This window comes from Proteus sp. G2618 (assembly GCF_009915995.1).
Classification (GTDB): domain Bacteria; phylum Pseudomonadota; class Gammaproteobacteria; order Enterobacterales; family Enterobacteriaceae; genus Proteus; species Proteus terrae.
The window spans coordinates 1-57,671 of the sequence record NZ_JAABNI010000023.1; the positions used below are offsets into that span (position 1 = coordinate 1).

47 protein-coding genes and 2 rRNA genes (1 of these 49 running past the window's edge) are annotated in these 57,671 nt (G+C 39.4%); 29 read left to right on the forward strand and 20 right to left on the reverse strand.

Annotation, left to right across the window (positions count from 1 at the left end; genetic code table 11):
• Both GWJ01_RS12175 and rrf read left to right on the forward strand, forming a co-directional pair.
• Window positions 1-1,676, forward strand: a 23S ribosomal RNA gene (locus GWJ01_RS12175); the annotation flags it as partial.
• Between the two features lie 117 nt (window positions 1,677-1,793).
• Window positions 1,794-1,909, forward strand: a 5S ribosomal RNA gene (gene rrf / locus GWJ01_RS12180).
• 128 nt (window positions 1,910-2,037) lie between these two features.
• Here the strand turns inward: rrf and GWJ01_RS12185 are convergent.
• Window positions 2,038-2,697: a GntR family transcriptional regulator gene (locus tag GWJ01_RS12185; RefSeq protein ID WP_109395387.1), complete on the reverse strand. Its 660-nt coding sequence runs from the start codon at window positions 2,695-2,697 to the stop codon at window positions 2,038-2,040.
• A gap of 467 nt (window positions 2,698-3,164) precedes the next feature.
• Here GWJ01_RS12185 and GWJ01_RS12190 point away from each other — a divergent pair, with 467 nt between their 5' ends.
• The 7 genes from GWJ01_RS12190 to GWJ01_RS12220 all read left to right on the forward strand — a co-directional run bounded on the left by GWJ01_RS12190 (window position 3,165) and on the right by GWJ01_RS12220 (window position 10,706).
• Entirely contained in the window at window positions 3,165-4,415 is a 1,251-nt protein-coding gene (locus GWJ01_RS12190) for an NRAMP family divalent metal transporter (RefSeq protein WP_161711146.1), read from the forward strand.
• A 13-nt stretch (window positions 4,416-4,428) separates the two neighbouring features.
• Window positions 4,429-5,220 (forward strand): LamB/YcsF family protein, encoded by a 792-nt coding sequence (locus GWJ01_RS12195; protein ID WP_109395389.1) that lies wholly within the window; start codon window positions 4,429-4,431, stop codon window positions 5,218-5,220.
• Window positions 5,217-6,023, forward strand: coding sequence for a putative hydro-lyase (locus GWJ01_RS12200; protein WP_109402867.1), 807 nt, complete (start codon window positions 5,217-5,219; stop codon window positions 6,021-6,023). Before GWJ01_RS12195 ends, GWJ01_RS12200 begins: the two co-directional genes overlap by 4 nt.
• 14 nt (window positions 6,024-6,037) lie before the next feature.
• A complete protein-coding gene (locus GWJ01_RS12205; RefSeq protein ID WP_109402866.1) occupies window positions 6,038-7,615 on the forward strand; it encodes a 5-oxoprolinase/urea amidolyase family protein in 1,578 nt (525 codons plus the stop codon).
• Between the two features lie 16 nt (window positions 7,616-7,631).
• Complete coding sequence (locus GWJ01_RS12210; RefSeq protein WP_161711147.1) at window positions 7,632-9,377, forward strand: acetyl/propionyl/methylcrotonyl-CoA carboxylase subunit alpha; 1,746 nt, start codon at window positions 7,632-7,634, stop codon at window positions 9,375-9,377.
• A 197-nt stretch (window positions 9,378-9,574) separates the two neighbouring features.
• On the forward strand, window positions 9,575-10,372 hold the full coding sequence (locus GWJ01_RS12215) for a sulfite exporter TauE/SafE family protein (RefSeq protein ID WP_109395382.1): 798 nt from the start codon (window positions 9,575-9,577) through the stop codon (window positions 10,370-10,372).
• Between the two features lie 103 nt (window positions 10,373-10,475).
• On the forward strand, window positions 10,476-10,706 hold the full coding sequence (locus tag GWJ01_RS12220) for a hypothetical protein (protein ID WP_036933178.1): 231 nt from the start codon (window positions 10,476-10,478) through the stop codon (window positions 10,704-10,706).
• A 38-nt stretch (window positions 10,707-10,744) separates the two neighbouring features.
• Here the strand turns inward: GWJ01_RS12220 and GWJ01_RS12225 are convergent, their stop codons facing one another.
• On the reverse strand, window positions 10,745-11,185 hold the full coding sequence (locus GWJ01_RS12225) for a PACE efflux transporter (protein ID WP_088493886.1): 441 nt from the start codon (window positions 11,183-11,185) through the stop codon (window positions 10,745-10,747).
• Window positions 11,186-11,295: 110 nt separating this feature from the next.
• On the opposite strand from GWJ01_RS12225, the gene GWJ01_RS12230 reads away from it, so the two are divergent.
• Window positions 11,296-12,198 (forward strand): LysR family transcriptional regulator, encoded by a 903-nt coding sequence (locus GWJ01_RS12230; RefSeq protein ID WP_109395381.1) that lies wholly within the window; start codon window positions 11,296-11,298, stop codon window positions 12,196-12,198.
• Here the strand turns inward: GWJ01_RS12230 and narL are convergent.
• The gene (gene narL / locus GWJ01_RS12235) at window positions 12,195-12,848 is read right to left on the reverse strand and encodes a two-component system response regulator NarL (RefSeq protein WP_109402871.1); all 654 of its coding nucleotides are present in this window, start codon (window positions 12,846-12,848) and stop codon (window positions 12,195-12,197) included. The genes GWJ01_RS12230 and narL overlap by 4 nt on opposite strands.
• A gap of 25 nt (window positions 12,849-12,873) precedes the next feature.
• On the reverse strand, window positions 12,874-14,679 hold the full coding sequence (gene narX / locus GWJ01_RS12240) for a nitrate/nitrite two-component system sensor histidine kinase NarX (protein WP_161711148.1): 1,806 nt from the start codon (window positions 14,677-14,679) through the stop codon (window positions 12,874-12,876).
• A gap of 297 nt (window positions 14,680-14,976) precedes the next feature.
• On the opposite strand from narX, the gene GWJ01_RS12245 reads away from it, so the two are divergent.
• The 7 genes from GWJ01_RS12245 (at window position 14,977) to GWJ01_RS12275 (ending at window position 25,458) form a co-directional block, all read left to right on the forward strand.
• Entirely contained in the window at window positions 14,977-16,371 is a 1,395-nt protein-coding gene (locus GWJ01_RS12245; RefSeq protein WP_109402863.1) for a NarK family nitrate/nitrite MFS transporter, read from the forward strand.
• Between the two features lie 52 nt (window positions 16,372-16,423).
• Window positions 16,424-20,185: a nitrate reductase subunit alpha gene (locus GWJ01_RS12250; protein ID WP_161711149.1), complete on the forward strand. Its 3,762-nt coding sequence runs from the start codon at window positions 16,424-16,426 to the stop codon at window positions 20,183-20,185.
• Entirely contained in the window at window positions 20,185-21,738 is a 1,554-nt protein-coding gene (narH, locus tag GWJ01_RS12255) for a nitrate reductase subunit beta (RefSeq protein ID WP_088493882.1), read from the forward strand. Before GWJ01_RS12250 ends, narH begins: the two co-directional genes overlap by 1 nt.
• Window positions 21,738-22,463, forward strand: coding sequence for a nitrate reductase molybdenum cofactor assembly chaperone (gene narJ, locus GWJ01_RS12260; protein ID WP_167394850.1), 726 nt, complete (start codon window positions 21,738-21,740; stop codon window positions 22,461-22,463). The genes narH and narJ overlap by 1 nt, the downstream gene beginning before the upstream one ends.
• A complete protein-coding gene (gene narI, locus GWJ01_RS12265) occupies window positions 22,460-23,137 on the forward strand; it encodes a respiratory nitrate reductase subunit gamma (protein WP_109395376.1) in 678 nt (225 codons plus the stop codon). Before narJ ends, narI begins: the two co-directional genes overlap by 4 nt.
• 379 nt (window positions 23,138-23,516) lie before the next feature.
• A complete protein-coding gene (ycaC, locus tag GWJ01_RS12270) occupies window positions 23,517-24,140 on the forward strand; it encodes an isochorismate family cysteine hydrolase YcaC (protein WP_161711150.1) in 624 nt (207 codons plus the stop codon).
• A gap of 121 nt (window positions 24,141-24,261) precedes the next feature.
• A complete protein-coding gene (locus GWJ01_RS12275) occupies window positions 24,262-25,458 on the forward strand; it encodes a lactate oxidase (protein WP_109395374.1) in 1,197 nt (398 codons plus the stop codon).
• Between the two features lie 82 nt (window positions 25,459-25,540).
• Here the strand turns inward: GWJ01_RS12275 and eptB are convergent, their stop codons facing one another.
• Complete coding sequence (gene eptB / locus GWJ01_RS12280; RefSeq protein ID WP_109402858.1) at window positions 25,541-27,232, reverse strand: kdo(2)-lipid A phosphoethanolamine 7''-transferase; 1,692 nt, start codon at window positions 27,230-27,232, stop codon at window positions 25,541-25,543.
• 531 nt (window positions 27,233-27,763) lie between these two features.
• On the opposite strand from eptB, the gene fdhF reads away from it, so the two are divergent.
• The 4 genes from fdhF (at window position 27,764) to GWJ01_RS12300 (ending at window position 34,048) form a co-directional block, all read left to right on the forward strand.
• Window positions 27,764-29,908, forward strand: coding sequence for a formate dehydrogenase subunit alpha (gene fdhF, locus GWJ01_RS12285; RefSeq protein ID WP_109395372.1), 2,145 nt, complete (start codon window positions 27,764-27,766; stop codon window positions 29,906-29,908).
• Window positions 29,909-30,209: 301 nt separating this feature from the next.
• Window positions 30,210-31,787: a PTS transporter subunit EIIC gene (locus tag GWJ01_RS12290; protein ID WP_109395371.1), complete on the forward strand. Its 1,578-nt coding sequence runs from the start codon at window positions 30,210-30,212 to the stop codon at window positions 31,785-31,787.
• A gap of 14 nt (window positions 31,788-31,801) precedes the next feature.
• A complete protein-coding gene (locus GWJ01_RS12295; protein ID WP_109402856.1) occupies window positions 31,802-33,163 on the forward strand; it encodes a 6-phospho-alpha-glucosidase in 1,362 nt (453 codons plus the stop codon).
• Window positions 33,164-33,271: 108 nt separating this feature from the next.
• A complete protein-coding gene (locus tag GWJ01_RS12300; protein WP_109402855.1) occupies window positions 33,272-34,048 on the forward strand; it encodes a MurR/RpiR family transcriptional regulator in 777 nt (258 codons plus the stop codon).
• 22 nt (window positions 34,049-34,070) lie between these two features.
• Here the strand turns inward: GWJ01_RS12300 and GWJ01_RS12305 are convergent, their stop codons facing one another.
• Together GWJ01_RS12305 and GWJ01_RS12310 are read right to left on the reverse strand one after the other, a co-directional pair.
• On the reverse strand, window positions 34,071-34,958 hold the full coding sequence (locus tag GWJ01_RS12305; RefSeq protein ID WP_109395368.1) for a 2OG-Fe dioxygenase family protein: 888 nt from the start codon (window positions 34,956-34,958) through the stop codon (window positions 34,071-34,073).
• Between the two features lie 172 nt (window positions 34,959-35,130).
• Window positions 35,131-36,744: a sigma 54-interacting transcriptional regulator gene (locus tag GWJ01_RS12310; protein WP_161711151.1), complete on the reverse strand. Its 1,614-nt coding sequence runs from the start codon at window positions 36,742-36,744 to the stop codon at window positions 35,131-35,133.
• 404 nt (window positions 36,745-37,148) lie between these two features.
• Here GWJ01_RS12310 and hydN point away from each other — a divergent pair, with 404 nt between their 5' ends.
• The 4 genes from hydN (at window position 37,149) to sugE (ending at window position 38,865) form a co-directional block, all read left to right on the forward strand.
• A complete protein-coding gene (hydN, locus tag GWJ01_RS12315; protein ID WP_036914782.1) occupies window positions 37,149-37,706 on the forward strand; it encodes an electron transport protein HydN in 558 nt (185 codons plus the stop codon).
• Window positions 37,707-37,778: 72 nt separating this feature from the next.
• The gene (gene hypA, locus GWJ01_RS12320) at window positions 37,779-38,120 is read left to right on the forward strand and encodes a hydrogenase maturation nickel metallochaperone HypA (protein ID WP_075672946.1); all 342 of its coding nucleotides are present in this window, start codon (window positions 37,779-37,781) and stop codon (window positions 38,118-38,120) included.
• A gap of 8 nt (window positions 38,121-38,128) precedes the next feature.
• The gene (hybG, locus tag GWJ01_RS12325) at window positions 38,129-38,419 is read left to right on the forward strand and encodes a hydrogenase maturation factor HybG (RefSeq protein ID WP_036933156.1); all 291 of its coding nucleotides are present in this window, start codon (window positions 38,129-38,131) and stop codon (window positions 38,417-38,419) included.
• 131 nt (window positions 38,420-38,550) lie between these two features.
• On the forward strand, window positions 38,551-38,865 hold the full coding sequence (gene sugE / locus GWJ01_RS12330) for a quaternary ammonium compound efflux SMR transporter SugE (protein ID WP_069368216.1): 315 nt from the start codon (window positions 38,551-38,553) through the stop codon (window positions 38,863-38,865).
• A 65-nt stretch (window positions 38,866-38,930) separates the two neighbouring features.
• Here the strand turns inward: sugE and frdD are convergent, their stop codons facing one another.
• From frdD to frdA, 4 genes are read right to left on the reverse strand one after another with little or no spacing between them, the layout of a single operon-like run.
• Window positions 38,931-39,290 (reverse strand): fumarate reductase subunit FrdD, encoded by a 360-nt coding sequence (frdD, locus tag GWJ01_RS12335; RefSeq protein ID WP_006535438.1) that lies wholly within the window; start codon window positions 39,288-39,290, stop codon window positions 38,931-38,933.
• A 14-nt stretch (window positions 39,291-39,304) separates the two neighbouring features.
• Window positions 39,305-39,697 carry a fumarate reductase subunit FrdC gene (gene frdC, locus GWJ01_RS12340; protein WP_088493866.1) on the reverse strand — a complete coding sequence of 131 codons (393 nt, stop codon included), beginning with the start codon at window positions 39,695-39,697 and terminating at the stop codon, window positions 39,305-39,307.
• Between the two features lie 14 nt (window positions 39,698-39,711).
• On the reverse strand, window positions 39,712-40,449 hold the full coding sequence (locus GWJ01_RS12345; protein ID WP_075672948.1) for a succinate dehydrogenase/fumarate reductase iron-sulfur subunit: 738 nt from the start codon (window positions 40,447-40,449) through the stop codon (window positions 39,712-39,714).
• Window positions 40,442-42,238: a fumarate reductase (quinol) flavoprotein subunit gene (gene frdA / locus GWJ01_RS12350; protein WP_109395364.1), complete on the reverse strand. Its 1,797-nt coding sequence runs from the start codon at window positions 42,236-42,238 to the stop codon at window positions 40,442-40,444. The genes GWJ01_RS12345 and frdA overlap by 8 nt, the downstream gene beginning before the upstream one ends.
• A gap of 943 nt (window positions 42,239-43,181) precedes the next feature.
• On the opposite strand from frdA, the gene epmA reads away from it, so the two are divergent.
• The gene (epmA, locus tag GWJ01_RS12355; protein WP_098941260.1) at window positions 43,182-44,159 is read left to right on the forward strand and encodes an elongation factor P--(R)-beta-lysine ligase; all 978 of its coding nucleotides are present in this window, start codon (window positions 43,182-43,184) and stop codon (window positions 44,157-44,159) included.
• A 45-nt stretch (window positions 44,160-44,204) separates the two neighbouring features.
• Here epmA and GWJ01_RS12360 read toward each other — a convergent pair whose 3' ends face one another.
• From GWJ01_RS12360 to glpT, 6 genes are all read right to left on the reverse strand, one after another.
• Window positions 44,205-44,618 carry a hypothetical protein gene (locus tag GWJ01_RS12360; protein ID WP_109395363.1) on the reverse strand — a complete coding sequence of 138 codons (414 nt, stop codon included), beginning with the start codon at window positions 44,616-44,618 and terminating at the stop codon, window positions 44,205-44,207.
• The gene (locus GWJ01_RS12365) at window positions 44,615-45,157 is read right to left on the reverse strand and encodes a LemA family protein (RefSeq protein WP_109402851.1); all 543 of its coding nucleotides are present in this window, start codon (window positions 45,155-45,157) and stop codon (window positions 44,615-44,617) included. The genes GWJ01_RS12360 and GWJ01_RS12365 overlap by 4 nt, the downstream gene beginning before the upstream one ends.
• A gap of 9 nt (window positions 45,158-45,166) precedes the next feature.
• A complete protein-coding gene (locus GWJ01_RS12370; RefSeq protein ID WP_109402850.1) occupies window positions 45,167-46,240 on the reverse strand; it encodes a hypothetical protein in 1,074 nt (357 codons plus the stop codon).
• Window positions 46,241-46,276: 36 nt separating this feature from the next.
• Window positions 46,277-46,834, reverse strand: coding sequence for a LemA family protein (locus GWJ01_RS12375; protein ID WP_161711152.1), 558 nt, complete (start codon window positions 46,832-46,834; stop codon window positions 46,277-46,279).
• A gap of 258 nt (window positions 46,835-47,092) precedes the next feature.
• A complete protein-coding gene (gene glpQ / locus GWJ01_RS12380) occupies window positions 47,093-48,172 on the reverse strand; it encodes a glycerophosphodiester phosphodiesterase (RefSeq protein ID WP_098941255.1) in 1,080 nt (359 codons plus the stop codon).
• A 135-nt stretch (window positions 48,173-48,307) separates the two neighbouring features.
• The gene (gene glpT / locus GWJ01_RS12385; protein ID WP_109402848.1) at window positions 48,308-49,660 is read right to left on the reverse strand and encodes a glycerol-3-phosphate transporter; all 1,353 of its coding nucleotides are present in this window, start codon (window positions 49,658-49,660) and stop codon (window positions 48,308-48,310) included.
• A gap of 380 nt (window positions 49,661-50,040) precedes the next feature.
• On the opposite strand from glpT, the gene glpA reads away from it, so the two are divergent.
• The 3 genes from glpA to glpC are packed head-to-tail and all read left to right on the forward strand — an operon-like array spanning window position 50,041 to window position 54,186.
• A complete protein-coding gene (gene glpA, locus GWJ01_RS12390; protein WP_193528612.1) occupies window positions 50,041-51,699 on the forward strand; it encodes an anaerobic glycerol-3-phosphate dehydrogenase subunit A in 1,659 nt (552 codons plus the stop codon).
• Entirely contained in the window at window positions 51,689-52,996 is a 1,308-nt protein-coding gene (gene glpB, locus GWJ01_RS12395) for a glycerol-3-phosphate dehydrogenase subunit GlpB (RefSeq protein ID WP_161711153.1), read from the forward strand. The genes glpA and glpB overlap by 11 nt, the downstream gene beginning before the upstream one ends.
• A complete protein-coding gene (gene glpC, locus GWJ01_RS12400) occupies window positions 52,993-54,186 on the forward strand; it encodes an anaerobic glycerol-3-phosphate dehydrogenase subunit GlpC (RefSeq protein ID WP_023583709.1) in 1,194 nt (397 codons plus the stop codon). Before glpB ends, glpC begins: the two co-directional genes overlap by 4 nt.
• 181 nt (window positions 54,187-54,367) lie before the next feature.
• On the opposite strand, the gene GWJ01_RS12405 is transcribed toward glpC, so the two are convergent.
• The 3 genes from GWJ01_RS12405 to GWJ01_RS12415 form a co-directional block, all read right to left on the reverse strand.
• Complete coding sequence (locus GWJ01_RS12405; RefSeq protein ID WP_109402846.1) at window positions 54,368-55,513, reverse strand: phosphoenolpyruvate-utilizing N-terminal domain-containing protein; 1,146 nt, start codon at window positions 55,511-55,513, stop codon at window positions 54,368-54,370.
• 59 nt (window positions 55,514-55,572) lie between these two features.
• On the reverse strand, window positions 55,573-56,676 hold the full coding sequence (locus GWJ01_RS12410) for a glycerol dehydrogenase (protein ID WP_099074055.1): 1,104 nt from the start codon (window positions 56,674-56,676) through the stop codon (window positions 55,573-55,575).
• A 365-nt stretch (window positions 56,677-57,041) separates the two neighbouring features.
• A protein-coding gene (locus GWJ01_RS12415; RefSeq protein WP_109402845.1) for a 7-cyano-7-deazaguanine/7-aminomethyl-7-deazaguanine transporter crosses the window boundary here: on the reverse strand, window positions 57,042-57,671 show its 3' portion. The gene runs 45 nt beyond the window's last position; the window shows 630 of its 675 coding nt (coding positions 46-675); its start codon lies beyond the right edge, outside the window; the stop codon is at window positions 57,042-57,044.

The following is a 57,671-nucleotide window of genomic DNA, read 5'->3' on the forward strand; positions in this document are numbered from 1 at the left end:
ATGCTGGAGGTATCAGAAGTGCGAATGCTGACATAAGTAACGATAATGCGGGTGAAAAACCCGCACGCCGGAAGACCAAGGGTTCCTGTCCAACGTTAATCGGGGCAGGGTGAGTCGACCCCTAAGGCGAGGCTGAAAAGCGTAGTCGATGGGAAACGGGTTAATATTCCCGTACTGGTGGTAACTGCGATGGGGGAACGGAGAAGGCTAGGTTGTCCGGGCGACGGTCGTCCCGGTTCAAGCATGTAGGCAGAGTGATTAGGCAAATCCGGTCACTTAATGCTGAGGTGTGATGACGAACCACTAAGGTGGTGAAGCAATTGATGCCCTGCTTCCAGGAAAAGCCTCTAAGCTTCAGGTTACCAACAATCGTACCCCAAACCGACACAGGTGGTCAGGTAGAGAATACTCAGGCGCTTGAGAGAACTCGGGTGAAGGAACTAGGCAAAATGGTGCCGTAACTTCGGGAGAAGGCACGCTGGCGGTAAGTGAAGTCCCTCGCGGACGGAGCCGAAGCCAGTCGAAGATACCAGCTGGCTGCAACTGTTTATTAAAAACACAGCACTGTGCAAACACGAAAGTGGACGTATACGGTGTGACGCCTGCCCGGTGCTGGAAGGTTAATTGATGGGGTTATCCTTAGGGAGAAGCTCTTGATCGAAGCCCCAGTAAACGGCGGCCGTAACTATAACGGTCCTAAGGTAGCGAAATTCCTTGTCGGGTAAGTTCCGACCTGCACGAATGGCGTAATGATGGCCAGGCTGTCTCCACCCGAGACTCAGTGAAATTGAACTCGCTGTGAAGATGCAGTGTACCCGCGGCAAGACGGAAAGACCCCGTGAACCTTTACTATAGCTTGACACTGAACATTGAGCCTTGATGTGTAGGATAGGTGGGAGACTATGAAGTGTGGACGCCAGTCTGCATGGAGTCAACCTTGAAATACCACCCTTTAACGTTTGATGTTCTAACCTAGGTCCATAATCTGGATCGGGGACCGTGTCTGGTGGGTAGTTTGACTGGGGCGGTCTCCTCCTAAAGAGTAACGGAGGAGCACGAAGGTTGGCTAAGCATGGTCGGACATCATGCGGTTAGTGCAAAGGCATAAGCCAGCTTGACTGTGAGAGTGACGGCTCGAGCAGGTACGAAAGTAGGTCTTAGTGATCCGGTGGTTCTGAATGGAAGGGCCATCGCTCAACGGATAAAAGGTACTCCGGGGATAACAGGCTGATACCGCCCAAGAGTTCATATCGACGGCGGTGTTTGGCACCTCGATGTCGGCTCATCACATCCTGGGGCTGAAGTAGGTCCCAAGGGTATGGCTGTTCGCCATTTAAAGTGGTACGCGAGCTGGGTTTAGAACGTCGTGAGACAGTTCGGTCCCTATCTGCCGTGGGCGTTGGAAGATTGAGAGGGGTTGCTCCTAGTACGAGAGGACCGGAGTGAACGCACCACTGGTGTTCGGGTTGTCATGCCAATGGCATTGCCCGGTAGCTAAGTGCGGAAGAGATAACCGCTGAAAGCATCTAAGCGGGAAACTTGCCTCGAGATGAGTCTTCCCTGTCACCTTGAGTGACCTAAAGGAACGTTTAAGACTAAGACGTTGATAGGCTGGGTGTGTAAGCGTAGCGATACGTTGAGCTAACCAGTACTAATGAACCGTGAGGCTTAACCTGACAACACCGAAGGTGTTTTGTCTGAGAGACAAAGAGTAGATGAAGTAAGCTTGTTTAAGATTGAAAATTGCTGGTTATGAAGAGAAATCGAAGTAACGGGTAATTAAACAGAATTTGCTTGGCGGCCATAGCGCAGCGGACCCACCTGAATCCATGCCGAACTCAGAAGTGAAACGTTGTAGCGCCGATGGTAGTGTGGGGTCTCCCCATGTGAGAGTAGGGAACTGCCAGGCATTAAATAAGACGAGAAAGCCAACCCAAAGGGTTGGCTTTTTTGCGTTTGGGGTTTTAGTGCATTTTAAATACTATGCTAAATTCTAAATACAAAAATGCCCTAAATTAGGGCATTTTTTATGATCTTTTAGCAAAAATTATGACGAGAAAACGCAGCAAGGACTGTTCTTTCTGAGATTTCTAAATAGTCCTCCATAGCTGTTGCTGCTTCTTGGGCTTTTCCATCTATCAAAAGTGTCAAAATCTGTTCATTTTTCTCAATATACGGTGCATGTAATAATTGAGGATCGTTTAATAAACCGAAGGCTAAACGCAATTCTGCTAAAATAAGCTGGTATTGTTTAAATAATCTAGGACTATCTGAAAGCTCAACAATTGCTGTATGAAAATGCATATTACAGGTTCCTACACCGCTCCAATCTTGTTGTTCTTGAAAGACTTTTGCTTGATTAACACTATCTTGCATTCTAACAATAGCTGGATGCATAGGATAAGAATGTCGCAGAGCATCACATTCAATTAATCGTCTTACACGATAAATATCCATGATACTTGCCATATCCGGTACAGAAACAAAAACACCACGATTAGGTTTATAAGTTAAAAGCCCTTCTTGGGTAAGAACGCGAAAAACCTCTCTTAAAGTATTACGCGATATCTCTAGCGTTTCACTTAATGCCGTTTCTGACAATCTTTCACCAGGAGGTAATTCTCCAATAGTGATTTTTTGCCGAATAACATTTGCGACTTTTTGAGAAAGAATTTGTGGAGATGTTTTTTTCTGCATTATCTTCTGTTATTAGCTTAATAGAAGCGCCTATTCTATCAGTGTGTTTTGTAATATATAACCTCTATTGTGTCACTCTGTCGTATTTCTCACTGTATCGAGTATGACTTTCTGTTTATTTCCATCAAAAAAACTTAATTTTTTGTCACGATATTTTAGTCATTAAACTTATTTTTCTTCAAACTTGCGCACTATTTTTGTGCATCTAATCTTTTTATGCCTCATTTAGGTGCACATTTATGACTCATTAATTAAGAGTGATTGTCAATAAAATGTTAAAAATGCGATCTTAACTGCACTTTTATCATCCCATATTTAAATCTATTTGCTTATTTATTCATCTATTATTATTAATTGTTCAACAATCTAATATCAGGTGATTAACAATTAAGTGTTCATGCTCAACAATGGCATGCTAATTGCCTTAGTAATAATAATTAAAATAATGATGATAAAGGGGGTAGCTAATGGCTACACAAGATTCTGCAAACACAACATCAAGTTCGTTTATAAAAAATAGACGTTCTTCATTGATAGCTGCCATTTTTTTAATGGCGACATCAGCTATTGGTCCGGGTTTTATTACTCAAACTGCAACCTTTACTGCCACTATGGGGGCGGCATTTGCATTTGGTATTTTGGCATCAATCATCATCGACTATGTTGTTCAGCAAAGTATTTGGCGAGTGATCACTGTCACTAATATGAGAGCTTCAGACATTGCTAACAAAGCAATACCTGGTAGTGGCTACTTACTTGCTGTATTAGTTATTTTTGGCGGTTTAGTGTTTAACGTGGGTAACATTGCAGGTGCCGGTTTGGGGCTTAATGCAATGGTGGGTCTTGATCCTAAATGGGGTGGGATCTTAAGTGCTTTACTTGCTATCTATATTTTCTCATCACGCAAAGCCAGTAACTTTATCGATCGTATGATTATCATTCTTGGTATTGTCATGATCTTACTGACTGTTTTTGTGATGTTTGCCTCTAATCCTCCAATAGGTGAAGCATTAAGACAAACTGTTTTACCTGATGCGATTAACTTCGCAACGATCACTACAATTGTCGGTGGTACTGTGGGTGGTTATATCTGTTATGCCGGCGCTCACCGTCTTCTCGATAAAGGAACTACGGGTATTGAGAACATTGATGTTGTATCAAGCGCTGCAACCAAAGGAATTTTAGTAGTTGGATTAATGCGCTATATCCTGTTCCTCGCCATTTTAGGCGTAGTTGCCAGTGGCGTAACATTAGATATTTCTAGTCGCGCGGCTAACCCTGCGTCTCAAGCATTTCAACATGCAGCTGGTTTAACTGGATTACGCATCTTCGGTCTTATTTTATGGGCAGCTGCATTAACGAGTGTTATTGGTGCTGCTTATACCTCAATGTCATTTATTACAGTATTTAAAAAAGGTGTTACTGAGCGTCAACGTAATATCGCAACCATTATCTTTATCGCTATTTCACTTGTCACTTATATGGTTATGGGAACAGCACCGGCTGCATTATTAGTCTTTGCCGGTGGTTTTAATGGCCTGATTTTACCTATTGGTATGACACTATTTATTTTTGTTGCATGGCGTCGCCAAGATCTCATGAATGGTTATAAATATCCAGCATGGTTGCTGTGGTCAGGTATTTTGGTCTGTGCGCTGACTTGGTATATGGGCATTATGTCCGTGGGTGCTATTTTCAATTACCTCAACATTGCTTAAGAGAACAATAATGATGATAAAAGCCGTCGATTTAAACAGTGATTTAGGTGAGAGCTTCGGTCAATGGACAATGGGCAATGATGATGCGGTGCTTGAAATTGTCAGTAGCGCTAATATCGCTTGCGGTTTTCATGCAGGTTCACCGGATGGAATTTTAAAAACATTAAAAGCGGCGAAACAGCATAATGTTGCGATAGGTGCACACGTTGCTTACCCTGACTTAGTCGGTTTTGGTCGTCGTAATATGGATATCGCCAGTGATGAATTAACCGCAGATGTAATTTATCAAATAGGTGCTTTGCAAGGATTGGCCAAAGCCGTGGGTTTGAGTGTGACCTATGTTAAGCCTCATGGTGCGCTTTATAACACAATTGCTCATGATAAACGTCAAGCACTTGCTGTTATTGAAGCGATACTTGCTGTAGATCCCCAACTGACATTAGTTGCTTTAGCGGGCTCACCCTTGATTACTCTTGCGAAAGAAAAAGGCCTTCGAGTAATAGCCGAAGCTTTTGCAGATAGAGCTTATCATGCTGATGGTACGCTAGTTTCTCGTAAAAAAGAGGGGGCTGTTTTACATGATCCTGAACTTGTTGCTCAACGTATGTTACAGCTTGTGCAAGAAGGGGGTGTTGAATCAATAGAAGGCGTTTTTACTGCGATAGAAGCTGATTCTATTTGTGTTCATGGTGATAGTCCAGATGCCGTGGCTCTCGCTAAAAGTGTAAAAGAAATTTTAATTAATCATGATGTTAGCATTAAACCTTTTGCACCTCTGCGACTTAAAAATGAGGTGCAAAAATGACTCATTTAATGCAAGCGACTGCGGATGCAATTGCCAAAGCACAAGAAGCTCGATTGGCTATTCGCAATGGTTTAGCCATACCAACAGCAGGTATGGCTAAAGGCATGACACAAGCTAATATGATTAGCTTACCTCGTGATTGGGCATTTGATTTTCTGCTCTACGCTCAACGTAACCCGAAAAGTTGTCCGATATTAGATGTTTGTGAATCAGGTAGTTATCGTACTGTTTTAGCGAAAGGTGCCGATCTGCGTACTGACATTCCTCTTTACCGTGTTTGGGAAAATGGCAAATTAGCGGATGAAATTACGGATGCTACTGAAATTTGGGCACAACATCCCGATCTTGTTACGTTTCTTATTGGTTGTAGTTTTACTTTCGAAACACCCATGTTAGAAGCGGGTATTGAAATTCGTCATATCACAGATAACTGCAATGTACCGATGTATAAGACGAATCGCTTGTGTCGTCCTGCTGGGCGATTAGAAGGTGAATTAGTGGTTTCAATGCGCCCTGTTCCTGCTGACAGAGTCGCTGATGCAGTGATGATCAGTGGTCGTTTCCCTTCTGTACATGGTGCTCCCGTACATATTGGCTCGCCCGACGCTTTGGGTATTAAAGATATTATGTCGCCAGATTTTGGCTCACCCGTGAGAATTGAAGAAGGCGAGATCCCCGTCTTTTGGGCTTGTGGTGTGACTCCACAAGCAGCAGTGATGCGTTCAGGTGTTCCTTTCGCACTTAGCCATGCTCCGGGGCATATGTTTATTACTGATGTGCCCGATGCGACTTATCACGTATAAGGGAGGAAGATACTTTGCGCTTTTTACCCGTTAACTTATCCCATTTACTTGTTGAGCTTTCCTCTTTAAAAGAGACGCTCGCATTGTATGAATCCGTTAAACAAGCGGATATTACTGCTATTCAAGACATTGTACCTGCGGCGAAAACACTCTTAATTCACTATACACCGTGGCTAATCACGGCTGAAGAACTTGTATTTCAACTTCGACAATTAGAAGTCAAAGCGGTATCAGCACGTCAAACACAATCATTAACGATCCCTGTTCATTATCAAGGTGAGGATCTTAATGAGGTCGCTGAATTATTAGGGATCGCGACCAGTGAAGTGATCCGCAGACATACAGAACAAACCTATCAAGTTGCATTCACTGGTTTCGCTCCGGGTTTTGCTTATTTGATTGCTGATGAAACTCAGCTTTATGTGCCTCGTCGCAAAACGCCTCGTACACGCATCCCCGCAGGGTCGGTCGGATTAGCTGGCGAATTTAGTGGTGTTTATCCGCAACAAAGCCCTGGAGGTTGGCAACTTATTGGTACCACAGAAATAAAGATGTGGGATCTCTCTCGTGAACAACCCGCTTTTTTATTACCGGGAAATGAAGTGCATTTTGTTGATGCACAAAAATCACCGATAACCGTTTCACTACCGGAGAAAAAAGCCGTAGTCGCTTCCCCGCTCTCATTAAATGATAAAGGGTTATATGTTATTTCAGCAGGGTTACAAACTTTATTTCAAGATGAAGGGCGTATTGGTGCCGCATCAATGGGAGTATCTGCTTCAGGTGCACTTGATAAACCCGCTTTACATGCGGCCAATCGTTTAGTGGGTAATCCCACAACTTTTGTTGCACTTGAGATAACCCAAGGTGGACTGATGCTTAAAGCACGACAAGATTGTGTGATCGCTTTAACAGGGGCGGATTGTTCCATTACGCTAAAACATGAGTCGGGTGAGAATGAATTCTTATCTGGTTATCAACCTATTGATGTTCGCTGTGGCGATGAAATTATTTTAGGTATGCCAAAAACTGGTGTACGTAGCTATCTTGCCGTGAGAGGAGGGTTTGAATTACCAAAGGTGTTAGGTAGTTATGCATTTGATACTTTGGCACAAATTGGCCCTAATGCTTTGCAAGAAGGTGATGTACTTCATTTAAATAATGAAAGTACCTCGAACGGTATTCTTACTAATGAACAGCCGACATCAACACTGCCAAAACAAGGTGATATCGTCACGCTTGATGTTGTTTTAGGCCCCCGCACCGACTGGTTTACCAGTGAAGCTATAAAGACATTAACCTCTCAATTATGGCAAGTGACACCACAATCTAACCGTATTGGGTTACGTTTATTGGGCGAAACACCTCTTGTACGCGAACAACAACAAGAACTATCGAGTGAAGGCACTTGCATCGGTGCAATACAAGTTCCGATTAATGGGCAACCAGTTTTGTTTCTTAACGATCACCCGTTAACAGGAGGATATCCTGTTATCGGCGCAGTTGCTGAATATCACTTACCACTTGCAGGGCAGATCCCTGTTAACGCTAAAATTCGTTTTAATCCAATTACCGAATTTCAAGAATATTGATAGGAGAATGCCACTCATGACAACAATTAACCAAAAACAACGAGTGAAGCATAGAGTACTTATTGCCAACAGAGGTGAAATCGCTGTTCGTATTATTCGAGCTTGTCAGGACTATGGTGCGACTTCCATCGCTATTTATGCCAATGATGATATTGATGCACTACACGTTCGTCTTGCTGATGAAGCTTATGGACTCAATGGTAATTTGCCGAAAGAAAGCTATCTAGATATTAATAAAATCATTGATATTGCCCATAAAGCTAATGCCACAATGATCCATCCCGGTTACGGTTTTCTTTCTGAGCGAGCTGATTTTGCAAAAGCGGTACAAGACGCAGGATTTATTTGGATCGGCCCTAACCCAGAAACGATAGAAGTGCTTGGTGACAAAGTGAAAGCTCGTAAAATTGCACAATCTGTTGGTGCTCCTCTTGTAAATGGTACGGCTGATCCCGTTAATGATGCCAAAGAGGTTCTCGATTTTGCTAAACAGCATGGTCTACCTGTTGCCATTAAAGCTGCTTTTGGTGGTGGTGGACGAGGTTTGAAGATCGCTCATAAAATGGAAGAAATTGAAGAGCTTTACCATTCTGCTGTACGAGAAGCTGTAACTGCATTTGGTCGTGGTGAATGTTATGTTGAGCAATTTCTAGATAAACCTCGTCATATCGAAGCGCAAATTATCGCAGACAAACTGGGCAATGTTGTTGTTGTCGGAACACGAGATTGTTCGTTACAGCGACGTAATCAAAAGCTTATTGAAGAAGCGCCAGCACCTTATTTGACAGACGAACAACGTGAACGTATTCACCAGTCGGCTAAAGATATTTGTGCTAAAGCAGGTTATGTGGGTGCAGGTACAGTTGAGTTTTTATTAAGTGCAAATGGCACTATCTCATTTTTAGAAGTGAATACACGCTTACAAGTGGAGCATCCTGTTACAGAAGAAACGGCGGGTATCGATTTAGTGATCGAGCAATTGCGTATTGCTGAAGGTTTACCGCTAAGTATTGATAAAACGCCTGTTCCTCGGGGGCACTCTTTTGAATTTAGGATCAATGCAGAAGATCCCGCGAAAGGCTTTTTACCTACCCCAGGTTTAATTACGCATTTCTATGAGCCTTCAGGCCCAGGTGTTCGTGTAGATAGTGGTGTTACTGAAAATAATCAGGTTTCACGCCAATTCGATTCTATGATGGCAAAATTGATAGTGACAGGTGCAACTCGTGAACAAGCCATTGCACGGGCTCGTCGAGCATTATCCGAATTTAAAATTGAAGGGGTAGCAAGTGTATTGCCTTTCCATTGTGAAATGATGGAGCATGCCGATTTTACTGAAGATTTCAAAGTGCATACCCGTTGGATTGAAACAGATTTTCAGGCAAAAAATACCCATTTCCCTCGTAGCACACTTGCAAAAAATGAAGAGCTTGTTCGTACTTTTATTGAAATTGATGGCCGTCGTCATGAACTCGCTTTACCTGCTCAATTACTATCGCTCTCTGCGGTAATACCAACAGCAATTAATGCCCCTCATGAGAAAGAAGAGAATGAAAAAACAGTCACTGCACCCATCTCTGGTGTATTACATAGCTGGATCTTAGCTGATGGCGACAAAGTTAAAGAGGGTGATGTTATTGCCATTATGGAAGCGATGAAAATGGAAGTTCAGGTAGTAGCTTCTTGTGATGGTGTACTACTGCAAAAAGCGAAAACAGGTGACTATTTTTCAGCAGAAACAGTTTTAGCTGAAATCAATTAAGCGTATTAAAAATTAACTTATTGATTAATAATATCTATCATTAATATCGGCCCTTTAATATGAGGTAACTTCATATTAAGGGGCTTTTTTATAATAACTTTATTTATATTCCTATTTGTTATATCTAATTCCTTTTGGTTATAAGTTATTTTGCCTATAATCGAAGCTTGTTAAATTTTAACCAAAAAGGAAATAAGATGTTGCTTGTAACACAACTACTTATCGGTGCTGCAATCGGGTTAGTTATTACAACGACCGGTGTAGGTGGTGGTGTTATTTTATTACCTGTTCTTATTTATCTTTTTGGTATGAATGCATTAGCTGCGGTTGCAACAGCAAATTTACTCTCGATGCTAATGAAGCTCTCATCTTCTTATATTCATTTTCGGTTAGGTAATATCCCATTAAAACCCGCACTATTGATCTTAGGGATAATGTTTCCGGCAACATTTTTAGCCAGTTATGGTGTGACATGGCTGGGATCACAACCTCAATATTACGATCGTGTTGAATCAGCGATTAATATTTTGATGATCGTTGCTATCGTATTTTCATTGGTCTTATTTTTACAACGAATGGTAAGAAGGTCAGCAATTTCAGATCCTTTAATTGCTTTACCACCACCTTCTACAGTGACTTTTTCTTCCTTATTTGTACCAGGAATGAGTGCCGGGTTTGTGCTTGGTGCAACAGGTGTCGGCGGAGGATTAGTGGTGTTACCGGTATTAATGCGTTTTGCCCAAATGGGTATTAAAGAGGCAATAGGCACTTCTATTTTTATTACCACGATCCTTTCTGGTGGCTCTGCTATTGCTTATAGCGCTGGTGGTTATACCGATGTTCACACAGCACTTATTCTCTGCTTAGGTTCATTACTCTCCATCCCCTTAGCTCGCTATTTACTTGTGTATTTATCAGAGCGTTTTTTCCAATATTTAACACTATCTTTTATTCTGATCAGCATCATTATGATGAGTTGGAAATTAATAAATTAACTTAATGTAATATCGAGTGAGTCAATCTTTCTCTTATTGCCTTTAGTTAGACTAAACTTATTCTATCATCATTAGATTAACTACTAAGAGTAAGTACAACGATATGAATATTAAAATAGGTGATGAGTTTTTAGTTTATATGGCGCTGGGTGAAGAGAGCTATATGAAAGAGTATTACCGTGTGATTGAAATTGACTCAACGCTTTCTCAAGTGACGGGTAAATTGTTAAGAAGAACAACGGCTGATGACAAAAATATTGGATTAGGTCGTTGCGAGTTAGAAGGTGGCATTGAGCAATTTGCGTTAGAAGATATCTATCCTGTTAAAGAGTGATCCGTTATTAGGATCACTCTCCTTACTTAATTTGTTGCTTAGGCAGCGGGTGCATTCTCAGGTAATGCAGATTTTGGTAAGCCAAAAATTTTGTCAAATACCCAGTTATAAACGAAGGTATAACAAGGGATGATGATGATTAGTGCAAAGTCCATCACTAACGCTTGCCACAATGAAACATTAAGCCACCATGCAATCAGTGGAATTAAATAGAGTACCAGTGTTAGCTGAAATCCAATTGCATGTACTAGGCGGCGTCTAAACGTTCGAATTCTCGAAACTTGTCGGCTTTCCCAAAACTCAAATATGCAGTTATAAATAAAATTCCAACTCACCGCGATTGTTGTGATCACCAACGCTAATGGGCCTGTTACTGCTGTTGAGCTATCAGCCAAAAGTGCAAGCCCGACTGATGAAATAACCCAGCCAAAAATTTCATAAGCTGTCACGTAGACAATTTTTCGTTTGATACCTTGCATTGTGCTCTCTTTTTCTGTGGATCTGTGTCGTTAAGCATCGTAAGATAAATCAGCAAGAATGATAGAAAAAGTTAGCTAGTATCAATTTGACTGAAACATCAGGAGTGAACATGCAGTTCTCAAGTGAACATATTGCGATATTTTTAGCAGTGATGGATAAGGGATCTTTCTCTGCGGCTGCACGTTCATTAAAACGCGTTCCATCAGCAGTCAGCATGGCAATTGCTAATATGGAAGCTGAATTAGGTTATGCGCTTTTTGAGCGCTCATCACGAGAGCCTCAGCCAACTGAAAAAGCCAAAGCACTTGAACCTCATGCCAGAATGATCGCAGAGCAATTAAAATTATTACAAGTGCATGCACAAGAGCTTTCGATGGATCTCGAAAGTGTCTTAAATATTGGTGTTGCCGCTGATATTAATCCTGATTATTTATTACCTGCGTTATCTGAATTAACGCAACGTTATCCATTACTTAATGTGAATGTGATAACCGCGGCACAAGATGACATTATTGAGATGTTACATTCACATAAAATTCAACTGAGCCTAGTTTATGGGGGCTTGTATGTGAATGGTGATGAGCAGTTTCAATATCTTGGTTCTGAGTCATTGGTCGCAACAATCTCTGCAAGTCATATTGCATTGGCACACCCTGCAAGTGTGTTTATTGAGGATCTTGTGAATGTTCGCCAAATTATGATCGCAAGTCACACCAAAGAGTTAAGAGATGAGCGCTCATTAGTGGCGACGAATTATTGGCAAACAGATAGCTTTCAAATGGCATTAGGTATGGTTGAAGCAGGGATGGGGTGGGGTAATTTACCGTATTCGCTGATTTATACTCAATTGCAAAAAGGTAAATTAAAACAGATTCAGTTTAAGAATACGAAAAATGAATTACGATTGCCTATTCATGCTATGTGGCTAAAAGGGGAGTCGTTACAGAAAGGGGCGAAAGAGTTAGTTGAGCTGATGAGTACTCACCAGCCCATTGTTCCTAACTTTAATTAATCGACACGTTGTTGATGAACCCAAACAGCAACTTCAACACGAGATTTTAGCTTCATTTTTTTCAGTAGATGTTTTACATGTACTTTGACCGTACTTTCCGTAATATCAAGCTTACGTGCGATCATTTTATTTGATAATCCTTGCGCTATCAGTTTCAAAATATCGCGCTCACGCGGGGTGAGTTGTTCAATATCACGTTCACCCTCAGAGCGATCTTCACGTAAGGATTCTGCTAAAATAGGGGTTAACGCAGGGCTGACGACCATTTTTCCGGCCGCTGCCTGTTTTAGAGCTGCCAGTAATTCTTCAGGTTCCATATCTTTTAGAAGATAACCATCTGCACCACGTTTTAACGCTGTGACTAAATCATCACTATAATTTGATACGCTGAAAACAACGATCCGACCTGATAACGACTTTAATCGCAGTTGATCGAGCGTTTCAAAACCATTCATTCCAGGCATATTCAGATCCAGTAAAATTAAATCAGGATCTAACTCTTCAGCTAGCTTCACACCTTGAATACCATCTCCCGCTTCCCCAACGACAGTTAGTGTTGTATCAAGACTTAAAAGTTGTTTTACACCATTGCGTAGCATCGGGTGATCATCAATGAGTAAAATTGTCGCTTTTTCTGCGGGGGATCCCATATTATTCATTACGACTTGCTCCAATTTAGACAGGGTCTTTATGAGTAGTTATTAATGGAAATTTAACAAACACTTGAGTACCGCCCTGTTCGCGTACTTTTATAGTATAAGAACCATTTAAGCTATTTGCGCGTTCACGCATAATAATAAGGCCATAATGATTTAGTTTTTCAGGATTAGGGCTAATTCCTTCACCATTATCATTAATTTTTAGTTCAACCATGCCATTATTTAGGGATAAAGAAACTTCAGCCCAATTGGCATTGGCATGTTGCAAAATATTATTTAATGCTTCACGAACGATTTGAACAACGTGAATACTTTGGTGCGAGTTCACACATTTTGCGGGCAATTGATAGTCAAAATTAATAGAAAAACCAAGGCGTTGATTAAATTCAGTCAGTGTACTTTCCAAGGCAGCAAGCAACCCCGGCTCAGTGAGTTTTAAGCGAAATGTGGTTAACAGTTCTCTTAATTGGCGATAAGCGACATTAAGCTCTTCTCGCATCTCTTTTAGTAGCTTTTGGCAATTATCCGGTAAGGTTTCTGACTGCATCTGCAAATAGCTAACTTGCATTTTTAAACAAGAAAGCGATTGAGCAATAGAGTCATGTAATTCGCGTGCGATTGCTGAACGCTCATCCATTAACAAAAGCTGTTGTTGTTGCTCGTTTTGCTGTTCCATTGCCAGCATTGCTGAGATCTGTTTTGTCAGTAATAGCATTAAATTATTCTGTTCGTCCGTCAGGGCGGTATGTTCAGGTAATTGCATAACAAATAATCCATAGCGATGGATTTGATCTGCTAGTTCCCAATGCAATAGTTCACTGCGTAGTGGAACGGTGGCTGAAGCGGTTTCATCACAGCGTTCACATTGTAGATCTGGGCAATGTTCAGGGCGTGGTTGAGGTTCTAAACTGATTTCATTAAATAGAGTGTGATGATTATCTTCATATAACCGTATCTGTAAATAAGCATCAGGAATGATTTGTTGAAGCTCAAATAATATCTGTCTTAATCGGGCACAAAGTGGCGCAGGAGAGTGTAATTGTTGGCTAGAGTGATAGAGATAAGAGAGTACTTTATTTTTCTGTTGTAAGTCGTGTGTTTTTTCAATCACTCTTTTTTCTAATTCGCTATATAGCGTAGAGAGCTCTTCTGACATGGTATTAAGTGCTATACCCAATGTGGCAATTTCATCATGGTGTGTACGCTGATGGAAACGCGCTGAAAAATTACCATGACCAATCGAATTAGCCATCGCCATAAGTTGTTGCCAAGGATGTAATAAACGGCGACGGAAATGCCAAACAGAGCCAAACAGTAATAACAGTGTAAGTGCAGTGAAAATAAGCTGAGTATAAGCCACCAGCCTGATTTTTTGCTCTGTAAGTTGATCGATGCTTAATACTAATGTATCTAGCTGTGAAACAAAAAAAGCAACCTCTTGTTTGGCTTCATCGCGTTGTTGAGCATAAAGCAAAGTTGGCTTTAAAGTGTCTTTCCAGTAAGTATTTAATTGAGCATATTGTGATTGTAGCGATTCATTGCTTAGGACTTGACGTAATTCACCACTATCTAAGTCGGTTTCTAACTCGTGAAGATAATAACGATGTTGTTCATCTAGAGGTAAAGCAGATAGCAAGCGATAGCTTTGCATCCGTAGCGATCCAGATTTATTAATCGCATGAGCATTACCTTGTACACTCAAAATAATATGGTTAGAAATCGCCATCCCCACCACACCCAATAGAGTGAAAAGTAACATTAATATCGCTATCTGATTAATAATTGAAAAACGGTAGTGCCATTGGATTTTATTTGTACTCATCGTTATTTTTCCAAATTTATTCTGGCGCTATATTGCCTTAAAAATACATCAAATGTCATATACCACTAAAGTGTTACCCCTAAATATCTGATGGAGGTAATTTCACTTCTAAATTATAGTGTTTTTAATTTAACTTATTAATTTAAAATAAAAAATTAAGGATAATCCTATTAATACTTAGGTGTAAATAACGACTTTAGCTTAAAAATCAAACAAATCTTTGCTTGATGCAGATCATGACTAATTAACAATTCTAATCGTACAAAGGTGCCAATCTAACCGTTAATCGAGGTTGTTATGGCACTCACTCAACACCCAGAAAAAATGAGAAAAGGGGTGATCGAAGATTGGCATCCTGAAGATAAAGTTTTTTGGGAAAAGACTGGTCAAAAGATCGCTTCACGCAATTTATGGATTTCTGTTCCTTGTTTACTTTTATCGTTCTGTGTATGGATGCTTTTTAGTGCAGTTGCAGTAAATTTGAACAAAGTAGGTTTTAACTTTACCACAGATCAGTTGTTTATGCTGACTGCACTGCCTTCAGTCTCTGGTGCTATTTTACGCGTTCCTTATTCTTTTGTTATTCCTATTTTTGGCGGCCGTCGCTGGACAGCAATCAGTACCGTCTTTCTCATCATTCCTTGTATCTGGCTTGGTTTTGCAGTGCAAGACAGCACAACGTCTTATTCGACCTTTATTGTGATTTCATTGCTATGTGGTTTTGCAGGTGCAAACTTTGCATCCAGTATGGCAAACATCAGCTTTTTCTTCCCTAAAGCACGTCAAGGTGGTGCATTAGGTTTAAATGGCGGATTAGGCAATCTGGGTGTCAGTGTTATGCAATTGGTTGCGCCATTAGTGATTGGTGTTGGCGTATTTGCTATGTTTAGTGGCCCCGGTGTTGTTCAGCCTGATGGTTCACGTTTATGGCTAGAAAATGCTGCATGGGTTTGGGTTCCTTTCTTACTTATTCTGACCTGTGCTGCTTGGTTTGGCATGAACGATCTGGCAGCTAACAAAGCCTCTTTAAGCCAGCAATTACCTGTTTTAAAACGTGGTCACCTCTGGCTGTTAAGTATTTTATACCTGTGTTCTTTTGGTTCATTTATCGGTTTTTCAGCGGGTTTTGCGATGTTATCTAAAACCCAATTCCCAGATATCGTCATTCTACATTATGCGTTCTTTGGACCTTTATTAGGTGCTTTAGCTCGCCCTGTAGGTGGTGCTTTGTCGGATAAATTTGGTGGTATTAGAGTCACACTTATCAACTTTATCATTATGGCGATTTTCTCTGCTCTGCTTTTCTTAACACTGCCTGTAAATGGCGCTGGTGGCTCATTTATCGCCTTCTTCGGTGTCTTTATGGTGCTGTTTTTAACCGCTGGTTTAGGTAGTGGTTCTACATTCCAAATGATTGCTGTGGTGTTTAGAAAAATCACAGTCGATCGCATGAAAGCACAAGGTGCCTCAGACGAAGTCGCTCAAAAAGAAGCAGTAACAGAAAGTGCAGCAGCACTTGGTTTTATCTCTGCTATTGGTGCAATTGGCGGCTTCTTTATTCCTAAAGCTTTCGGTACATCACTGGCTATGACTGGCTCTCCTGCCGGTGCAATGAAAATCTTTGTTCTATTTTATATCGCCTGCGTCTTGATCACTTGGTTGGTCTATGGACGTAAACACAATAAACAATAATGACGAATTATACGCAATGTGAGAGCGCTCGCGCGCATTGGGAGAGTATCTGATGAGTAAGTTTCTCGATAGATTCCGCTATTTTAAACAGCTTGGTGATACCTTTTCAAAGGATCATGGCCAAGAGCTGAATGTTAACCGTGATTGGGAAGATGGTTACCGTAGTCGTTGGCAACACGACAAAATTGTCCGTTCCACTCATGGTGTTAACTGTACCGGTTCATGTAGCTGGAAAATTTACGTCAAAAATGGGTTAGTAACTTGGGAAACCCAACAAACGGATTACCCACGTACACGTCCGGATTTACCGGATCATGAACCTCGTGGTTGTCCTCGTGGTGCAAGTTATTCATGGTATTTATATAGCGCAAACCGCGTTAAATACCCAATGGTACGTAAACGCTTAATTAAACTATGGCGTGAAGCAAAAGCACAACATAGCGATCCTGTTGATGCATGGGCTTCTATTGTTAGTTCACCAGAAAAAACTAAAAGCTATAAGCAAGCGCGTGGGCGTGGTGGTTTTGTTCGTTCTTCATGGTCAGAAGTGAATGAAATCATTGCGGCTTCTAACGTGTTTACTGCCAAAGAGTTTGGTCCTGATCGTATTATTGGTTTCTCGCCAATTCCTGCTATGTCGATGGTCTCATATGCTGCGGGTGCGCGTTATTTATCTCTGATTGGTGGCGCATGCTTAAGTTTCTACGATTGGTATTGCGATTTACCACCTGCATCGCCAATGACTTGGGGGGAGCAAACCGATGTTCCTGAATCAGCAGACTGGTATAACTCTTCTTACCTGATTGCATGGGGTTCTAACGTACCGCAAACACGTACTCCAGATGCCCACTTCTTTACAGAAGTTCGTTATAAAGGGACTAAAACCGTTGCGGTAACACCTGATTACGCTGAAATCGCGAAACTCTGTGACCAATGGTTAAATCCAAAACAGGGTACTGATAGCGCAATGGCGATGGCGATGGGACACGTTATTCTTAACGAATTCCACGTTAAGCGCCAAACTGAATACTTTAGTAACTATGTGCGCACTTACACTGATATGCCAATGTTGGTGATGTTAGATAAACATGATTCTGGCAAGTTAGTTGCGGGTCGTATGTTGCGTGCTTCTGATTTAGTGAACAATCTGGATCAAGAGAAAAATCCAGAGTGGAAAACCGTTGCTATTGATGAAAAAACACAGCAATTAGTTGCTCCTCAAGGCTCTATGGGCTTTCGTTGGGAAGGTGCTGCTAAATGGAACCTTGAGCCTAAAGACGGCAAAAGTGGCGAAGATGTCACTTTACAATTAGGTCTTTTAGATAACCACGATGATATTGTTGATGTAGCATTTCCTTACTTTGGTGGCATTAAGAGTGAATACTTTGAAGGTGTTGCCCTTGATGATGTGATTGTTCATAAACTGCCTGCTAAGCGTATTACACTTGCGAATGGCGAAGAAAAATACATCACAACTGTTTATGATTTATTGTTAGCTAACTACGGTGTTGATCGCGGTTTAAATGATGAAAACTGTGCATCAAACTACGATGAAATCAAAGCATATTCACCAGCATGGGCTGAAAAAGTGACAGGTGTAAGTCGCCAAGATATCGCTCGTATTGCGCGTGAATTTGCGGATAACGCAGAAAAAACACACGGCCGTTCGATGGTGATTGTGGGAGCCGGTATTAACCACTGGTATCACATGGATATGACTTATCGTGGCATTATCAATATGCTGATTTTCTGTGGTTGCGTTGGTCAAAGTGGTGGTGGCTGGGCACACTATGTTGGACAAGAAAAACTGCGTCCACAAACAGGTTGGTTGCCATTAGCCTTTGGCCTTGATTGGCAACGTCCGCCTCGCCATATGAACAGTACATCATTTTTCTACAACCACTCAAGTCAGTGGCGTTATGAAACTGTATCACCGACAGAGTTGTTATCACCATTAGCGGATAAATCACGCTTTAGTGGTAGCTTGGTTGATATGAACGTGCGTTCAGAGCGTATGGGGTGGTTACCATCTGCGCCTCAATTAAACTTAAACCCGCTGTCTATTGCGAAAAAAGCCAAAGAGGCAGGCGTTAGTGCCGCTGATTACACCGTTAATGCATTGAAATCAGGTGAAATTCGTTTTGCTTCAGAGCAACCTGATAATCCACAAAACTTCCCACGTAATTTATTTATCTGGCGCTCTAATTTATTAGGTTCGGCGGGTAAAGGACATGAGTATTTACTGAAATACTTGCTGGGAACCGAAAACGGATTACAAGGTAAAGATTTAGGCGAGCAAGGCCAAGTTAAGCCACAAGAAGTGGAATGGCAAGATAAAGGCGGTGAAGGTAAAGTTGATTTAGTGGTGACTTTAGACTTCCGTATGTCAAGCACCTGTCTTTTCTCAGATATCGTTTTACCAACCGCAACATGGTATGAAAAAGACGATATGAATACGTCGGATATGCATCCCTTTATTCACCCATTAACGGCAGCCGTTGATCCTGCTTGGGAGTCTAAAACAGACTGGGAAATCTATAAAGGTATAGCTAAAACCTTCTCTAAATTGTGTGTAGGTCATTTAGGGGTTGAAACTGATTTAGTGACATTACCTATTCAGCATGACTCTGCTGCTGAAATGGCGCAGCCTTTTGATGTGAAAGATTGGAAAAAAGGTGAATGTGATCTTATTCCAGGTAAAACAGCACCACACCTTATTCCTGTAGAGCGTGATTATCCAAATACTTATGCTCGCTTTACTTCACTTGGCCCTCTGATGGACAAATTGGGTAATGGTGGTAAAGGGATCAGCTGGAATACACAAGCAGAAGTCGATTTCCTGAAAAAACTTAATCGAGTTCGTCATGATGGGGTGGCAAAAGGACGTCCAGCGATTGAAACGGCGATTGATGCAGCTGAAGTTATCCTTTCTTTAGCACCTGAAACCAACGGCCAAGTGGCTGTAAAAGCATGGGATGCACTAAGTAAAGTGACGGGACGTGATCACACTCACTTAGCCAAAGTGAAAGAAGACGAGAAAATTCGTTTCCGCGATATCGTTGCTCAACCTCGTAAGATTATCTCAAGCCCAACATGGTCTGGTCTTGAAGATGAGCATGTCTCTTATAACGCCTGTTATACCAACGTTCACGAGATGATCCCTTGGCGTACTTTAAGTGGTCGCCAGCAGTTATATCAAGATCACGAGTGGATGCGTGCTTATGGTGAAAGCTTAGTGGTCTATCGTCCACCGATTGATACCAAAGCTATTGATGCGGTTAAAGGTAAAAAACCAAATGGTTTCCCTGAAAAGGCACTGAACTTCCTGACTCCTCACCAAAAATGGGGTATTCACTCAACGTATAGCGATAACTTACTGATGTTAACGTTAGGTCGCGGTGGCCCTGTGGTTTGGCTAAGTGAAGATGATGCCAAAGAGATGGGAATTAGCGATAACGATTGGGTTGAAGCATACAACAGTAATGGTGCGTTAACGGCGAGAGCGATTGTCAGCCAACGTATTCCTGATGGCATGATTTACATGTATCACGCACAAGAGCGCCAAATAAATCTCCCTGGCTCTGAAATAACAGGAATGCGTGGTGGTATTCACAACTCTGTGACACGAGTTTGCCCTAAACCAACGCATATGATTGGTGGATACGCTCAATTGGCTTATAGCTTTAACTATTACGGCACTGTGGGCTCTAACCGTGATGAGTTTGTTGTGGTGCGTAAAATGAAACAGATTGATTGGCTTGATGGTGAAGGTGATGCTTATCAACAGACCCTGAATGGACAGGAGAAGGCATAATGAAAATTCGTTCACAAGTCGGTATGGTACTGAACCTCGACAAATGTATCGGTTGCCATACCTGTTCAGTAACCTGTAAAAATGTTTGGACCAGTCGCGAAGGTGTTGAATACGCATGGTTTAATAACGTTGAAACCAAACCAGGTACAGGGTATCCCCAAAATTGGGAAGACCAAGAGAAGTGGAAAGGTGGCTGGATCAAAAATATCAAAGGTAAATTAGTACCAAGAATGGGTAACCGTGTTGGTCTATTATCTAAAATTTTTGCCAACCCTGATGTTCCTGCATTAGATGATTACTATGAGCCTTTTGATTATGACTATGAGCATTTAAAAAATGCTCCAGAAGGCTCGTTACCGACTGCACGTCCTCGCTCGCTGATCACAGGTCAGCGCATGACAAAAATCGAAAAAGGCCCAAACTGGGAAGACGATTTAGGTGGCGAATTTAGCAAACGTGCAGCGGACAAAAACTTCGCCAATATGCAAAAAGAGATGTATGGGCAGTTTGAAAATACATTCATGATGTATTTACCACGCTTATGTGAACACTGCTTAAATCCTGCTTGTGTTGCGACGTGCCCAAGTGGTGCGATTTATAAACGTGCTGAAGATGGCATTGTGCTTATCGACCAAGATAAGTGCCGTGGATGGCGCATGTGTTTAACAGGATGTCCATACAAAAAAATCTATTTCAACTGGAAAAGCGGTAAGTCAGAAAAATGTATTTTCTGTTACCCACGTATTGAAGCGGGTCAACCAACACTGTGCTCAGAAACTTGTGTAGGGCGTATTCGCTATCTGGGTGTGATGTTGTATGACGCAGATAAAATCTCACAAGCTGCCAGTGCGGATAATGAAAAAGATTTATATCAAAGCCAGTTAGATATTTTCTTAGATCCGTTCGATCCTGAAGTGATCAAAGCGGCTGAAGAGCAAGGTATTCCGTTAAGTGTGATTGATGCAGCACAACGTTCACCTGTCTACAAAATGGCAGTAGATTGGAAGCTAGCATTACCACTGCACCCAGAATATCGCACCTTACCTATGGTTTGGTATGTGCCACCTTTGTCACCAATTCAATCTGCTGCTGATGCGGGTGTGTTACCGCATACCGGTGTACTGCCTGATGTAGAAAGCTTACGTATTCCGGTTCAGTATTTAGCTAACTTATTGACAGCGGGCGACACGGCACCTGTGTTGTTAGCATTAAAACGAATGCTTGCGATGCGTCATTACAAACGTGCTGAAACCGTAGAAGGAAAAACAGACTTAAGTGCATTAGAACAAGTCGGTTTGACCGAAGCACAGGCACAAGAGATGTATCGTTATCTGGCTATTGCAAATTATGAAGATCGCTTTGTTATCCCATCGAGTCATCGCGAACTCGCAAGAGAAGCTTTCCCAGAACGTAATGGCTGTGGTTTTAGCTTTGGTGATGGTTGTCATGGTAGTGATAGCAAATTTAATTTGTTTAATAGTCATCGTATTGATGCGATTGATATCACATCAAGGACACCTCAAGATGAACGTCGTTCAGAGGAGAAAATATAATGATCTCTCTGAAAGTCATTTCCCATCTCTTAGATTATCCCACACAAGAACTGTGGGATAACCGAGACGAACTTATCGATGCATTACAGGAAGCCGATGAACTTCCTGTGACTCAAGTTGCGAAATTAATGGCATTTATTCATGCCTTAATGCAACAAGAGTTGCTCGATGCACAATCTAATTACAGTGAGCTTTTTGATAGAGGTCGAGCGCGATCACTGTTGTTATTTGAACACGTTCATGGTGAGTCTCGCGATCGTGGTCAGGCAATGGTTGATCTGCTCAATCAATATCAACAAGCAGGGATCACATTAAGTAGTCGTGAACTTCCTGACTATTTACCTACTTACCTTGAGTACTTAACGCTTTTACCTATAACCGAGTGTATTGAAGGGCTAAATAATATTGCGCCTATTTTGGCTCTGTTAGGTGAACGTTTAAAACAACGAGGCAGTGATTATCACGCTCTCTTTGATGTGTTGCTTTGTCTTTCACAAAGTGGATTAGAAGCATCGCAACTGACTGCTCAAGTAGAAAAAGAGCCTTTAGATGATACACCTGCTGCATTAGATGCTGTGTGGGAAGAAGAACAAGTGACGTTTCTTGGAGAAGGTACGCAGTGTGGTAGTGGCAAGATCAGCCAACATCAGCGTCGTTTTGCACAAGAGACCGCAGTTCAATATCTCAACGTGGGGAATTCGTTGGATACGGGAGCACAAAAATGAATTACATCAATATGTTATTTTTTGATATCTATCCCTATATTGCTGGTGCCGTTTTTATTATCGGTAGCTGGTTACGTTACGACTATGGTCAATATACATGGCGCGCCGGCTCTAGCCAGATGTTAGACAAGAAAAACATGCGCCTTGCCTCTAACTTATTTCATGTGGGGATCCTCGGTATTTTTGCTGGTCACTTTCTGGGAATGTTAACACCACATTGGATGTATGAATCTTTCTTACCGATTGAATATAAGCAAATTATGGCGATGGTCGGAGGGGGGACTTGTGGCGTGTTAATGCTGGTAGGGGGCGTAATGTTATTAAAACGCCGTTTAACCAACCCACGAGTCAGAGCCACATCTTCATTTGGTGACATCATGATTTTAACACTACTGGTTATTCAAGTTGCGCTAGGTCTGCTGACTATTCCATTCTCAGCCCAACATATGGATGGTAGTGAAATGATGAAGCTGGTGGCATGGGCACAATCGATTGTGACATTCCACGGTGGTGCTTCAGCAAACCTTGAAGGTGTTGCATTGGTATTTAAATTGCACATTTTCTTAGGAATGACAATTTTCTTATTATTCCCATTCTGCCGATTAGTTCATATTTGGAGCGTGCCAATTGAGTATTTAACTCGCCGCTATCAAATTGTGCGTAATCGTCATTAATGAATACCCATCTCCTGATAGTAAGTTAGAGACCTTTTAGTTGCGCTTATCTCACCCCCGCCCGCGGGGGTTTTTTTTATCTCTTTTTCCAGCCCCTAAAACATCAACAAAATTTTTGAACGGTTAAAACAATAATCTTTAGATTCATTTAGGCATTGTTGCACTTATAATTCTTTTCAACGAAATAAATAAATTTATATAAACAAATAAACAGATAATTAAATGTCGTGATATTTAAATATATTTAAAGTTTACAGTCGATTATTTATTATTAATAAATACATTAAATTGTAAATTTAAAAGGATCTGAATATTTTCATATAAATTTGGTGCTATTATTTAATTGAGTATTACCTCTATTATCCTATCGGAGATTATTATGAGCTTTAAATATCATCGTATCGATAAAAATAATGCCGCTGTTCTGTTGGTAGACCATCAAGCTGGATTACTTTCTTTAGTCAGAGATATCGAGCCTGATAAATTCAATAATAATGTATTAGCATTAGCTAATGCCGCTAAATACTTTAATTTACCTACCATTTTAACGACTTCTTTTGAAGATGGCCCTAATGGCCCTTTAATGCCTCAACTTGTCGAAATGTTCCCAGATGCTCCTTATATTGCTCGCCCAGGTCAAATCAACGCATGGGATAACGAAGATTTCGTAAAAGCGGTTAAAGCGACGGGTAAAAAACAACTGATTATTGCTGGTGTAGTTACTGAAGTGTGTGTCGCATTCCCTGCATTATCAGCACTTGAAGAAGGTTTTGAAGTCTTTGTGGTAACGGATGCGTCAGGTACTTTCAATGCCATTGCTCGTGACTCTGCGTGGGATAGAATGTCAAAAGCAGGGGCACAATTAATTAACTGGTTTGGTTTAGCTTGTGAGTTACACCGTGATTGGCGTAATGATGTTGATGGATTAGGTGCGCTATTTGCTAACCATATTCCAGACTATCGTAATCTTATGACAAGCTATAATACTTTAACAAAAAAGTAAGCAGTTAATTTAAGTTTTACCTAAAAATAAGGCTTATATTCTTTTTCGATAAAGTTAATTTAATAGAAATTCATATTTATTAATTTATGAATATAAGCCTTTAATCCAAATGGAACAAAAAATGAAAAGCAAAATATTAAAAACCACTGCTATTGCGATGGCATTAAGCGTGGGTGTTGCACAGGCTGATGAATATAAAGCAAGTACCGCAGAAGGTCCAATTAAAATAGTTAACCTAAAAGCGATGGAAGCACAAGTCCAAGCGAATATGGATAAAGGAGCTTTCGGTTATATTCGTGGTGGTGCTGAAGACGAAAATAATTTACGTTCAAACACGACTGCATTTGATAAAAAATATATTATGCCTCGTTCATTACAAGGCATCGAATTTTCTGACTTAGATTTAAAAACAGAATTTTTGGGTATTAAATTAGATACGCCTATTATTCAGGCACCGATGGCAGCTCAAGGGCTTGCCCATCAACAAGGTGAAGTCGCCACAGCAAAAGGTATGGCAAAAGCAGGTTCTATTTTTTCATTAAGTACTTATGGTAATAAAACAATTAAAGAAGTGGCAGATGCCCAACCAGGTTATCCTTTCTTCTTCCAGTTGTATATGAGTAAAAATGATGCCTTTAATGAGTATATTTTATCTCAAGCAAAACAATATGGTGCTAAAGGTATCATTATGACTATCGACTCTCCTGTGGGTGGTTATCGTGAAGATGACGTGAAAAATAATTTCCAGTTCCCATTAGGTTTTGCCAACCTAGAAGCGTTTGCAAAAATCAGTGATGATAAATCGAAAACAGGTAAAGGGGCTGGTATTAGCGAGATTTATGCGCAAGCTAAACAAGCATTTACACCCGCAGATATTCAGTATGTGAAAAAAATGTCTGGTTTACCTGTGATTGTAAAAGGTATCGAATCACCTGAAGATGCAGATACAGCCATTAAAGCAGGTGCAGATGCTATTTGGGTTTCTAACCACGGTGGGCGCCAATTAGACAGCGCACCAGCAACGATTGATGTATTACCAGCAATAGCAAAAGTGGTAAATAAACGTGTTCCTATCGTTTTTGATAGTGGTGTACGTCGTGGCTCGCATGTCTTTAAAGCATTAGCCAGTGGTGCAGATATTGTCGCTGTTGGTCGTCCAATTCTTTATGGATTAAATTTAGGGGGCGCTGAAGGTGTAAATTCAGTTATCCAACATTTAAATAAAGAATTAAAAATTAATATGATGTTAGGTGGGGCGAAAACAGTAAAAGATATTCAAGCCACTCAACTTTATACTGATGCCAGTTTTAATCAATAATTAACTTATTTAAGTTAAGAATAATAAAAAACCACGCTTAATATCGAGCGTGGTTTTTTTGTCTATTAGCTATTGAGAAAACTTAGTTTTGGGTTGATGGCATATCACCAAAACAGAGGTTATTTTGATTATTAATGCCACCATCTGGAGATGAATAACCTAAGCAACCTAACATCGAATCGAAAATATTATGATGATAGAACGTGCGCTCTGCATCTTGATTACGTTTTAGGTTATCAAATAATTGCTTATTTTCAGGCTCTGCTAAATAGCTATCTGACATCCAAACTAAGAAAGGCACTTTAAATTGTTCTGGCGGTGCAATTTCTTTTGGTGTGCCATGTAAGCCACCTTTTTCGGAAATAGATTCTCCGTGATCGGAGGTATAAAACACAATAGCTTTTTTATCGCGTAATGTGTCGAGTACGCCATCAATAAAATAGTCAGTATAAAGAATAGAGTTGTCATAAGCATTCACTAACTGCTCTTTAGTACACTCATCATCCACATTTAAACATTCAGGTTGATACTTTTTGAATGATTCAGGGTAACGTTGTGAATACATAAAGTGAGAGCCTTTAGTATGTAAAATCACTAAATGATTTCCCTTTGGATGCTGAGAAACCGCATTCGCCGTTTCAGCAATTAATAAAGTGTCATCCAACTCTTTACCAAAGTTGCTATTTTTTGCCGTCATCATCTCTTTCATTGCGTAGTTATTTAAATCAAGTTTATTGTAAAACCACAACTCACTCTGCATTGAAAAAAGCTCAGAAGACATACCTAGTTGGCTTAATACTGAGAATATATTGTTCTCTTTTAATGTTCGTTGATCGTTACTTTCTGTTCCATTTTCACGTACAAACATACATTTTAAAGAGAGTTTTGTTGCGGTATCACAAGAAATACCTTTAAAGGCAACAAGATTTTTTTCTTGGCTTAATAGAGGATTTGTTTGACGCTCATATCCTAATAATCCCATATGATCCCATCTTGCTGTTTCACCAATAATAAAGACAACATACACATCCTCATTAGCCTTTGATGGTTGGTATGTGAAGTGATCGGCAGGATCAAAAATATTTTTGCTATTAAACGTATCGTCATACTGCGTTATTGCATATTGGAATAATGGAATAATCCAATTTGTAGGCAAATACGCATAACTTAAACCCCCACTATAACTAGGTAAATCTAAGTTATTCTTGATTTCATAGGCTTTTTGTTTTGAATCGAGTGTTTTCAAATAGCTAAAAACAGCCAGCGCAATCACCAGCATTTTGGCCGTGTTTTTTATCCAGATTTTTTTCTTTTGTTGAGTCGTTAGATTTTTCTCTGGTTTTTTACATAGCCAAATAAGCGCCAATGGCAAAACAGATAAACCAATAATCCAAATAATTACATTTGGGCTAACCAGCTCTTTAGATAAATCCGTATCTGTAGTTAGTGTTGAAATGATAATGCCGTATCCAATGACTACATCATAAAAAGAAATATAGTAACTAGCACAAACACTCACGACGAGAATAAAAGAGGTAATTATTTTAAAAAAGAGAGTGCCGAAGAAAGAGAGTAATCGTAATAAGAAGAAGGTAAAGGCAATATTAACCGCAATTTCACCTAGGATATATAATGCATCAATGAGGGGGTTGTTTGTATTCTGTGTGCCGTATCGGCCAATGTAGACAGAAAGATTAAGAAAAAAACCAAGGTAGACAGCTAAAAAAAGGGCAATGTTTTCTTTCGAAAACCTTAAAAACTTTAATTTTTGCATGTTCAATTATTATCAATTTATAAGGTGTAGAGGTCTTTATGACCGCGAAGTTGTTTTCAGGTTCAGTATTATGTGCTTTTTTTTATTGAAGTTTAAAAATTTTTTATTTGAATAACATTAATATCAAAATTATTAATTTTAAATAGTTCTAGTAGATAGGGATATTGATAGAGATATTAGAAGGTTGTCATCATTATATACGGTAAGAGCCGGATAAAGGCAGATAAGAAAGCGTATTTATTATTTTGATTTCGTAGATGAAATGAATAAGTACTATTACGTTATAAGCGTTAATGTATAACGAAATTTGATAGAAACACAAATCGACATAAATATCGTCATTAGTGTCGAGTACTTCCTATTTTTTTGGTTTTCATTGTTTTCTTACTCATTCAATGGTTTTTATTTTTCTTTATTTTTCATTGTGTTGTAGAAAAGTAAAAAAGCGTGCTTATTTGGCACACTCTCTGCATAGATAGAGGAGAGAATCAGGTAATAACCTGAAAGTTGATGAACACAGGAGCAATGTTGATGAAAAAAGTCATCACGGTCTGTCCGTATTGCGCCTCAGGATGCAAAATCTACCTGAAGGTGGAAAACGGTAAAATCATTGGCGCTGAAGGAGCTAATGGTTTAACAAACCAAGGTGAGCTGTGTCTGAAAGGGTATTATGGATGGGATTTTATCCATGATACTAAGATACTGACTCCACGTCTTAAAACACCAATGATCCGTCGTGAAAGAGGCGGAAAATTAGAATCGGTTTCTTGGGAAGAAGCGATTGAGTTTGCGAGTAGCAAACTTCTTGCTATCAAAGAGAAATACGGTGCTAAATCTATTATGACAACCGGCTCTTCACGAGGCCCGGGTAACGAAGCTAACTTCGTTATGCAGAAATTTGCTCGTGCGGTTATCGGAAATAATAATATAGACTGCTGTGCTCGTGTCTGACACGGCCCTTCGGTTGCAGGTCTGCAGCGTTCGGTCGGTAATGGTGCTATGAGCAACTCAATCGTTGAGATTGAGGATACCAAATGTCTATTTGTCTTCGGTTATAACGCCGCAGACTCGCATCCTATTGTTGCTCGCCGTATTGTTAAGGCGAAAGAGAAGGGTGCCAAAATTATTGTATGTGACCCTCGTTACATCGAAACAGCACGTTTAGCCGATTTACACTTAGGCTTAAAAAATGGCTCTAACATTGCGTTATTAAATGCGATTGCGCATGTGATTATTGAGGAAGGATTGCATGATAAATCCTTTATTGAAAATCACACCGAGCAGTTTGAAGAATATTGTAAATTAGTTGAAAGTTATACACCTGAATCCGTTGAAGAAATAACAGGTTTAAGTGCTCAAATTATTCGTGAAGCTGCGCGTATGTACGCAAAAGCAGAAACTGCAACAATTCTTTGGGGAATGGGGGTCACTCAGTTCTACCAAGGCGTTGAAACGGTTCGTTCACTGACTAGCTTGGCATTATTAACCGGTAATTTAGGTAAAAAATACGTCGGTGTTGGTCCTGTTCGTGGTCAAAACAACGTACAAGGTGCGTGTGATATGGGGGCATTACCTAACACGCTGCCGGGATATCAATACGTTACTGACGAAAAAGCACGTGAGAAATTTGCTAAATTCTGGGGCATTGAATCCATGCCTGATGAAGTGGGCTATGCGTTAAGTGAAGTCCCTCATAATATCGATCACGGTTTATTAAAAGCTCACTATGTAATGGGTGAAGATCCACTGCAAACTGAGCCTGATTTAGCAACAATTCGTAGAACGTTTGAAAAACTGGAACTATTGATAGTACAAGATATCTTTATGACCAAAACGGCGGCGATTGCTGACGTTATTTTCCCTGCAACATCATGGGGTGAACATGAAGGTGTTTATACTGCAGCAGACCGCGGTTTCCAACGTTTCTATAAAGCCGTTGAACCTGTTGGTGATGTAAAAACAGACTGGCAAATTATCAGTCTAATGGCTACAGCAATGGGTTATCCAATGCATTACAACAATACCAAAGAAATTTGGGATGAGTTGCGTGAGCTATGCCCAATTTATTATGGTGCGACTTACGAAAAAATGGCGGACTTGGCATATATTCAATGGCCTTGCCCAACAGAAGATAGCCCAGGTACACAATATCTGTACGATGGTGGTAACTTTGATACCCCTAATGGTAAAGGTCAATTCTTTACTTGTGAGTGGGCTCCACCAATTGACAAACTGTCTGATGAATTCCCAATGGTACTGGCAACAGTCCGTGAAGTTGGGCACTACTCTTGCCGTTCAATGACAGGTAACTGTAAAGCATTGGCAGCATTAGCAGATGAGCCAGGTTATGTTCAGTTAAATACTGAAGATGCCAAACAACTGGGTATTAAAGATCAAGAGTTAGTTTGGATACGTTCTCGTCAAGGTAAAGTGATTACGCGTGCTGCGGTCAGTGATAGACCAAATAAAGGTGCGGTATATATGACTTATCAGTGGTGGATTGGTGCTTGTAACGAACTAGTTGCAGAAAACTTAAGCCCAATCACTAAAACACCTGAGTATAAATATTGTGCAGTATGTGTTGAGCCAATCAAGGAACAGGCTCAGGCAGAACACTATGTGAAAACGGAATATAGCAATATTAAACGTCGTTTAAGAGAAGCCGCCGAGGGCTAATCTGACCTAATTAGTATTGTTTTTTTGCCTTAAGACCGAGTTTATTAACCTTGTGTTAGTAAGCTCGGTTTTTTTATGATTTTTTTACTGTTGTCTGGTCTTTTTTTCTTCTGCTTATCATCGAAAAATCACTTAACTTTTGCCTGAATATTCACCATGAGTTGGCTCACAATAAAAAAAGTAACATGTTACTTTTAACGTAATCCGTTTCTAAATCAAGTGGATAAATTGCTTTTTATTTAATGCCAGCGCAGGATGCTGTTATGGAAATGAGTGTAAGAAAACAACAACGAGATACCGTATGAAAAAACTCATTAATGCCCTACAAGCGTTTGGTAAATCCTTATATGGGCCTGTCTTGATATTGCCTATTGTCGGTTTATATATCGCTTTAGGTAATGTTTTTGGCAATGGCAACCTTGCGGAATATATTCCGTTTTTAAATCACCCGATTATTCAAAGTATTGGGCAATTACTTGCAAAATCATCTGTTGCTATTTTAATCAATCTGGCACTGATCTTTGCTGTGGGTATTCCCGTTGGTTTAGCGAAAAAAGACAAAGGCTACGCTGGTTTAATTGGTTTAGTGGTGTTTGTTATTTTCACGAATGCCATGAATATTACGCTAACGCTACAAGGTAAACTGGTTAGCGTAGAAGAGATGCGAGCTGCTGGTCAAGGCATGGTATTAGGTGTCCAAGTCCTAGAAATGGGCGTATTTGCCGGTATTTTAACTGGGGCAATATCAGGGTGGCTTTATAATCGTTATTCAGGTCGTCAGTTTAACGGCATTATGGCTATCTACTCTGGTCACTGCTTTGTCGCCATTATTGCTATTCCATTCACCATTGCATTGGCTGTTTTAATGTGTGAAGTCTGGCCTTTTGCTCAGGCGGGTATTACTAAAATGGCGCTCGTTATTCATGATTCTGGTGCTTTTGGTGCGCTGATTTATGGATTCTTAGAACGTATTCTTATCCCAACAGGATTACATCATTTAGTCTATACCCCATTCTTGTATACCGAATTAGGCGGTGTTGCTGATGTTTGTGGCACAACTTACCAAGGTGCAAGAAATATCTACTTTGCTGAAATGGCGTGCCCGGAAGTTAAACAACTCAGTAGCACTGTGATTTGGGATGCGCGCGGTATTGCTAAAATGTTCGGCTTAACTGCCGCGGCTGCGGCCATGATCTCTGTGGCTAAAAAAGAGAAAAAGCAGATGGCGAAGGCAATTTTAATTCCTGCGGCTGCAACCTCTTTCTTACTTGGTGTAACAGAGCCTCTTGAGTTTTCCTTCCTATTTGTTGCCCCAGTTTTATTTTTAGTTCACGCCGTATTAACCGGTATTGGCATGATGCTGTTCTACCTATTAGGTGTTCATGCGATTGGTGCGAACGGTGTCATTGATTTCATTTTATATAACTTGCCGTTAGGCACTGAAAAATCAAATTGGCCTATGTATATCGTGGTGGGTTTGATTATGTCAGTTCTCTATTTCGTTATCTTTAGAACCTTGATTTTAAAACTCAATCTTAAAACACCGGGTCGTGAAGATGATGATGAAGAGACGCGTTTATATAGCAAAGAAGATTACAAGAAAAAAGCAGAATCAGTCACTGCCTCTGAACAAATTACTCAAAATATCAATGAATTAGGTGAGGAGATTATTGAAGGACTCGGTGGGCGTGACAATATTGAAGTGGTTGATAATTGTTATACCCGCTTAAGAGTTATTGTTAAAAATGTCGATGTAATTCATGAAGATATTTTGAAAAAAACAGGTGCTAAAGGCGTTGTACGCCACGGTAATAATGTTCAGGTTGTTTATGGATTACATGTGAAAAAAATGCGTGAAGCGGTCGAAGCCGCACTTTAATAGGAGAAAGAAAGATGACTAAATCACCCTTTATCTTAAGTATTGCAGGCGGCGGAAGCACCTATACACCGGGAATAGTAAAAAGCTTAATGGTACGTTTAGAGGATTTCCCTCTGAGTGAAATTCGTTTATACGACATCGATCAAGAGCGCCAGGATACCATTGCCCCAGTCGTTGAAAAAGTGATCCGTGATCATAGTGATACCATTAAATTTACAGTGACAACGGATGCAAAAGCCGCGTTTGATGGTGCTCATTTCGTGTTTGCTCAAATGCGTGTGGGTCAATATAAAATGCGTGAACAGGATGAAAAGATCCCATTACGTCATGGTGTTGTAGGGCAAGAAACCTGTGGGCCTGGCGGACTTGCTTACGGTTTACGCACCATTTTACCTATGGTTGAGCTAATTGATTTAGTTGAGGAATATGCTTCACCTAAAGCATGGATTGTAAACTATTCAAACCCAGCCGCGATCGTTGCTGAAGGTGTACGTCGTTTACGCCCTAATGCTCGTGTATTGAATATCTGTGATATGCCTGTTGCAGCGATGCGTAATATGGCAGCCGTATTAAACGTTGATCGCCATGATTTAGATGTGGACTACTTTGGTCTAAATCACTTTGGTTGGTTCACTTCTGTGCGCGTAAAAGGTGAAGAAAAACTGCCTGAATTACGTGAACATATCGCTAAATTCGGTCTTTTAACCGAAGATGCAGCTCAAACTGATCCACAACACTCAGATCCATCATGGGTGAAAACATGGCGTCATATTCAGCCATTAATGGAAGCATTCCCTGAATATATTCCAAACCCATATTTGCAGTATTACTTGATGCCAAATTATATCGTTGAGCATCAAGATCCAGATTACACCCGTGCAAATGAAGTGATGGATGGTCGTGAAAAACGCTTGTTTGAAGCAGCGCGTGAATACAAAGAGACCGGTATTTTACCTGATGCTTTCCACGTTGGTGTTCATGGCGCTTTTATTGTTGATGTGGCATGCTCTTTAGCTTTTGATTTACGTCAGCGCCATTTAGTGATTGTTGAAAATAAAGGTGCGATTGCAGATTTACCTTATGATGCAATGGTTGAAGTGCCAGCATATATCACTTCTCACGGGCCAGAGCCTATTCGTATTGGCGACATTCCGCGTTTCCATCGTACTTTGTTAGAGCAACAATTGGCATCAGAGCAATTATTAGTGGAAGCAACGCTTGAAGGTAGCTACGAGAAAGCACTTGAGGCGTTCACACTGAATAAAACAGTGCCAAGCGTGATCCACGCTAAGAAGATCCTCGATGATATGATTGAAGCAAATCATGAGTATTGGCCTGAATTACGTAAAGCTTATGTAAATGGTAAGCGTGTTTGATCTCAAGACTTGCTGTTAATGAGTAATTGAATAAGAATGCTGTTCTATCACCAGAACAGCATTTTCCTTTTATGTTGGTAAGGACGATGTATCAATAAGGTAACAGGTATGTCGGCACGATTATCATCTTTACTATCAAGAGCAACAGAATTAACCCGTGCAGAATATCGCATCCTCTCCTATTTAATTGATAATCCGACACAAGTTGGCAAACTTACCATTAGAGAACTTGCACAAGCCAATTTTGTTTCGACAACGACCATTATGCGTCTTTGCCAGAAATTAGGTTTTTCTGGTTATAGTGAGTTGGTGTATTACTGTAAACAGTTGTTATCCACGGCTGAAAAATACCATCAACTGAAAAGTGATGAAAATGAGGTAGCAGAGCCTCTTTTTGATCAATTTTTGGCGAATTATTTAAAAACTTTCACCTTAATTTCAGATGAACGAAGACAAGCTTTTGCTGATTTAATTAACAGTAAGAACTCATTTTTTATTTATGGTGCAGGTTTTTCCCATATCTTTTCAGAATATATCAGTAAGCGGTTACAGCTGATTGGTAAAGATGCTTTTCTTTCTGGACTGAGTGACAGTAAGAATATCTTTATTAATAATGCGTCACGCTATACGGTTTTTATTGCGATATCTCGTAGCGGAGAGACAGAACAAGTTGTTGAAAAAGCGAGAATAGCAAAAAGCATTGGTATGAAGATTGTTGCATTTACTCGTGCAAGTGCCAATCCATTGGCTGAACTTGCTGATATTCATTTCCCCATTTATGACGATGCAGTGAATTATCATAGTGACACTATTGAGAGCTCGTCTTTTGAATCAAACCTTGTCTTGATAATTGATTTGTTACTCAGCCGAGCTCAACGATTTTAATTGCTGTAATAACGATTTATGACTAAGCGACTGACTGATTTAAATAAAGCGTTAAGGATAAATCAGGGTGTGCATTCATTGAGTCGAATTTATGTGATGGGTGAGCATCAACTGTGGGGTAACGAGATAATAAAACGATAAAATCTTGGTAAGCCTGATTTTTATTATCATGAGTAAAAATAGGTGTACCACTATGATTTAATTCATTATCTGCAATTAATAAGACATCAAGATATTGCGCATTATTGTGTTCATAAAGCACATTTTCAGGGTTGATTTCTTGCCAAGGTGTTCCTATGGCTTCTTTCGGTGAATGCACACGTAAAGCACCTGTATTATCTTTAACGTTATTCTTATTCATCATCACAATCATGGTGTGATCAACGCCATCTTTATGAACGCCTTCAATTGAAAGTTCACTTAAAGAATCTGGTTGGGCAATTAACCTTAAATGGAAAACAGTGGATATTGATTTAGGCGAATTTTGATCTGTTAAGTGACGTGGTGTAAATGTATTACCTTGAATTAATAGCATTTTTAATTTTAATATCGCTTGATAAGCTGTATTGCTCTGCCAGCGATCATCAAGTGCTCTAAAATGCCTTTGTGCGCCACTATCTTCACGAATAAATCCATCTTCTTCAGTGAGAACAAAAGGTTGGTACTCTAGCCTGGAGATCGTTTCCATATCATTATCAAAAAGGTAGCGTCCAGTTCGAGAGTGACGAAATGAAAGCGTTGGATCTTGTGCTAAATAGTCACCATATTCCATTAGTGCATTAATATCTTTTTCTTCAGCACCTAATTGTTTTATTAAATCAATTACAATATTTTGAGGAATAAAAACATATTTATTATTTTTGTATTTTTTTCTTATTTCATTAATTTTATTTATAAGCAGGTTATTCATATATAATATGCTCCATTGATGGTTTATATTATTAATAATTAATTAGGGGAATAACTAATAAAATATAATCATGTGAATTATAGATGTAGATTAATAAGTTTCAAATATAAAAAATAGAGAGTGTAATAAATTAATTACACTCTCTTAAAATAATTAAGTAATTAGATCAAAATTAAAGTATTTCTGGAATTGAAATACCTAAACGTTGCATCCGTGATAATAACGTTGTTCTTTTTAATCCTAATTTTAAAGCAGCGCCTCTAGCACCAGCAACCACACCATTAGTTTCTCTTAACGCTTGAATGATCCTTTCTCGCTCCTCATCATCACTTTCTGGCGCATTAGTTTGCATACGCTTTTCAATAGATGAAGGTTGAGATAGCACCTGTTTTAAACGAGAGGGCTTATTAATATGAAGCTCTTTTAACTGAAGGTTTAGTGTTGAACCTCGTGTTAAAATAACTGCACGTTCAATAATATTTTCAAGTTCACGAACATTACCCGGCCACGGATAAAGTGTTAATTGTTCCAATGCATTAGCTGGAATACAATCTATTTTTCTATCCATTCTTCGCGCAATTTTTTGCGTGAAATGTTTTGCTAAAAGCGGAATATCTTCAGGTCGCTCTCTTAGTGGCGGAATAATAATAGGAAAAACATTAAGGCGATAATAAAGATCTTCTCTAAATTCACCTTCATCTGTTAAATCATGGAGATTTTTATTGGTTGCCGCGATAAGCCTGACATCCACAGGAATAACTTTATTACCGCCTAATCTTTCTATTTCGCGCTCTTGAAGAACACGAAGCAGTTTAGGTTGTAATTCAATGGGCATATCACCAATTTCATCTAGAAATAGCGTACTTTTATCCGCCATTTCAAATCGACCAATATGCGTATTTGTTGCACCTGTAAATGCGCCTTTATCGTGACCAAAGAGATCGCTTTCTAAAAGACCAGAAGGTACTGCCGCACAGTTCATTTTTATCATCGTCTTATTTTTTCGCTGACTTAGACTATGAATAGCGCGTGCGATTAATTCTTTACCAGTACCTGTTTCACCTAATATAAGAACGGTACTATCACTTTGTGCTACTAACTCAATTTGTTCGAGCACATTATGCATAGCATCGCTTTGATAAATAATCTCACTAAAGCATGCATTATTATCTATCTGTTCATTAAGCCAAATATTTTCATTCTTTAAACTATCTTTTAAATGCGTTATCTCTTCATAAGCGGCGGCATTTTCAATGGCAATACCAATACGTGCCGCAATTTGTTGAAGCAATTGGCAAGTATCGTTAGTAAAAACACTTCCTATTTCATGCGCTAAAATTAATAAACCGAGAGGTTTATGATTAAAAGCCAGTGGCAATAACAAAGCCGTCTGCATATTTTGCTTAACTAGACGCTTAATCAAAACATCTTCCTGATCTTCTTTATTAATATCAATTAAGACAGGTTTATTCTGATTAATAATTTCTTCGGCTTTGTTATTCGCGCTACTAAATTTACGTTGTTGACGAATAACGGATTTCCCAGTCTGATAACGACTAGAATAAAGAATACCTTCATTACTATTTTGTGATGAGGTACGGCATAACATAAGACTAATATGGTTCAGTCCAAAAAAACGATGTATTTCTTTAGAGACTTCAGAAATAAGACCATCCATGTCTAGATGAGCTAATACAGAATTTGTGATATCAACCAATATTCGATATTGGTTACGCTCATTACGAAGGCTCTCCATAGTTTCAGCATTGTTACTGCTTAATTTCATGACACCACCGATTGCCCTAAAAAATTAGCTATATTGTAGTAGGTTTATAATAAATTTATATCAATGACTGAATCATCTTTGATCCAACCCGCTATTTTTGTATATGTAATGAAACTTAAGAATATAAACGTATTAAATCAATATGTAATAAAATATATAGCGATTTATTTTATCGTCAAAATTGTCGAATAATTTGACGAAGTGACTTATTTATTAATTAATAATCATTTTTATTTGAAAATTATTTAATTGAAAAATAAGGAATAGTTATATCAAAAATATATTGGCATGAACCGTGCTAGATTCATTCTATTGATACTCTAATTATTATTCTTAATTAGAATAACTCGTTGCATTTATCGCCATATATAACGGCTATATATAACAAAAAGCAGGAGAATATGATGAACCGTTTCATCATTGCAGACCCTAAAAAATGTATTGGTTGCCATACTTGTGAAGTAGCTTGTGTCGTGTCACATCAGCAAGCAGACCAAGATAATTTAGCCATTGACCAAATTAGTGAGCAAAATTTTCAACCTAGAATTCATGTGATTAAAGGATTCTCAATCAGTACAGCAGTTGTTTGTCACCAATGTGAAGATGCCCCTTGTGCCAATGTGTGTCCAAATGGCGCTATTATTCATAACAAAGATTATTACTATGTCGATCAGGAAAAATGTATCGGCTGTAAAACCTGCGTGCTGGCTTGTCCTTATGGCACGATGGAAGTGGTTTCTCGTCCAGTTATGCGTAAATCAACTGCGCTGAATGCGATTGAAGCATTTAAAGCAGAAGCAAACAAATGTGATTTATGTCACCACCGCGAAGCGGGCCCTGCATGTATTGAAGTTTGCCCAACTCATGCTTTAGTGTGTATTGATAGAGATGCACTTGAAGAGATGGTTAAAGAGCGTCGTCGTAAAGCAGCTTTTGAAACCGGTGCTGAATTGTTGTTCTAAGATCAATAATAAAGCAACTATGTGCTGATACTATAGTTGCTATTATTTATCCTGCTTCAATAAGGTATCGACATGCATGAAATCACGCTTTGCCAGAGCGCATTTGAGATAATAGATTCTCAAGCTAAATTAAATAATGCAAAAAAAGTAAAAAGCGTATGGATGGAAATTGGCGCATTATCTTGTGTTGAAGTCAGCGCACTTGAATTTTGCTTTGATATTGTTTGTAGAGATACCCTTGCTCAAGGCTGTGAATTACATATTGAGGTTATCCCCGCAAAAGCATGGTGTTGGGATTGTCATCAAGTTGTTACTGTTTCAACTTTTAATGCTGGTTGCCCATCTTGTGGTAGCCAGAATATGCGCGTTGAAAATGACGATTCAATGAGAATAAAGCAAATAGAGATCGAATAGGGGTTGTTATGTGTCTTGGTATTCCAGGTCAAGTTGTTGAAGTTGGAAAAACAATCACTGAAAATGCGATGGTCGATGTTTGTGGCGTTAAACGAGAAGTGAATATTGCGCTAGTCTGCGAAGGTGAGCCTCATACGATGATTGGTAAATGGGTGCTGGTGCATGTTGGTTTTGCCATGAGTATCGTCAATGAAGAAGAAGCAAAAGAGACTCTGGATGCTTTGATGGCAATGGGCGAAGTGGAAGACGATGTTTCTGCTTTTCTTTATGGTGAAGAGGGTGCACCGAAGAAAAACTGAGTTAGTTTTGTACTATTGCACGATTAATTTCTTTTTCTTATACTTGACCTTCATCTTTTGAAAGCTGGGACGACCCAGCTTTTTGTCTTTGTATTCAGGGGACGACCCCAACTTATCGAGTAGGGGATGTTATGTCTTGGATTATCCTTTTTATCGCAGGTTTATTAGAGATCGTTTGGGCTGTCGGCCTTAAGTACACACACGGTTTTACGCGTCTAACACCAAGTATTATTACCATTAGTGCTATGGTTGTGAGCATGGGAATGTTGTCTTATGCCATGAAAGGCTTGCCTGCGGGTACGGCTTATGCAATTTGGACTGGTATTGGCGCAGTGGGTACCGCAATCTTTGGTATTTTGGTCTTTGGTGAGTCCGCGAATATCTATCGTTTACTCAGTTTAGCTATGATTATTTTCGGTATTATTGGGCTAAAATTAGCGAGTTGATTATCATCAGTTTTCCATAAAAAAGCCACTCAATTGAGTGGCTTTTTATCTTACGTATTAATCAATTACAGTGTAAATACACCAATGATAGCGATAACGCTGATAATTGCTGCACCACCATAAAATACCCATTTGCTTGCAGGTACATGCACTTTAAAATCGTGCAGAGTATGGTGAATACGGTGTAATGCACACCAAACTGGCAGAATAATCATTAGCAGTAAGAACAGACGACCAATGATGCTTTGGCTAAATGCCATAATACGTTCGTAAGTAAATGCTTCTGGCGCAATACCCATAGGGATTAGGATACCGAGCAGGATGATGATTGCTGGAGAAACAATCGCACTCCACATACCACCTGCACCAAATAATCCCCAGAAAATAGGTTCATCAGAGCGCTTAGGAAGTTGATTCTGATTCATTATTTCCTCCTGGGTTAAATTAACGCCACTGCCAGAATAGCGGCAGTAACAACGATTGTGACACCCCAGAAACCACGAACGATAGGTTCCTGTGGCATTTTTTCATCTTTAACTACGATAACCACTGCTTTTGGTGCAAGTTTGAACCAAGTAGCAGAGTGGAAGACCGTTGCAATCAGGGTCACAATATTAATCAGCATTACAATTGGGTTGCTCAGGAATCCAACGAAACCTGCCCAACTTTCTGGTCCATTTTTTAGTGCGAATACACCAAACAGTACAACCAGACTGAACCAAAGTTGTGGCAGACAAGTCCCTTCACGGGTGATATAGAAACGATAGAATCCAAGTTTCGTCCACCAGTTTGGTTGCATGCCACGAACATAAGGCTTACGTTTTGTTGTCATGTCTTGTTTCCTCCTTAACGTGGTTTCAGCATCGCAATGACAAAGTCTTGCGCACTGGCTGCTTTACCTTGCTGAATAGCGGCAGCAGGATCCACATGTTTTGGACAGACTTCAGAACAGTAGCCAACAAAGGTACAAGACCAGACACCGTTCTCACCATTTAACTGAGGCATACGCTCTTTTGCCCCATGGTCGCGACTATCTGTGTTGTAACGTTGAGCTAATGTAATCGCTGCTGGGCCAATAAACTCTGGGTTTAGACCAAACTGCGGACATGCTGCATAGCAAAGACCACAGTTGATACAACCAGAGAATTGGTGGTATTTCGCCATTTGAGCAGGAGTTTGTTTATTCGTCCCTTCTGAAGGCTTACGATCATTACCGATGATATAAGGTTTAATCGCTTCTAAGCTTTCAATAAAGTGAGTCATATCGACAACAAGGTCACGCTCAACTGGGAAGTTACCCAGTGCTTCAACTCTTACACCGTCTGGATATTCACGAATAAACGTTTTACAAGCTAATTTAGGCACTTTGTTGACCATCATGCCGCAAGAGCCACAAATCGCCATACGGCAAGACCAACGGTAAGAAAGATCAGGCGCTAAATTGTCTTTAATATAACCCAATGCATCCAGTAATGAGGTTTGCTCATCATAAGGAACATCATAAGTGACGAAATGAGGCGCTTCGTCCGTTTCTGGGTTATAGCGCATGACTTCCATTTTAATGTGCTTCATGTCATCAGCCATTCGCTTTCTCCTTATTCTGCTTGTCTTGTGCAGTCGCTTCACCACCATAGACACGTTTAGCAGGAGCAGACTTCGTGATCTTCACATCGCTATATTCTAAACGAGGGGCACCTTCTGGGTTATAGAACGCCAGAGTATGTTTCAGGAAGTTCACGTCATCACGCTCAGTACAACCTTCGTCAAGACGTTGGTGTGCACCACGAGACTCTTTACGATTGATTGCGGAATGAGCCATACATTCAGCGACATCTAAACCAAAGCCAAGCTCAATTTTGTACAGTAAATCTGTATTAAAGACGCTACTGGTGTCTTTAATTTCAACGCGTTTGAAACGTTCTTTTAATTCAGCCAGTTTATCAACGGTTTTTTGCATTAATTCAGGTGTACGATAGATACCGCAACCTTCTTCCATTGATTCACCCATTTCATCGCGAATTTGTGACCAGCTTTCAGAACCTTTTTGGTTCATCAGTTTTTTCAGGCCATCTTCGATATCACGAGTACGAGCATCTAATGCTGATGCGTTAGCAGGTGCTGCTTCTTGAGCACAACGAACCGCTTCTTCACCTGCAAGACGACCGAATACAACCAGCTCCGCCAGTGAGTTAGAACCTAAACGGTTAGCGCCGTGTAAGCCAACAGATGAACATTCACCCACAGCAAACAGACCTTTAATACGAGTCTCAGTTTGTTGGTTAGTTTCGATACCACCCATAGTGTAGTGAGCAGTAGGACGAACAGGGATTGGTTCATTAACTGGGTCAACACCCACATACGCTTTTGCCAGTTCACAAATAAATGGCAGACGTTCATGAAGTTTTTTCGCACCCAGATGACGTAAGTCAAGATGAACAACGTCACCACGGTGAGTTTTGATGGTACGACCTGCGCGCCACTCATGCCAGAAAGCTTGAGAAACTTTATCGCGAGGGCCTAATTCCATGTATTTATTTTCTGGTTTACCTAATGGGGTTTCCGGTCCTAGGCCGTAATCTTGCAGATAACGATAGCCATCTTTATTGACCAGAATACCACCTTCACCACGACAACCTTCGGTCATCAGGATACCTGAACCTGGTAGGCCAGTTGGGTGATATTGAACAAACTCCATATCACGCAGTGGAACGCCATGACGTAAAGCGATACCCATACCATCACCAGTAACAATACCGCCATTGGTATTGAAACGATAAACACGTCCTGCACCACCTGTTGCCATAATGACAGCGTTAGCACGAATTTGAACTTTCGTACCTTCCATCATATTAATCGCAACAAGACCACGAGCGTGACCTTCATCAACAAGAATATCGAGAACAAAGTGTTCGTCGAAACGTTGAATTTGTGGATATTTTAAGGATGTTTGGAATAGGGTATGTAGCATATGGAAGCCGGTTTTATCGGCTGCGAACCAGGTCCGTTCGATCTTCATCCCACCAAAACGTCGGACGTTGACTGACCCGTCTTCTTTACGGCTCCAAGGACAGCCCCAGAGTTCTAGTTGAGTCATCTCTGTTGGACAATGCTCAACGAAGTAATCTACGACATCCTGTTCACACAACCAGTCACCGCCTGAAACGGTATCATTGAAGTGGAAATCATAGGAGTCGTGAGCCTGAGTCACTGCTGCTGATCCACCTTCTGCTGCCACGGTGTGGCTACGCATTGGGTAAACTTTTGAGATCAGAGCAATTTTCAGTTGAGGATTCGCTTCCGCTGCAGCTATTGCTGCTCGTAAGCCTGCGCCCCCGGCTCCGATTATCGCTATATCGGCATTAAAGGTTTGCACTGCGCTTCTCCATTGTTCAAGTGAAAATTGGAATAATTGTCTAGAATTCAATTCACTGACATTATTAATTTGTAATGCTATTTTTTTAAGCTATCCGTAACGAAATTGTTTCACTGCCTTGTGACTGCGCTTGATAACATCTTTATTATCATTGACTGTAATTTTAGTATAACGAAATGTAGGGCTCCGAAATTTGATATGAATGATGGTTTTCCCGTATTTCGCAAAAAAAGTGTGATCCACGCCAAGAATTCTGGGTTTTGATAATAAGCTGCCAGAGAAACTTGAAGTTCAAATAAAATATATTTTTCTAAATTGAAAATTATAAATAGTAATGAATAGCTTGTTTTGAAAGTATAGATAACTTTAATTGAAAATGACAATGGTTTTTTATAAGTGATTGATTTTAATGTGTAAATGTTTTTATGGTTCTTAAGTCTAATTTAAATTAATAAAAACCGATTAAAAAATTTAAAATAAATTTTTTACTATTTATCTAAAACAAATCGGTTTGTCTTGTTAATTGTTAATAAAATATTAATAATATTTCTAAAGGTTTTTAATACTAATCAAAATACGTAGATTTAAATAGAAAGTTAACATTGAAGTTTAGATGAATTTGGCTATTTAAATATAAGCATAGTGTTAGTTTATTGTTATTTTTAATTGAGAAAAAGAATTATTCTAATTAACTACTATTATAAAAATAGTGAAAACTCACTGAGTTTCTTACTCTAAATAGGTGTTTATTTAAACGATAAAAAGTGCCAAAAAGTAGATGTTTTGTAGAATTACATTTATTTGTCTTATGTGTTTTTACTTAAAAAATGAAAAGATTAATGAAAAAATATAAAATGAAACCCTTCTTTATTAGGAGAAATTTGTCTGTTGAAGAGGATGCGAGTAAACTGCACGCTTTGTTTTCTGTTGGAGTTTTTCGTTCATGAGTGAAATCGCGGATTGGCAGCCAAGCGCCTCAATCGCCAACTTGCTAAAAAAGGCGAAAATAGTCAGTAATATTAGGCGTTTTTTCGCTGATCGTGGTGTGTTAGAAGTTGAAACGCCTATGATGAGTCAGGCTACCGTTACCGATGTTCATCTTTGCCCATTTGAAACCCAATTTGTGGGGCCAGGCGCTTCTCAAGGGCTGAAACTTTATTTGATGACAAGCCCTGAATACCACATGAAGCGTTTATTAGCTGCAAACAGTGGGCCGATTTATCAAATGGGGCGTTGCTTCCGTAATGAGGAAGCCGGTAGATATCATAATCCGGAATTTACGATGCTAGAGTGGTATCGACCTTGTTTTGATATGTACCGGTTGATGAATGAAGTCGATGATCTACTGCAAGAAGTCTTAGATTGTGAAACATCAGAGTCACTCTCTTATCAACAAGCATTCTTGCGTTATCTCGATATCGACCCTTTATCTGTTGATAAAGAAAAATTACGTGAAGTGGCTGCAAAACTGGATTTATCAAATATTGCAGATACTGAAGAAGATAAAGATACACTACTTCAATTGCTATTTGTTTCTGGGGTTGAACCTCATATCGGTTTAGAAAAGCCAACGTTTATCTATCATTTCCCTGCGTCACAAGCCTCATTAGCTGAAATTAGCTCTGAAGATCATCGTGTAGCAGAGCGTTTTGAAGTCTATTTTAAAGGTGTTGAATTAGCGAATGGATTTCGTGAGTTGACGGATGCTCAAGAGCAACGCCATCGTTTTGAACGTGATAACCGTCAGCGAGTGGCAATGGGATTACCAGAGCAACCTATTGATGAGCGTTTTTTAGCGGCTCTTGAAGCGGGATTACCAGAGTGTTCTGGTGTGGCTTTAGGCGTTGATCGTCTCATTATGTTGGCGCTTGGTTTAGAGCATATTAGCGATATCATTGCCTTTCCTGTTTACAGAGCATAAGTTCATCTATCGATGAGAATTAAAAAAGAGAGTCTAGGCTCTCTTTTATTTTTTTGATTTTCGGTTTTGCCTTCGCTTTTCTTCTGCTTCAAGCGCTTTTTCTTGAAACTTCGCAAATTTATTCCCTGTTACGTCTTTCATATAGCGATAATTAATAAACCAATACGTAATACATGAAAATAAAATAACCCACCAGATTAAAAGTAGTTTTAATGCCGAGTTAACACCGAGTATTAAATTAAAACTAATCAAGACCATTAAGCTGACAAATACCGAGCTAAATAACCCACCTGCAATTTGTGGCATATATTTTTTTAAAGGAGTAATACTCATTAATGGTAAAATAATCGCCATTGAAAATAATGTACCAAAAGTGGCAAGCATAATAATCATGATGGGATCACCAAGACCTAATATCCAATCGGTGATACCAAAAAATGAAAAAGGAATTTCTATCATGAAGTTGCCTCCCTACTAGGGTAGAAAAGAGGGATATCTTTAAAATTAAAAATCAATTTAAACAATACATTAGGGAATATATGTATTTCAGTATTATAGAGTGTGACGGATTGATTAAAAAATTCACGTCTATCTGCAATACACTCTTCTAACTCTTTAGCTTGTGCTTGTAATACGTGTAAATTTTTTCCGCTGATAAGTTCAGGGTATTTTTCAGCAATGATGAGTGATTTTTTTATTTGAGGTAATAACTGATTAGCTAAATCAACTTTTTGGTCTAATACATCTGCGCGTAAATAGTGCTCTCTATTTTCAGCTAATTTTTCAAATAAGGCTTTCTCATGATCCATCGCTTTTTGTGTAATTACTATCAACATGGGGATCAAATCGGCTTGTTTTTTTAATAAAACATCAATATTTGCAAAGGCTTTATAGCAATTATTCTTTAGCATTACCATGTTGTTATAAATCATCACTAATTGGCGTATTAAAAAATAAACCAAAGCGAGAATAAAAATGATGAAAATAAGCCATTCCATATTAATCAATTACCAAGATGAAGAGGTGCTATTAAAATAAAGTGTTAGGATGCCATTTTGGTAATCCATTGGTATCACTAGAATGGATAAGATAACAAAAAGAGCAATAATAACGATGATGGCCGAGTTACGACGAAAAGGGCGTGCTTTGTTCCAACGGACAACATAATCTTGTGGTGATAAACCTAATAGATAGTGAGGAGCATTGTGTGTGATAACAACTTCATCATTGATAGGTTCTGCATTACCTATTAATAAATAAGTGGTATCAGCTTCTAAGATGTACTCCTTAAAACGTTTATTGTTATATTCCAGATCTTGGTGAGGATCGATGCCAAGGTGAACTAAAGGTTTGTCAGCTGCAAGAACTTGAACCGAGCCTGTATCATCAGTCATAGTAAAATTGTTGATCTTTTTGTCACAGAGTGTTTGGCGATAGCTTTTCTTACCTTCTTTATCTGTGGATATGTCATATTCATAATAGCAGTAGCCATAGCACTCTTTTTTACCCAGGCGACTTGTGAGTTTTTTACCCGCAGTTATCTTGCCTTCAATTTCAACAAGCCCAATGGCTAAAGAGCGAATTTTAGATGTCGCTAGAATTTTTTGAAAACGTAAAAAACGCTTTTCTGGTGTTTTTTTGGCAATTTGATAAACGAACATTAAAACGAAACTTAAAAAGAACAATCTATGGTCAATAAAAAAGCCAAAGCTTAAAAAGAGCAGTAACAGGCTAATAAATACGGTGTTAATCAATGCTGAAAATTTAGACTCACCTTCCATTTGTAATTGATGATAATTTTTTATCGCCTTTTCACCAATATTTCCAATATGATTTGAAATACCATAGGAAAATATCAAAATGACAGCGAATGCAATACAGGAGATAAGGTTAACAACAGAGTCTTCACCACTAGGATAAAGGTCATTTCCTCGCGAAAAAAACAGATAATTTCCAGCAGCAAAAGCGATCCCTAAAAAGGGAACAATACCCAAATTGTTCTTCTTTTTTTGAGCTCGTTTACTGCGTAAAAAATAGATTAATGCGCCAACAGCACTGCCGATAAAAAAATAAATTAACACTGCAATTTATCCTTAATGCGGTTATTTAACTTATTGTTATTTAAATCTGATACCTTCAAATTTCATTTCTTCTTTTGGTATTTCTAATAATTGCATACGCTCAAAGCGGAAAAGGCCGGCAATTAAGCTATCAGGAAACATTTCTATTGCGGTGTTGTAGTGAGTCGCTGCATCATTAAAACCTTCACGACGTTGAGCAATTTTATTTTCTACGTCACTAACACCAGTTTGAAGTAATGCGAGTTGTTCACCTGAAATTAACGTCGGGTAATTTTCAGCAAGGGCAATCATGCCTCGTAGTGCTGTATTCATCTCATTTGTTGCGCTGATTTTTTCATTAATATTTTGCGCTTTAAAATAGCGTTGTCTTGCGTCACTTAATGCAATAAATACACTTTTTTCGTGTTCCATTGCTTTTTCAGCTACTGCCATTAATTGAGGAATTTGGTCGGCTCTTTGTTTTAAAATAACGTCAATATTCGCAAACTGATTACTTACTTGATTACGTATCGCAATAAGACGGTTGTAAATTGAAATTCCCCAACCAATAAAAAGAACGATAAGAATAAGCAAAATAATAGCCATTATTGTCATAATGATCCCTTCCTCTAAATATTTAATAAATAATGATAGCTAAATTAAAAAGTGATTATGATTTTTTAATTAAATTATTTGAGTAAGTTAGAGAAAGATGAAGAAATATACAATCAGAAAGGGCGCAAATCTTACAAGAAAGAGTATCTACTTGTCATACTTCAAGTTATAGCATTGTTGACTGTATCACTAGCACTAGCCACATACTCATGTATGTGGCTAGTGTTTCATTTATTTGTAGCCTAGCTACACCTTGAATTATTTAGCTTGTTTTTGTAAGAATTTAACTCCTAAATCAGGGAAGTCTGTAAAGACACCTTCAGCACCCGCTTGGTTATAAATGATGTCGTAAAGTTGATCACCGTCTTTGGCGTATTTAGGAAGTTTATCAATACGAACAGTAAACGGATGAATGGTTAGTTTATTCGCGTGAGCATCTGCTGCCATACCCGTTAAGGTGATTTTTTCTGGCGTTGAATCTGCTTCAACTAACATATGATAATCAGGGCCAATAGCATCAGCATAAGTTGCAATTTCTTTCATTGCACCCGGCTTAAACATCCACTCATAGCTGTAGTTTGTCCATGTACCGTCAGGCTGTTTTTCATATGTCTCATTCCAGTCGGTATAAGCAATTAGCTGAACAAGTTTTAGATCCATGCCCATTTTTGGCATCAATTCTGTTTTGATGCGTTTTAGGTCGTTAGCATCGAATGATTGTAGATAAACATTGTCGGTTTTTTTCGTATAACCGTACTGTTTAAGTACTTCCAGTACTTTAGTGGTAATGTCTTTACCTTCTTGTTCATGGAACCAAGGTGCTTTGATTTCAGGATAAATACCAATATCTTGACCTGTTGATTTGTTTAGACCTTGGATAAATTCAATTTCTTCTTGGAAAGTATGTACACGGAAATCCGATTTGCCCATAGGGAAACGGTTTGGATAACTTTGGACTTTTTTACCATCAACAATGTCAAAACCTTCGGTAAATTTCAGTCCCTTAATTTCTTCAAGGGTAAAGTCGATAGCATAGTAACGGCCATCTTTTCTTGCTCTATCAGGATAACGATCAGCCACATCTGTTACACGATCAAGATAGTGGTCATGTAAAACAACTAATTCGTTGTCTTTGGTCATCACCAAGTCTTGCTCTAGATAATCTGCACCTTGGGCATAAGCTAATGCTTTGGCAGGAAGCGTATGTTCAGGCAAATAACCACTTGCACCACGGTGAGCGATAACGACCTTATCACTTGCCGCTTGTGCGATTGCACTTAAGGATAGAGTTAAAAGAACGCCTGCAACTAACGGTTTTATTCTAAAAGATGTACTCATAAAGCTGCTCCATTTTAATTCTACGTACAATAAAGTTATGTACAGTTGGCAATAAAAAAGCCACATCAAAACAGTTGATGTGGCTTGGTTTTTAGAGATGAGATTTAGCTAATTTCATAAATAATCAGTTAGCGATTATTCGTATTTCTGAAGCATTTCACGTTTGTGTTTGGTTTCGGTAACCATCACGATAAGTAATAACACAACAGACAGTGCACTACCGCCGATCATGACCATAAAGCCGCCATCCCAGCCGAAGTAGTCAACTGTGTAACCTACGATAGCACTCGCCGCAACAGAACCACCTAAGTAACCGAATAAACCGGTAAAGCCTGCTGCTGTACCTGCTGCTTTTTTCGGTGCAAGCTCAAGAGCATGCAGACCAATCAACATAACAGGACCGTAGATTAAGAAACCGATGATTAACATACACGCCATATCAACATTCGGGTTACCCGCTGGGTTCATCCAGAATACGATAGTTGCGATAGTGACTAAGGTCATGAAGAACACACCTGTTGCACCACGGTTACCTCTGAACACTTTATCCGACATCCAACCACACAGCAGTGTGCCCGGAATACCTGCGTATTCGTATAAGAAGTAAGCCCATGATGATTTATCCATTGCGAAGTGTTTTACTTCACGCAGATAAGTTGGTGACCAATCCAGCACGCCATAGCGTAGTAAGTAAACGAACACGTTCGCAATTGCAATCATCCACAGAAGTTTGTTAGGGAACACATACTTCATAAAGATTTCTTTTGCTGTCAGTTCTTGTTCGTCAGTTTCTTTATAATCAGGTGGATAATCGTTTTTGTACTCTTCAATTGAAGGTAAACCACAAGATTGAGGGGTATCACGCATTAATGCGAATGCAATCATTGCAACTAAGATTGCCGCAAATGCTGGCATATATAACGCTGCTTTCCAGTCGTTAAACCACGCCATACCTAATAAGAACAGTAACGGAGGTAAACCACCACCGACGTTATGCGCACAGTTCCAGATAGAAACGATACCGCCACGTTCTTTCTGTGACCACCAGTGAACCATGGTACGTCCACAAGGAGGCCAACCCATACCTTGGAACCAACCACAAAGGAACAACAGAACGAACATAATCATAATGCTCGAAGTTGCCCATGGAACAAAGCCCATAACTAACATCACTAAAGATGCTAAAATAAGACCTGCAGGTAAGAAATAACGTGGGTTAGCGCGGTCAGAGAACGATCCCATAATAAACTTAGAGAAACCATAAGCAATAGAGATCCCTGATAACGCAAAACCTAGATCCCCTTTTGAGAATCCCTCTTCTACAAGATAAGGCATTGCTAACGCAAAGTTTTTTCTTACTAAATAATAAGCAGCGTAACCGAAGAAAATCCCCATAAAGATCTGCCAACGTAGACGACGATAGACGGGATCTATCTGCTCTTTTGGCAAACGCGCTTTATGTGGCGCAGGTCTAAACAGACTTAACATATTAGCCTCCGATGGCTTTTATTTTAATATGTTGATATTAAATAATGACAAAACGAACAGTGAAGTTATCAAAAAATTTTCTTTAACGAACTTAATAGTAAACTTATACAATCAAATTTACTGTGAGGTATTACTCAGTTGTCGAATAATTTTTCAAGATGTGCAATTTTGAGTGATATGTTAACTTTATCAAATACTTTTTGTTAAATAATTTGTGATTGGTGTCACATATGTGGTTTTAATCTTTCACTCGTGAGCGTTTCTCTTTCGTTTTTGCTCATTATCAAACATTAACCACATTTTTTGTGTATCTTATACACTATAATTAACGCTAAAGAATAAATAAGCGTTTGCTGAATGTAATGTGAGAGGGCATCTCTATGATGAGCGGTTCACCAGTGACAGAAACTGATGTCATTATTATTGGCGGGGGAGCAACTGGTGCGGGCATGGCAAGAGACTGTGCACGCCGTGGATTACGTTGCGTCCTGCTAGAAAGACATGATATTGCAACCGGTGCAACCGGTCGAAATCATGGATTGTTACACAGTGGTGCGCGTTATGCAGTAACAGACCCAGAGTCAGCGCGTGAGTGTATTGAAGAAAACATGATTTTAAAACGGGTCGCTCGTCATTGTGTTGAAAGAACGGATGGCCTTTTTATTACCCTTCCTGAAGATTCTTTAGAGTTTCAACAGACCTTTATTCAATCTTGCCAAGCCGCAGGGATTGATGCTCAAGCGATTTCACCCGAAGAAGCTATTCGCTTAGAGCCTTCTGTTAACCCTAATTTAATCGGTGCGGTTAAAGTTCCTGATGGCACAGTTGATCCTTTCCGTTTAACCGCCGCAAATATGTTAGATGCCCGCGAACATGGCGCTCAAGTACTGACTTATCATGAAGTCGTTGGACTTATTCGTGAAGGTGACCGTGTTAAAGGCGTGAAAGTTTACGATCATCAAGCGAAAAAACTGTATGAAATTCGCGCGCAAATAGTGGCGAATGCTGGGGGGATTTGGGGACAAAAAATCGCTGAGTATGGCGAGTTAAAAGTTCGTATGTTCCCAGCCAAAGGTGCATTACTGATTTTGGGTCATCGTATTAACAATATGGTGATCAACCGTTGTCGTAAACCTGCGGATGCCGATATTTTAGTTCCTGGCGACACCATTTCATTGATTGGTACAACATCAACACGAGTACCTTACGATGAAATTGACAATATGTATGTCACCCCTGAAGAAGTCGATATTCTTATCCGTGAAGGTTCAATGTTAGCGCCAAAACTGGCTCAAACTCGAATTTTACGTGCTTATGCTGGTGTGCGTCCTTTAGTGGCAAGTGATGATGATCCATCTGGTCGTAATGTTAGTCGTGGTATTGTTTTACTCGACCATGCGCAACGTGATGGATTAGAAGGCTTCATTACTATTACTGGCGGTAAATTAATGACTTACCGTTTAATGGCTGAATGGGCAACAGATAAAATCTGCGAAAAATTAAATGTTTCTGCAAAATGTACCACAGCAGAAGAAGCTTTACCGGGCTCTCGTCAGTCAGCAGAGCAAGCATTACGTAGCGTTGTTTCATTACCTGCGCCCATTCGTGGTTCTGCGGTTTATCGCCATGGTGATTTAGCTAATAAATTATTGAGCAATGAGCGTAGTGATAAGAGTTTAGTTTGTGAATGTGAAGCTGTTACTGCGGGGGAAGTTCGCTATGCAGTTAACTCTTTAACAGTCAACAATTTACTTGATTTACGTCGCCGTACTCGTGTGGGTATGGGAACATGCCAAGGTGAACTTTGTGCTTGTCGTGCAGCGGGTTTATTAAACCGTTTACAAGTTACTACTCCTCACGAATCAGAACAACAGCTTGCCCATTTCTTAAATGAGCGTTGGAAAGGTATTCGACCAATTGCTTGGGGTAATGCATTACGTGAAAGTGAATTCACCAGTTGGGTTTACCAAGGTTTATGTGGTTTAGATGCTGATATGATTGAAAAAACAGCTTCAGCGGAGGCAGATAATGAAATTTGACGTCATCATTATAGGTAGCGGACTTGCAGGTTTAACCGCAGGTATTCGTCTTGCTGAAGCCGGTAAGTCTTGCGCAATTATCAGCAATGGCCAAAGTGCACTGCATTTTTCATCGGGGTCGTTGGATCTATTAACTCATCTTCCTGATGGTTCATTAGTGACTCAGCCGAAGAAAGCTTTAGCAACATTAGCTGAACTTGCCCCTAAACATCCTTATAGTCGTATGGGTGAAACACAAGTTTCAATTTTAATGGAACAGGCTCAAGCATTACTGGAAAGTACAAAAGACCTTGAATATCAAGGTAGTGGTGATGAAAACCATTATCGTATTACACCTGTTGGGCGTTCACGTATGAGTTGGATGAGTCCAAAACGTGTACCCACTCATGGTGTTGACCAAGCACTGCCGTGGAAAAAGCTGGCGGTTGTTGGAATTGAAGGCTTCTTAGATTTTCAGCCACAATTTGCAAGCAATACGCTGAATGAGCTGGGTGTTGAATCTATTCCGTATCATATTCATTTACCGCTATTAGACAGATTACGTGATAACCCAAGTGAATTTAGAGCAGTTAATATTGCTCGTTATTTAGATAAGCCTGAAAACACCAAAGCGTTAGCGGAAGAGCTGAAAAAACATATTGATGACAGTGTTGAAGCGATTATTTTGCCTGCATGTATCGGGCTGGATGCAGAAGAGCCTGTGACGCTACTTCAACAACTTGTGGGTAAACCTATTTGTTTATTACCGACACTACCGCCATCACTATTAGGTATTCGTTTACACCAAGCATTAAAACTGCGTTTCCAAAAAGCTGGCGGTTTAATTATGCCGGGCGATCGTGCAGAACAAGTTGATTTAATTGGTAATAAAGTTACAGGTATTCATACTCGAAACCATACTGATATTCCTATTCGTAGTGAACATGTTGTATTGGCAACAGGCAGTTTCTTCAATAATGGTTTAATTGCAGAGTTTGATCGTGTCTATGAACCTTTAATGGAGCTTGATTTGCTAGAGACATTACCACGCAATGAGTGGACACAAGTAAATGTCTTTGCAAAACAGCCTTATATGCGATTTGGTGTTGATACAGATAGTCAATTAAGACCGATGAAATACGGTGAGGTCTTAGAGAATGTTTACGCTGTAGGTGCTGTATTAGGTGGGTTTGACCCTCTTAATGAAGGTTGTGGTGCGGGTGTTTCAATGATCAGCGCACTTTATGCAGCGCAACAAATTTTACAGCACAATAAATCAGAACAGACCACATCTGCGGTTGTGGAGGCAGCACAATGAGTTTACATGATAACAGTTTTGAAGCGTGCATTAAGTGTACAGTTTGTACTACTTACTGCCCAGTTGCAAAAGTAAATCCACTTTACCCTGGCCCTAAACAAGCGGGCCCTGATGGTGAGCGTTTACGTCTAAAAGATCCGATGCTTTATGATGAAGCATTGAAATATTGCACTAACTGTAAGCGTTGTGAAGTTGCTTGTCCGTCAGATGTGAAGATTGGTGACATCATTTCGCGTGCGAAACTGAACTACAATACGAAAACACCAAAACTTCGTGATGCTATTTTAAGTCATACGGATTTAATGGGAACATTATCAACGCCAATGGCGCCGATAGTAAATACCATTACAGGATTAAAACCTGTACGTAAAATCTTGGATAAAGCACTTAAAATTGACCATCGTCGCGAATTACCAAAATACTCTTTTGGTACATTTAGAACGTGGATGAAAAAACAAGTTGAAGAGCAAGCGCGTTTTAAAGATCAAGTAGCCTTCTTCCATGGTTGTTACGCTAACTATAACCACCCACAATTAGGGAAAGATTTAGTTAAAGTATTCAATAAAATGGAGATTGGTGTTCAGTTATTAAAACGCGAAAAATGCTGTGGTGTTGCATTAATTGCGAATGGTTTTGTTAAACAAGCCAAAAAACAAGCCGCAGTCAACCTTGAATCACTGACAGAAAAAATTGTTGAAAACAATATTCCTGTCGTTGCAACATCATCAACTTGTACTTTCACTATTCGTGATGAGTATGAACATATTCTTGATGTTGATACATCAAAAGTACGTGAAAATATTGAATTAGCGACACGCTATATTTATCGTTTATTAGAAGAAGGTCGTGAATTACCACTGAAACATACTCCGTTAAAAGTGGTGTATCACACTCCTTGTCATATGGAAAAAATGGGATGGACAGCATATTCCATTGATTTAATTAAACGTATCCCAGGTGTTGAGGTCATTGTTTTAGATTCTCAATGCTGTGGTATTGCCGGAACTTACGGTTTTAAATCTGAAAACTATGATGTTGCTCAAGGCATTGGAGCGGGCTTATTCCGTCAAATTGAAGAGAGTGGCTGTGATTTGGTAATTACAGACTGTGAAACCTGTAAATGGCAAATTGAGATGTCAACGACAAAAAAATGTGAACACCCCATTAGTTTACTGGCAAGAGCATTATAAGTATTGCCTATTAGATAATAAAAAAGTAATTGATTACTAAGATAACAAGCAGCTAGGGAATAAAAGAGGATCTTTTGTTCCCTTTTTTTATTTTTTAGTAAAAAAGAGATTAAATATAAGATAATAAGGAAATTAAATAACCTGACACTGTGGAACACTGGTTATTTAAATACTCTCATTTTTAATGAGAGATATAGGTATTTTGATAAAGCCACATATTTTGGACTTTTTTTAGTGTGATATTTTGCCCATCAGTCAGCGAAAGGGCTTGCCTTCCCGCCTCGTTAATAATTGGAATATCTAATGCATTGGCTAATACTGTAGTATTAGATAGAGGGTTCCCATGACTTAATAAAATTCCCTTGATCTTGTTGGTATCAAGAGCCATTAATGTTGAAGGATGAAGCAGTTTTGTTACTAAAATTGCGTTTGTATAAGGAGGATGCGTGATTGGAGGGGGAGCAGAAGTTAAATAGCGTAGTAATCGATATAAAATATCATCTAAATCACTTTCACGAGCACGCATATTATCATCATCCATTTGCGCGTAAGTATCTATTAAATCAATAAATGTCTGCTGTAAGGCGAATTCAGCATTGCAGTGGTGTTTGTTTATCATGCTACATACAGTCAGTTGTAATTCGGTATTTTCTAATAAGAAGCGGTGACTAGAAAAAATATGAGCATATTGTTCTCCAACCTTGCGATACGCTTCCTCAGTTAACCAGTCTATATCCTTTTGGGATCGCTCAATCGCTTTTACGAGACGTTTTTGCTCTTCAAGTAATAAATGAGAGGATATTTTTTTACGAGGGATCACGAAACGATGATAAGGGTATAGCCAAACAGGTGCGGTGATAATTCTGACAGGTTCGTAATTTGTATTTTTAGGGTGAATATTAAAATTAGGAAGATTTTCGCCTAATTGCAGTTTTTTAATTGTAATGGTTTTATGTGCTGCTTTTTCTGCTTCTTCAAGTGAAGCGCCTAGCGCAATACTATTGGCCGCAGCCAAGGTGCCTTCGACAATCGGAGCTGAACTTAACGCAACATTTGTGGCAACGTTATGCTCAAGATTAGCGATGGCGAGTGCCGCGTTTTGTGCTGAATGATAAGTATCGAGTAAAACGAGTACACCTTGTTTGTTATAACTCTTTTTAATTGCTGTGAGTATGGTTTCTGGTGACACTTCATTAGCAAGATCAGAAGGTGTTTGGTAGTTAGTTGCAATGGCAATTTTTACTTGGCGATCTACAGTCTGATTAACGAGCTCTTTGATACCATTGGCGAGCGTAAGGCTCTTTGAAACTAATACGATACTGACCATAAAACACCCTTTTTTGTAAATGCAAACAGGGAGATAAGCACTCCCTGCTTACTCAGGCTTTAATAAAGCCATTCCCGTCCTAATTGGTCGGCAGTTAAAATTGCGGCATAAACCTTATCGGAATCAACATCAAATGGCATGTTGTAAATTGTCTCTCCTTCAGCACAACTTAACTCAGCAACCGCCATGATTTTTTCATTTAATTCATCGCCTGTTGCATTGATACCCAACTCTTCTAAAGTGACAGGTAGACCAACTAAAATACAGAAATCAAGGAACTCTTCTAACTCTTCTAATGGGCTGTTTTCTAACACTAATTGGACTAATGTACCAAAGGCAACCTTTTCACCATGATACATGTTGTGACACTCTTCTAATGCCGTAAATCCATTATGAATGGCGTGGGCAGCCGCAAGACCCGCACTTTCAAAACCGATACCACTTAAGAAGGTATTAGCTTCAATAATATTTTCTACCGCAGTTGTACAAACACCACGGCTTACCGCAAGTTTTGCTTTATAACCATCTTCTAAAAGGGTGTTATAGCAAAGTTCAGCTAGAGCTAGAGCTGCAAGTGTCGATTTACCTCCAGCCATGGTCTGTTTTTGGGCATGACTGCAAGCTCTTGCTTCAAAGTAAGTTGCTAAAGCATCCCCCATACCTGCTACTAATAAACGAGCTGGCGCAGAAGCGATGATATTAGTATCCATCACGACAACGTCAGGATTTGTTGGGTAGAAAAGATAACTATCAAATGCGCCTAATTCAGTATAAATCACAGAAAGTGCACTTGTCGGTGCATCAGTGGAAGCAATGGTTGGAGAAATAACGACAGGAAGTTGGCATTTATAAGCAACAGCTTTGGCAGTATCAAGTGTTTTACCACCACCAACGCCGATGATCACAAGAGAAGCTTGTGCTTTTGCAAGTTCAGATAGTCGATTGATTTCGTTGTGTGTGCATTCACCATTAAAAAGTTCGAAGTGCCCATTAACTTCATATTGAGACATACTATCTTTAACGGTACTACCGACAAGTTCCATAACAAATTTATCGGCAATAATCAGTGCTCTATCACCAAAAGGCTTCGCGTATTTACCAATATGATATAGCGCGTCTGGCCCTTGAATATACTTAGCGGGGGATTGAATAACTTTTAACATAATAGACTCCTACTATTCGCAAAAGAGAGTAAAAAATCCTTATGGTGAGACTCGTCATCCCAACTGACATATAACAATATGGAGACGTTCTAAGAATACATTAACAGTTTAATAGATGAATAAAATAATTTATTGTAAATAATTAAGACTTTTTATATTAGCATGTGAAAAACATCCTAATAATGATATTTAAGCAATATTTCGTGAGTTATTTAACGAATCATGCTAATTAATTACTATGCAAAATATTTACGAAAAATAATAAATTATTAGAATCAGAATAAAGCTTCATAAAATTGGCTTATGAAGCTTTATTATTGGAATTATGACACTTTTGTCATTATTTTTTTGCGAGGAGATCCAGATTATGAGCGAATTTCAGCATAATCTTGTTTTTGATTTTCTTGTGCGAAAAAGTGACGCAAAATAAAATTCAATAAGACACCATATGCAGGTAAGAAGAACAGCATACAAATGGTTAATTTAAACACGTAGTCAACTAATGCAATTTCAACCCAATTCTCTGCCATAAATGTGTCAGTACTACGATAAAATGCAATAAAGAAGAATGCGAGTGTGTCGAGTAAATTACCGAAGAACATTGCTGCACTTGGCGCTACCCACCATTTTTGTTGTTGTCTTAAACGATTAAAGACAGACACATCCATGATTTGACCTAACACATAAGCCATAAAGCTTGCTGTCGCAATTCTTGCCACCATAATATTAAAATCAGTTAATGAGGCAAAACCCTGCCAACTGCCTTGGAAGAAAAGTGTTGAGATCAGGTAAGAAATCGCTAATGCAGGTAGCATAACGGCGGTAATGATGCGTCTGGCAAGTGGTGCACCATAAATACGAACCGTTAAATCTGTTGCCAGAAAAATAAACGGAAAGGTAAAGGCGCCCCAAGTGGTATGGAAACCAAAAATGGAAATAGGTAATTGCACAAGATAGTTACTAGAAGTAATTATCAATATGTGGAACAAAGAAAG

Excerpts from the sequence above, each read along its gene's own strand:
- glpA (WP_193528612.1), top strand. The coding sequence starts at position 50,041 with ATGATGAGCGGTTCACCAGTGACAGAAACTGATGTCATTATTATTGGC.
- GWJ01_RS12195 (WP_109395389.1), top strand. The coding sequence starts at position 4,429 with ATGATAAAAGCCGTCGATTTAAACAGTGATTTAGGTGAGAGCTTCGGT.
- GWJ01_RS12225 (WP_088493886.1), bottom strand. The coding sequence starts at position 11,185 with ATGCAAGGTATCAAACGAAAAATTGTCTACGTGACAGCTTATGAAATT.
- GWJ01_RS12375 (WP_161711152.1), bottom strand. The coding sequence starts at position 46,834 with ATGACAATAATGGCTATTATTTTGCTTATTCTTATCGTTCTTTTTATT.
- narX (WP_161711148.1), bottom strand. The coding sequence starts at position 14,679 with ATGAGTACAAATAAAATCCAATGGCACTACCGTTTTTCAATTATTAAT.
- GWJ01_RS12215 (WP_109395382.1), top strand. The coding sequence starts at position 9,575 with ATGTTGCTTGTAACACAACTACTTATCGGTGCTGCAATCGGGTTAGTT.
- narL (WP_109402871.1), bottom strand. The coding sequence starts at position 12,848 with ATGGGATCCCCCGCAGAAAAAGCGACAATTTTACTCATTGATGATCAC.
- ycaC (WP_161711150.1), top strand. The coding sequence starts at position 23,517 with ATGAGCTTTAAATATCATCGTATCGATAAAAATAATGCCGCTGTTCTG.
- glpC (WP_023583709.1), top strand. The coding sequence starts at position 52,993 with ATGAGTTTACATGATAACAGTTTTGAAGCGTGCATTAAGTGTACAGTT.
- narJ (WP_167394850.1), top strand. The coding sequence starts at position 21,738 with ATGATCTCTCTGAAAGTCATTTCCCATCTCTTAGATTATCCCACACAA.
- GWJ01_RS12310 (WP_161711151.1), bottom strand. The coding sequence starts at position 36,744 with ATGAAATTAAGCAGTAACAATGCTGAAACTATGGAGAGCCTTCGTAAT.
- GWJ01_RS12230 (WP_109395381.1), top strand. The coding sequence starts at position 11,296 with ATGCAGTTCTCAAGTGAACATATTGCGATATTTTTAGCAGTGATGGAT.
- narH (WP_088493882.1), top strand. The coding sequence starts at position 20,185 with ATGAAAATTCGTTCACAAGTCGGTATGGTACTGAACCTCGACAAATGT.
- GWJ01_RS12410 (WP_099074055.1), bottom strand. The coding sequence starts at position 56,676 with ATGTTAAAAGTTATTCAATCCCCCGCTAAGTATATTCAAGGGCCAGAC.
- GWJ01_RS12365 (WP_109402851.1), bottom strand. The coding sequence starts at position 45,157 with ATGGAATGGCTTATTTTCATCATTTTTATTCTCGCTTTGGTTTATTTT.
- GWJ01_RS12405 (WP_109402846.1), bottom strand. The coding sequence starts at position 55,513 with ATGGTCAGTATCGTATTAGTTTCAAAGAGCCTTACGCTCGCCAATGGT.
- glpQ (WP_098941255.1), bottom strand. The coding sequence starts at position 48,172 with ATGAGTACATCTTTTAGAATAAAACCGTTAGTTGCAGGCGTTCTTTTA.
- GWJ01_RS12220 (WP_036933178.1), top strand. The coding sequence starts at position 10,476 with ATGAATATTAAAATAGGTGATGAGTTTTTAGTTTATATGGCGCTGGGT.
- eptB (WP_109402858.1), bottom strand. The coding sequence starts at position 27,232 with ATGCAAAAATTAAAGTTTTTAAGGTTTTCGAAAGAAAACATTGCCCTT.
- epmA (WP_098941260.1), top strand. The coding sequence starts at position 43,182 with ATGAGTGAAATCGCGGATTGGCAGCCAAGCGCCTCAATCGCCAACTTG.
- hydN (WP_036914782.1), top strand. The coding sequence starts at position 37,149 with ATGAACCGTTTCATCATTGCAGACCCTAAAAAATGTATTGGTTGCCAT.
- glpT (WP_109402848.1), bottom strand. The coding sequence starts at position 49,660 with ATGTTAAGTCTGTTTAGACCTGCGCCACATAAAGCGCGTTTGCCAAAA.
- hypA (WP_075672946.1), top strand. The coding sequence starts at position 37,779 with ATGCATGAAATCACGCTTTGCCAGAGCGCATTTGAGATAATAGATTCT.
- GWJ01_RS12295 (WP_109402856.1), top strand. The coding sequence starts at position 31,802 with ATGACTAAATCACCCTTTATCTTAAGTATTGCAGGCGGCGGAAGCACC.
- frdC (WP_088493866.1), bottom strand. The coding sequence starts at position 39,697 with ATGACAACAAAACGTAAGCCTTATGTTCGTGGCATGCAACCAAACTGG.
- GWJ01_RS12245 (WP_109402863.1), top strand. The coding sequence starts at position 14,977 with ATGGCACTCACTCAACACCCAGAAAAAATGAGAAAAGGGGTGATCGAA.
- GWJ01_RS12190 (WP_161711146.1), top strand. The coding sequence starts at position 3,165 with ATGGCTACACAAGATTCTGCAAACACAACATCAAGTTCGTTTATAAAA.
- GWJ01_RS12300 (WP_109402855.1), top strand. The coding sequence starts at position 33,272 with ATGTCGGCACGATTATCATCTTTACTATCAAGAGCAACAGAATTAACC.
- GWJ01_RS12250 (WP_161711149.1), top strand. The coding sequence starts at position 16,424 with ATGAGTAAGTTTCTCGATAGATTCCGCTATTTTAAACAGCTTGGTGAT.
- GWJ01_RS12200 (WP_109402867.1), top strand. The coding sequence starts at position 5,217 with ATGACTCATTTAATGCAAGCGACTGCGGATGCAATTGCCAAAGCACAA.
- frdD (WP_006535438.1), bottom strand. The coding sequence starts at position 39,290 with ATGAATCAGAATCAACTTCCTAAGCGCTCTGATGAACCTATTTTCTGG.
- narI (WP_109395376.1), top strand. The coding sequence starts at position 22,460 with ATGAATTACATCAATATGTTATTTTTTGATATCTATCCCTATATTGCT.
- GWJ01_RS12290 (WP_109395371.1), top strand. The coding sequence starts at position 30,210 with ATGAAAAAACTCATTAATGCCCTACAAGCGTTTGGTAAATCCTTATAT.
- sugE (WP_069368216.1), top strand. The coding sequence starts at position 38,551 with ATGTCTTGGATTATCCTTTTTATCGCAGGTTTATTAGAGATCGTTTGG.
- GWJ01_RS12345 (WP_075672948.1), bottom strand. The coding sequence starts at position 40,449 with ATGGCTGATGACATGAAGCACATTAAAATGGAAGTCATGCGCTATAAC.
- GWJ01_RS12185 (WP_109395387.1), bottom strand. The coding sequence starts at position 2,697 with ATGCAGAAAAAAACATCTCCACAAATTCTTTCTCAAAAAGTCGCAAAT.
- hybG (WP_036933156.1), top strand. The coding sequence starts at position 38,129 with ATGTGTCTTGGTATTCCAGGTCAAGTTGTTGAAGTTGGAAAAACAATC.
- GWJ01_RS12305 (WP_109395368.1), bottom strand. The coding sequence starts at position 34,958 with ATGAATAACCTGCTTATAAATAAAATTAATGAAATAAGAAAAAAATAC.
- GWJ01_RS12360 (WP_109395363.1), bottom strand. The coding sequence starts at position 44,618 with ATGATAGAAATTCCTTTTTCATTTTTTGGTATCACCGATTGGATATTA.
- GWJ01_RS12210 (WP_161711147.1), top strand. The coding sequence starts at position 7,632 with ATGACAACAATTAACCAAAAACAACGAGTGAAGCATAGAGTACTTATT.
- GWJ01_RS12275 (WP_109395374.1), top strand. The coding sequence starts at position 24,262 with ATGAAAAGCAAAATATTAAAAACCACTGCTATTGCGATGGCATTAAGC.
- glpB (WP_161711153.1), top strand. The coding sequence starts at position 51,689 with ATGAAATTTGACGTCATCATTATAGGTAGCGGACTTGCAGGTTTAACC.